Annotated in this window: 66 protein-coding genes, 1 other RNA gene and 1 other annotated feature (1 of these 68 running past the window's edge); of the genes, 63 read left to right on the top strand and 4 right to left on the bottom strand. The window is 36.2% G+C overall.

From position 1 onward, the window contains the following. Window positions 1-46, bottom strand: partial view of an HAD family hydrolase gene (locus F5ESL0246_RS06225; protein WP_122018739.1) — the 5' end (the start) only. 599 nt of this gene lie to the left of the window's left edge; only the first 46 of its 645 coding nucleotides appear in the window; it begins with the start codon at window positions 44-46; its stop codon lies beyond the left edge, outside the window. 69 nt (window positions 47-115) lie between these two features. Here F5ESL0246_RS06225 and F5ESL0246_RS06220 point away from each other — a divergent pair, with 69 nt between their 5' ends. From F5ESL0246_RS06220 to F5ESL0246_RS06180, 9 genes are all read left to right on the top strand, one after another. After that, window positions 116-877 (top strand): sulfite exporter TauE/SafE family protein, encoded by a 762-nt coding sequence (locus tag F5ESL0246_RS06220; protein WP_122018737.1) that lies wholly within the window; start codon window positions 116-118, stop codon window positions 875-877. Window positions 878-918: 41 nt separating this feature from the next. Continuing rightward, window positions 919-1599 carry a histidine phosphatase family protein gene (locus F5ESL0246_RS06215; RefSeq protein WP_122018735.1) on the top strand — a complete coding sequence of 227 codons (681 nt, stop codon included), beginning with the start codon at window positions 919-921 and terminating at the stop codon, window positions 1597-1599. A 54-nt stretch (window positions 1600-1653) separates the two neighbouring features. Beyond that, window positions 1654-2544, top strand: coding sequence for a cation diffusion facilitator family transporter (locus F5ESL0246_RS06210; RefSeq protein ID WP_122018733.1), 891 nt, complete (start codon window positions 1654-1656; stop codon window positions 2542-2544). Between the two features lie 5 nt (window positions 2545-2549). Then, window positions 2550-2729, top strand: a complete 180-nt coding sequence (locus tag F5ESL0246_RS06205) for a DUF308 domain-containing protein (RefSeq protein WP_122018731.1) — start codon at window positions 2550-2552, stop codon at window positions 2727-2729. 2 nt (window positions 2730-2731) lie between these two features. Beyond that, window positions 2732-3406, top strand: coding sequence for a 2,3-diphosphoglycerate-dependent phosphoglycerate mutase (locus tag F5ESL0246_RS06200; RefSeq protein ID WP_122018728.1), 675 nt, complete (start codon window positions 2732-2734; stop codon window positions 3404-3406). 105 nt (window positions 3407-3511) lie between these two features. Continuing rightward, complete coding sequence (locus F5ESL0246_RS06195; RefSeq protein ID WP_122018726.1) at window positions 3512-4447, top strand: AAA family ATPase; 936 nt, start codon at window positions 3512-3514, stop codon at window positions 4445-4447. Between the two features lie 766 nt (window positions 4448-5213). Further along, window positions 5214-6266: a DUF916 and DUF3324 domain-containing protein gene (locus F5ESL0246_RS06190; RefSeq protein ID WP_233551603.1), complete on the top strand. Its 1053-nt coding sequence runs from the start codon at window positions 5214-5216 to the stop codon at window positions 6264-6266. Continuing rightward, the gene (locus tag F5ESL0246_RS06185) at window positions 6263-6418 is read left to right on the top strand and encodes a hypothetical protein (protein ID WP_122018724.1); all 156 of its coding nucleotides are present in this window, start codon (window positions 6263-6265) and stop codon (window positions 6416-6418) included. Before F5ESL0246_RS06190 ends, F5ESL0246_RS06185 begins: the two co-directional genes overlap by 4 nt. An 81-nt stretch (window positions 6419-6499) precedes the next feature. Further along, a complete protein-coding gene (locus F5ESL0246_RS06180) occupies window positions 6500-7471 on the top strand; it encodes a WxL domain-containing protein (protein ID WP_122018721.1) in 972 nt (323 codons plus the stop codon). Window positions 7472-7731: 260 nt separating this feature from the next. Here F5ESL0246_RS06180 and pepC read toward each other — a convergent pair whose 3' ends face one another. Together pepC and F5ESL0246_RS06170 are read right to left on the bottom strand one after the other, a co-directional pair. Further along, window positions 7732-9075: an aminopeptidase C gene (gene pepC / locus F5ESL0246_RS06175; protein WP_122018718.1), complete on the bottom strand. Its 1344-nt coding sequence runs from the start codon at window positions 9073-9075 to the stop codon at window positions 7732-7734. 79 nt (window positions 9076-9154) lie between these two features. Further along, on the bottom strand, window positions 9155-9457 hold the full coding sequence (locus F5ESL0246_RS06170) for a hypothetical protein (protein WP_122018716.1): 303 nt from the start codon (window positions 9455-9457) through the stop codon (window positions 9155-9157). Window positions 9458-9566: 109 nt separating this feature from the next. Here F5ESL0246_RS06170 and F5ESL0246_RS06165 point away from each other — a divergent pair, with 109 nt between their 5' ends. The 38 genes from F5ESL0246_RS06165 (at window position 9567) to tsaD (ending at window position 36896) form a co-directional block, all read left to right on the top strand. Continuing rightward, window positions 9567-10118, top strand: coding sequence for a dUTP diphosphatase (locus tag F5ESL0246_RS06165; protein WP_122018714.1), 552 nt, complete (start codon window positions 9567-9569; stop codon window positions 10116-10118). Beyond that, window positions 10118-11494 (top strand): DNA repair protein RadA, encoded by a 1377-nt coding sequence (gene radA, locus F5ESL0246_RS06160; protein ID WP_122018712.1) that lies wholly within the window; start codon window positions 10118-10120, stop codon window positions 11492-11494. Before F5ESL0246_RS06165 ends, radA begins: the two co-directional genes overlap by 1 nt. Before the next feature lie 75 nt (window positions 11495-11569). Further along, window positions 11570-13069: a glutamate--tRNA ligase gene (gltX, locus tag F5ESL0246_RS06155; protein WP_122018710.1), complete on the top strand. Its 1500-nt coding sequence runs from the start codon at window positions 11570-11572 to the stop codon at window positions 13067-13069. A gap of 127 nt (window positions 13070-13196) precedes the next feature. Beyond that, the gene (cysS, locus tag F5ESL0246_RS06150; RefSeq protein WP_122018708.1) at window positions 13197-14621 is read left to right on the top strand and encodes a cysteine--tRNA ligase; all 1425 of its coding nucleotides are present in this window, start codon (window positions 13197-13199) and stop codon (window positions 14619-14621) included. 7 nt (window positions 14622-14628) lie between these two features. Further along, the gene (locus F5ESL0246_RS06145) at window positions 14629-15054 is read left to right on the top strand and encodes a Mini-ribonuclease 3 (protein ID WP_369916858.1); all 426 of its coding nucleotides are present in this window, start codon (window positions 14629-14631) and stop codon (window positions 15052-15054) included. Beyond that, window positions 15041-15796 carry a 23S rRNA (guanosine(2251)-2'-O)-methyltransferase RlmB gene (gene rlmB / locus F5ESL0246_RS06140; RefSeq protein WP_122018759.1) on the top strand — a complete coding sequence of 252 codons (756 nt, stop codon included), beginning with the start codon at window positions 15041-15043 and terminating at the stop codon, window positions 15794-15796. The genes F5ESL0246_RS06145 and rlmB overlap by 14 nt, the downstream gene beginning before the upstream one ends. Before the next feature lie 233 nt (window positions 15797-16029). Then, window positions 16030-16611, top strand: a complete 582-nt coding sequence (locus F5ESL0246_RS06135; RefSeq protein ID WP_122018703.1) for a sigma factor — start codon at window positions 16030-16032, stop codon at window positions 16609-16611. Between the two features lie 71 nt (window positions 16612-16682). Next, window positions 16683-16901, top strand: a complete 219-nt coding sequence (locus F5ESL0246_RS06130) for a hypothetical protein (protein ID WP_122018700.1) — start codon at window positions 16683-16685, stop codon at window positions 16899-16901. 177 nt (window positions 16902-17078) lie between these two features. Next, window positions 17079-17228, top strand: coding sequence for a 50S ribosomal protein L33 (rpmG, locus tag F5ESL0246_RS06125; RefSeq protein ID WP_122018698.1), 150 nt, complete (start codon window positions 17079-17081; stop codon window positions 17226-17228). A gap of 7 nt (window positions 17229-17235) precedes the next feature. After that, on the top strand, window positions 17236-17406 hold the full coding sequence (gene secE, locus F5ESL0246_RS06120; protein WP_122018696.1) for a preprotein translocase subunit SecE: 171 nt from the start codon (window positions 17236-17238) through the stop codon (window positions 17404-17406). 95 nt (window positions 17407-17501) lie between these two features. Beyond that, a complete protein-coding gene (nusG, locus tag F5ESL0246_RS06115) occupies window positions 17502-18050 on the top strand; it encodes a transcription termination/antitermination protein NusG (RefSeq protein WP_122018694.1) in 549 nt (182 codons plus the stop codon). 123 nt (window positions 18051-18173) lie between these two features. Further along, window positions 18174-18599, top strand: coding sequence for a 50S ribosomal protein L11 (rplK, locus tag F5ESL0246_RS06110; protein WP_122018692.1), 426 nt, complete (start codon window positions 18174-18176; stop codon window positions 18597-18599). 71 nt (window positions 18600-18670) lie between these two features. Further along, complete coding sequence (gene rplA, locus F5ESL0246_RS06105) at window positions 18671-19363, top strand: 50S ribosomal protein L1 (protein ID WP_122018690.1); 693 nt, start codon at window positions 18671-18673, stop codon at window positions 19361-19363. A gap of 134 nt (window positions 19364-19497) precedes the next feature. Next, window positions 19498-20364 (top strand): phosphate ABC transporter substrate-binding protein, encoded by an 867-nt coding sequence (locus F5ESL0246_RS06100; RefSeq protein WP_122018688.1) that lies wholly within the window; start codon window positions 19498-19500, stop codon window positions 20362-20364. Window position 20365: 1 nt separating this feature from the next. After that, window positions 20366-21358: a phosphate ABC transporter permease subunit PstC gene (gene pstC / locus F5ESL0246_RS06095; RefSeq protein WP_122018686.1), complete on the top strand. Its 993-nt coding sequence runs from the start codon at window positions 20366-20368 to the stop codon at window positions 21356-21358. Window positions 21359-21364: 6 nt separating this feature from the next. After that, on the top strand, window positions 21365-22258 hold the full coding sequence (gene pstA / locus F5ESL0246_RS06090; protein ID WP_122018683.1) for a phosphate ABC transporter permease PstA: 894 nt from the start codon (window positions 21365-21367) through the stop codon (window positions 22256-22258). Window positions 22259-22267: 9 nt separating this feature from the next. Beyond that, entirely contained in the window at window positions 22268-23068 is an 801-nt protein-coding gene (gene pstB, locus F5ESL0246_RS06085) for a phosphate ABC transporter ATP-binding protein PstB (RefSeq protein WP_122018681.1), read from the top strand. Window positions 23069-23080: 12 nt separating this feature from the next. After that, complete coding sequence (gene pstB / locus F5ESL0246_RS06080) at window positions 23081-23836, top strand: phosphate ABC transporter ATP-binding protein PstB (RefSeq protein WP_122018678.1); 756 nt, start codon at window positions 23081-23083, stop codon at window positions 23834-23836. A 16-nt stretch (window positions 23837-23852) separates the two neighbouring features. Continuing rightward, window positions 23853-24521 carry a phosphate signaling complex protein PhoU gene (phoU, locus tag F5ESL0246_RS06075; RefSeq protein WP_122018676.1) on the top strand — a complete coding sequence of 223 codons (669 nt, stop codon included), beginning with the start codon at window positions 23853-23855 and terminating at the stop codon, window positions 24519-24521. A 29-nt stretch (window positions 24522-24550) separates the two neighbouring features. After that, window positions 24551-24675: a sequence feature (ribosomal protein L10 leader region), on the top strand. A 34-nt stretch (window positions 24676-24709) separates the two neighbouring features. Further along, entirely contained in the window at window positions 24710-25219 is a 510-nt protein-coding gene (gene rplJ / locus F5ESL0246_RS06070; RefSeq protein ID WP_122018674.1) for a 50S ribosomal protein L10, read from the top strand. Window positions 25220-25265: 46 nt separating this feature from the next. After that, window positions 25266-25628: a 50S ribosomal protein L7/L12 gene (rplL, locus tag F5ESL0246_RS06065; protein ID WP_122018672.1), complete on the top strand. Its 363-nt coding sequence runs from the start codon at window positions 25266-25268 to the stop codon at window positions 25626-25628. Between the two features lie 159 nt (window positions 25629-25787). Then, window positions 25788-26408 carry a class I SAM-dependent methyltransferase gene (locus F5ESL0246_RS06060; RefSeq protein WP_122018670.1) on the top strand — a complete coding sequence of 207 codons (621 nt, stop codon included), beginning with the start codon at window positions 25788-25790 and terminating at the stop codon, window positions 26406-26408. Further along, window positions 26408-26923 carry a tRNA adenosine(34) deaminase TadA gene (gene tadA / locus F5ESL0246_RS06055; RefSeq protein ID WP_233551602.1) on the top strand — a complete coding sequence of 172 codons (516 nt, stop codon included), beginning with the start codon at window positions 26408-26410 and terminating at the stop codon, window positions 26921-26923. Before F5ESL0246_RS06060 ends, tadA begins: the two co-directional genes overlap by 1 nt. A gap of 28 nt (window positions 26924-26951) precedes the next feature. Further along, an RNA gene (ffs, locus tag F5ESL0246_RS06050) (signal recognition particle sRNA small type) lies at window positions 26952-27045 on the top strand. Between the two features lie 55 nt (window positions 27046-27100). Beyond that, the gene (gene dnaX, locus F5ESL0246_RS06045; RefSeq protein ID WP_122018668.1) at window positions 27101-28885 is read left to right on the top strand and encodes a DNA polymerase III subunit gamma/tau; all 1785 of its coding nucleotides are present in this window, start codon (window positions 27101-27103) and stop codon (window positions 28883-28885) included. Between the two features lie 11 nt (window positions 28886-28896). After that, entirely contained in the window at window positions 28897-29226 is a 330-nt protein-coding gene (locus F5ESL0246_RS06040; protein ID WP_122018666.1) for a YbaB/EbfC family nucleoid-associated protein, read from the top strand. Then, complete coding sequence (gene recR / locus F5ESL0246_RS06035) at window positions 29227-29829, top strand: recombination mediator RecR (RefSeq protein WP_122018664.1); 603 nt, start codon at window positions 29227-29229, stop codon at window positions 29827-29829. After that, window positions 29826-30056 carry a YaaL family protein gene (locus F5ESL0246_RS06030; protein ID WP_369916857.1) on the top strand — a complete coding sequence of 77 codons (231 nt, stop codon included), beginning with the start codon at window positions 29826-29828 and terminating at the stop codon, window positions 30054-30056. The genes recR and F5ESL0246_RS06030 overlap by 4 nt, the downstream gene beginning before the upstream one ends. Window positions 30057-30158: 102 nt before the next feature. Then, window positions 30159-30806, top strand: coding sequence for a dTMP kinase (gene tmk / locus F5ESL0246_RS06025; protein ID WP_122018659.1), 648 nt, complete (start codon window positions 30159-30161; stop codon window positions 30804-30806). Between the two features lie 5 nt (window positions 30807-30811). After that, window positions 30812-31135 (top strand): cyclic-di-AMP receptor, encoded by a 324-nt coding sequence (locus tag F5ESL0246_RS06020; RefSeq protein WP_122018657.1) that lies wholly within the window; start codon window positions 30812-30814, stop codon window positions 31133-31135. After that, window positions 31135-31986, top strand: a complete 852-nt coding sequence (locus tag F5ESL0246_RS06015) for a DNA polymerase III subunit delta (RefSeq protein ID WP_122018655.1) — start codon at window positions 31135-31137, stop codon at window positions 31984-31986. Before F5ESL0246_RS06020 ends, F5ESL0246_RS06015 begins: the two co-directional genes overlap by 1 nt. Before the next feature lie 20 nt (window positions 31987-32006). Then, window positions 32007-32342, top strand: coding sequence for a DNA replication initiation control protein YabA (yabA, locus tag F5ESL0246_RS06010; protein ID WP_122018755.1), 336 nt, complete (start codon window positions 32007-32009; stop codon window positions 32340-32342). Between the two features lie 12 nt (window positions 32343-32354). Continuing rightward, window positions 32355-33209: a 16S rRNA (cytidine(1402)-2'-O)-methyltransferase gene (rsmI, locus tag F5ESL0246_RS06005; protein WP_122018653.1), complete on the top strand. Its 855-nt coding sequence runs from the start codon at window positions 32355-32357 to the stop codon at window positions 33207-33209. A 9-nt stretch (window positions 33210-33218) separates the two neighbouring features. Next, the gene (locus F5ESL0246_RS06000) at window positions 33219-33956 is read left to right on the top strand and encodes an acyl-[acyl-carrier-protein] thioesterase (RefSeq protein ID WP_122018651.1); all 738 of its coding nucleotides are present in this window, start codon (window positions 33219-33221) and stop codon (window positions 33954-33956) included. Between the two features lie 54 nt (window positions 33957-34010). After that, on the top strand, window positions 34011-34529 hold the full coding sequence (locus F5ESL0246_RS05995; RefSeq protein ID WP_122018648.1) for a folate family ECF transporter S component: 519 nt from the start codon (window positions 34011-34013) through the stop codon (window positions 34527-34529). A 29-nt stretch (window positions 34530-34558) separates the two neighbouring features. After that, the gene (gene tsaB / locus F5ESL0246_RS05990) at window positions 34559-35299 is read left to right on the top strand and encodes a tRNA (adenosine(37)-N6)-threonylcarbamoyltransferase complex dimerization subunit type 1 TsaB (RefSeq protein ID WP_122018647.1); all 741 of its coding nucleotides are present in this window, start codon (window positions 34559-34561) and stop codon (window positions 35297-35299) included. Window positions 35300-35488: 189 nt separating this feature from the next. After that, a complete protein-coding gene (locus F5ESL0246_RS05980; RefSeq protein ID WP_122018642.1) occupies window positions 35489-35854 on the top strand; it encodes an N-acetyltransferase in 366 nt (121 codons plus the stop codon). After that, on the top strand, window positions 35847-36896 hold the full coding sequence (gene tsaD, locus F5ESL0246_RS05975; RefSeq protein WP_122018640.1) for a tRNA (adenosine(37)-N6)-threonylcarbamoyltransferase complex transferase subunit TsaD: 1050 nt from the start codon (window positions 35847-35849) through the stop codon (window positions 36894-36896). The genes F5ESL0246_RS05980 and tsaD overlap by 8 nt, the downstream gene beginning before the upstream one ends. 48 nt (window positions 36897-36944) lie before the next feature. Here tsaD and F5ESL0246_RS05970 read toward each other — a convergent pair whose 3' ends face one another. After that, window positions 36945-38855, bottom strand: a complete 1911-nt coding sequence (locus F5ESL0246_RS05970; protein ID WP_122018638.1) for an ABC-F family ATP-binding cassette domain-containing protein — start codon at window positions 38853-38855, stop codon at window positions 36945-36947. A 281-nt stretch (window positions 38856-39136) separates the two neighbouring features. Between F5ESL0246_RS05970 and F5ESL0246_RS05965 the strand changes: the two genes are divergently transcribed. The 16 genes from F5ESL0246_RS05965 (at window position 39137) to F5ESL0246_RS08265 (ending at window position 56814) form a co-directional block, all read left to right on the top strand. Further along, window positions 39137-39781: a redox-sensing transcriptional repressor Rex gene (locus F5ESL0246_RS05965; protein WP_122018636.1), complete on the top strand. Its 645-nt coding sequence runs from the start codon at window positions 39137-39139 to the stop codon at window positions 39779-39781. Window positions 39782-39955: 174 nt separating this feature from the next. Then, complete coding sequence (gene groES, locus F5ESL0246_RS05960; protein ID WP_122018634.1) at window positions 39956-40240, top strand: co-chaperone GroES; 285 nt, start codon at window positions 39956-39958, stop codon at window positions 40238-40240. Window positions 40241-40256: 16 nt separating this feature from the next. Continuing rightward, window positions 40257-41888 carry a chaperonin GroEL gene (gene groL / locus F5ESL0246_RS05955; protein ID WP_122018632.1) on the top strand — a complete coding sequence of 544 codons (1632 nt, stop codon included), beginning with the start codon at window positions 40257-40259 and terminating at the stop codon, window positions 41886-41888. Window positions 41889-42044: 156 nt separating this feature from the next. Then, a complete protein-coding gene (locus F5ESL0246_RS05950) occupies window positions 42045-42707 on the top strand; it encodes a DUF969 domain-containing protein (RefSeq protein ID WP_122018630.1) in 663 nt (220 codons plus the stop codon). After that, the gene (locus F5ESL0246_RS05945; RefSeq protein WP_122018627.1) at window positions 42708-43631 is read left to right on the top strand and encodes a DUF979 domain-containing protein; all 924 of its coding nucleotides are present in this window, start codon (window positions 42708-42710) and stop codon (window positions 43629-43631) included. 21 nt (window positions 43632-43652) lie between these two features. Further along, entirely contained in the window at window positions 43653-44300 is a 648-nt protein-coding gene (gene pcp, locus F5ESL0246_RS05940; RefSeq protein WP_122018625.1) for a pyroglutamyl-peptidase I, read from the top strand. Between the two features lie 155 nt (window positions 44301-44455). Next, window positions 44456-47038, top strand: coding sequence for a DNA mismatch repair protein MutS (gene mutS / locus F5ESL0246_RS05935; protein WP_122018753.1), 2583 nt, complete (start codon window positions 44456-44458; stop codon window positions 47036-47038). Between the two features lie 2 nt (window positions 47039-47040). Beyond that, window positions 47041-48924 (top strand): DNA mismatch repair endonuclease MutL, encoded by a 1884-nt coding sequence (gene mutL, locus F5ESL0246_RS05930; RefSeq protein WP_122018623.1) that lies wholly within the window; start codon window positions 47041-47043, stop codon window positions 48922-48924. A gap of 3 nt (window positions 48925-48927) precedes the next feature. Then, the gene (ruvA, locus tag F5ESL0246_RS05925) at window positions 48928-49512 is read left to right on the top strand and encodes a Holliday junction branch migration protein RuvA (RefSeq protein ID WP_122018621.1); all 585 of its coding nucleotides are present in this window, start codon (window positions 48928-48930) and stop codon (window positions 49510-49512) included. Window positions 49513-49556: 44 nt separating this feature from the next. After that, window positions 49557-50570: a Holliday junction branch migration DNA helicase RuvB gene (gene ruvB / locus F5ESL0246_RS05920; RefSeq protein ID WP_122018619.1), complete on the top strand. Its 1014-nt coding sequence runs from the start codon at window positions 49557-49559 to the stop codon at window positions 50568-50570. A gap of 65 nt (window positions 50571-50635) precedes the next feature. Continuing rightward, window positions 50636-51058 (top strand): preprotein translocase subunit YajC, encoded by a 423-nt coding sequence (yajC, locus tag F5ESL0246_RS05915; RefSeq protein WP_122018617.1) that lies wholly within the window; start codon window positions 50636-50638, stop codon window positions 51056-51058. Between the two features lie 132 nt (window positions 51059-51190). Then, the gene (zwf, locus tag F5ESL0246_RS05910) at window positions 51191-52639 is read left to right on the top strand and encodes a glucose-6-phosphate dehydrogenase (RefSeq protein ID WP_122018615.1); all 1449 of its coding nucleotides are present in this window, start codon (window positions 51191-51193) and stop codon (window positions 52637-52639) included. Next, window positions 52632-53762 carry a DNA polymerase IV gene (dinB, locus tag F5ESL0246_RS05905; protein WP_122018751.1) on the top strand — a complete coding sequence of 377 codons (1131 nt, stop codon included), beginning with the start codon at window positions 52632-52634 and terminating at the stop codon, window positions 53760-53762. Before zwf ends, dinB begins: the two co-directional genes overlap by 8 nt. 55 nt (window positions 53763-53817) lie before the next feature. Next, window positions 53818-54774 (top strand): bifunctional oligoribonuclease/PAP phosphatase NrnA, encoded by a 957-nt coding sequence (locus F5ESL0246_RS05900; RefSeq protein ID WP_122018613.1) that lies wholly within the window; start codon window positions 53818-53820, stop codon window positions 54772-54774. Further along, window positions 54767-56125, top strand: coding sequence for a DEAD/DEAH box helicase (locus F5ESL0246_RS05895; RefSeq protein ID WP_122018610.1), 1359 nt, complete (start codon window positions 54767-54769; stop codon window positions 56123-56125). Before F5ESL0246_RS05900 ends, F5ESL0246_RS05895 begins: the two co-directional genes overlap by 8 nt. Before the next feature lie 440 nt (window positions 56126-56565). After that, a complete protein-coding gene (locus F5ESL0246_RS08265) occupies window positions 56566-56814 on the top strand; it encodes a hypothetical protein (protein WP_158593159.1) in 249 nt (82 codons plus the stop codon). Window positions 56815-57071: the final 257 nt, after the last annotated feature.

Genomic DNA, 57071 nt, shown 5'->3' with positions numbered 1-57071 from the left:
GTATGCTACCCTCTGGGATAAAGATTAATGTTTCAAATTTTGTCACTTTAAATTTACCTTCTTAAATGGTTTACTAACTGCATTATAATCGATATGATGATAAAAGGGGGAAATGATGCCAACATTTTTGACAATAATATTTATTCTTCTAGGAGGAATTATAAGTGGGCTTTTATCATCAGTGGCTTCAATGGCTTCACTAGCATCTTACCCAGTTTTATTAGCGGTTGGGATTCCTCCCGTTTATGCTAATATTACTAATGATGCCGCGTTGATTTGGACTAGTATTGGTTCAACAATTTCTTCTACTAAGGAACTAAAAGGGCATTGGCGTCAGGTGGCTTTTTATGCTATTTTCACTGTTTCTGGTTCACTTTTAGGAACATATTTATTATTGGCGTTTCCAGCGAAAATTTTCGAAAAACTAGTTCCATTTTTTATTGCTGGGTCTGGGGTGATGGTGATTGCTTCTGGAAAGCATCATAATTTAGAGCCTCATAAACGTCCTTTATGGCAGGAACTACTATATATTTTTGCACTTTTAGTAATGGGAGTATATACTGGCTATTTTGGCGCTGCTGGTGGGGTCATTATTTTGGTTTTACTGACATATATTACTAATGAAAAATTCATCGTAATAAATGCAATAAAAAATGTTGTTTGTGGTTTAGGTAATCTTGTAGCCTTAATTGTGTTTGCGGTTACCACACATGTTTATTGGCTACAAGCTATTCCATTAGCAATTGGGATGTTTATTGGTGGATTTCTTGGAATGGGAATATTACGTAAGGTTCCAGCTAATGCTGTTCGGCTGTTTATTGCAGTTCTTGCCTTTATCCAAGCTGGGTATTTCTTTTATCGAGCATATATGTTATAGTTTATTCCACATTATTTAAAGTAAGGAAAGGAGAATGAGAGGTGGCAACAGAAGTTTATTTAGTGCGACATGGCGAAACAATGTTCAATCAGTTGAACAAGGTTCAGGGATGGTGCGATTCTCCTTTGACAATCAATGGGATTAATGACTTAAAGCGCACGGCACAAGCGTTAAGACAGGTTCATTTTGATAATATGTATTCTTCCGACCTTAAACGTGCAATTGATACTGTTCATTTAATGAAAGATGTTAATCAGGTTTCCGAGATAGGAAAGATAAAAAAATTACCTGAATTTCGCGAAGTGTTTTTCGGGTCCTTTGAAGGTGATGACATTGCTGACACTTGGGAGCAAGTATCACTAGCTGCAGGGATGTTACCCGAAAAAAACATTACTAATATAATTAATCAAGTGGGCATCGATGAATTTCGGCAGGCAACGAAAAAAGCTGATCCAAGGCATTTAGCCGAAAATAAACAGGAACTTGACCAGCGAATGGTACGGGCAATTTCTGTCTTACGTGATTTAACTACAAAAGAACAGAGAATATTGATTGTTTCTCATGGTGATTTTATTAAAACCTTAGCAATTAAGTACTGGAATCAAAGTGATGGTAAACATGACATTATTTTTCCTAATAATGGTAGTGTTAGCCGAGGTATCTTGCATAATAATGGTCAGTTTGAAATTGTTGATTATAATGTTGATGCTGAAAATATTTAAAGTCCTACTTTTAGTAGGACTTTTTGTTACACTAACTGCAAAGGAGAAAAGCAAATGAAGGATCCTACTACAAAGCGGTATGCTTATGTTACAGCGCTGAATGTGATAATCACGATTAGTGAATTTGTCGGAGGATTTATTTCTGGCTCATTGTCATTATTATCTGATGCGGTTCACAATCTAAGTGATGTTGGTGCAATTGTTATTTCGTTTGTTGCCCATTTAATCAGCAATCGACGTAGCAATCAGGAAAAGACTTTTGGTTACCAACGTGCAGAGACTTTGGCAGCCTTTACTAATGGCATCATTTTAATTTTAATCAGTATAGTGCTTTTTATTGAGGCAATTGAACGATTTTGGCAACCGACCAAAATTAGTGGTGGTATTATGCTGGTTGTTGCCATTATTGGACTAGTTGCGAATGTGGTTTCGATGGTTGTTATGCATCAAAATAATAAAGATAACCTTAACGTAAGGTCTACTTTTATCCATATGCTAAGTGATGCTCTTTCGAGTGTTGCTGTTGTCATTGGAGCTATTTGTATTTATTTTTGGCATGTTGCTTGGCTTGATCCAGTAATGACAATCTTAGTATCATTGTTCGTTTTACGTGAAGCAATTGTATTAACTAATGAAGCAGCTAATATTTTAATGGAGTCAAATCCTGATATTGATTTAGACAAAGTAAACCAGATCGTATTATCTTTTACAGAAATTAAAAATATTCACCACGTCCATGTTTGGCGCTATAGTGATCAATATATTATGCTGGATGCTCATGTTAACGTTGATGCAAAATTAACGGCAGGCGAATTCGAACAGTTAACACAAGAAATTAGTCAAAAATTGGCAACTTTAGGGATTAATCACATTAATTTTCAGGTAGAATGTGAACGTGGTAAAAACTATCAAATGATTGTATCAGATCGTGAACATGAGGAGTAAAGAAAGTGAATTTTAAAGTTAATGTATATACGGCAATTATTGTATTAATCGTTGGCTTATATGATCTAGCCTATGCTTTTAATCGACGCCAAAATCACAGTCGTGGTAATAAAGCCTTTATGATTCTTGGTTTAATCTTTACGGTTGCAGGTGTTGCACTTTTGTTTATGCATTGGATGAATTAAAAATGGTCAAGTTAGTGCTCTTGCGGCATGGTGAAAGTACCGCTAATTATGCTAATATTTATACGGGTTGGAATGATGTTAAATTAACGTCTCGTGGCAGGACACAAGCTGTATTGGCTGGTCAATTAATTAGCAAGATCCCTAATTTTGCTCCCACCCATGTGCATACTTCTATTCTTGTGCGAGCGATTGAAACGGCAAACATTGTTGCAGAAGTTGCCAACTTTTTATATTTGCCAATTACTAAAACTTGGCGGCTAAATGAACGTCACTATGGAAAACTTCGGGGATTAAATAAAGATTTATCACGAGAAATTTTTGGACAAAAGCAAATATTAGAATGGCGCAGGGGCTTTTACTCTGTTCCACCCGCTGGTGATCGAATTACCGATCGACGTTATGTTAATTGTGATCGCCAAAGATTACCGCGAGCTGAAAGTCTCTACCAAACGCAACAAAGAGTATTACCCTACTATCATAACGAAGTAGCACGACGTCTACTTAAAGGCGAGGATCAACTAATTGTGGCACATGGTTCAACTTTACGTGCTTTAATCAAGAAACTTGAACAAATTGATGATAGCGCTATTACTGAACTGGAAGTTTATAATGCCGAGCCCATCGTATACACTTTTGATAAATACTTACATATAAGGAACAAACAGGTATTATCTTGATTTTTTGTCTGGCTTTTTTAGTTATAAGAGTGGAATTGGCCAGATATATGTTAAAATTTAAGACGATACTAAATATATTTACATTCTTAGTTTGGAGTAGAAGGCATGCGTAAAATATTTTTGTTGCGAGGCGCCCCCGGCTCCGGTAAATCTTCTTTCATTTCGCGTCATCACTTACAACCGTACGCGATTAGCCGTGATCAAATTAGATTATTGTTGGCAAATTTAACCTATTACTATGAAGAAGATACCGATTGTTTACATCAAGTTATTCCGCGCTATGCAAATGAGCAAACGGAGAAAGTGGTGGATTACCTCGTAGAAGAAAAGATGAAACGTGGCGAAACGGTGATTGTCGACAGTACCCATATTCTTGCCGAAAATGTCGAGCATTATCAACCGTGGGTTGAAAGATACCGTTATGAATTATTTGTGGTTGACTTGATGTATCATAGGAATTTGCGAAGTCTGCTTGAACGCAATGAAATTCGGCGACAGTATGACTGGGTCAAGCCTAATGTGGTTAGGGAAATGTATTTATCTTATCAGAGTAATACTCAACTTCCAGAATGGGCTCATGTTATTAGTCCTAATCAGATGGGTAAAGCATTATCACAAAGGGAAAGTAATTTAGATTATTATACTCACGTAATGGCGGTTCCCGATAAAATGAGGGAAGAAGATTTTCCCCATGTCCATATTTCTAATTTTTATTTTTCCTTTAATGATCGTTTTACGGCAAAGTATGGTACTTATCGTAATGTTGTCACGATTGGCAAAACAAAAGAGGAAATTATTAATGAATTTCGGTTGCCATACTTTGTTTTTAAGTTCCATCATAAACACTTTTTAATTTCGGCATACCCGATTAGAAATGAAATGCTTGATCCGATTAAAAAAGTTAAGGGTATGTGGACTTATTCTACGGGATTGGTTAATTTGGCTGATTTTGTGGAACCATTTCCCCCAAGTCAAGCGCAACATGTACATCAATTTAATTTAAGTAAGTTACAACCAGATAGGTTGCTTCATATTTGGTAAAAAAACGTCGCTAATTAGCGACATTTTTAATTTGAAGAATTAAAAGTATAGTAAAGTTATCATTTCAAAAAGATAAAATTGTCATCTTCTTTTTGATTACTAATTTTAGAATGAAGTTTTAAATATGAAATTAAAAAAAGGCAGTTATTGCCTTTTTTTGTTGCTTTTAAGCATAACAAAATCTTAATCTGTTATTAATAACTACCGTTATCTAAGAATTAATGTTTACTTTTTCTTCGCTTATTTGCCTTATTTTATTAATTATTGTTTACTTATTTAGTAATTGCTAACCCCATGCTAGTAGCTAATTAGCTTTAATTAAATCCAGCTTTTTCTAAGGTTTATTATTTTCTCAAATAACGGTAATTCTATATTACTTTTTTTTTTTTTTTTATATAATCTGTACGATCCCGCAAATTGAGATATCATAAACTTGAGCGCATTTAGTAATAGCTTTCGTTTCCTATTTACGACTATTTTTGAATTATATATTGGTATATTTTTATAGTTTAAATTTTACTCAGACTAAAGCTATAATTATCAACGTTTTACTAATTGCGTCTGTCAAAGGTCAAGAAAATTTTGTTGCTAGTTTAGTGACTTTTGCGGTAGTAATACTTTTTTGCTTGTTCATTTTACTACTACGAAATTAGTACTTATAGTTAGTAAAACTACAACCTGACTTTTGATGTTTTCCCGCTGAATTAATGTTAATTTGGCGGGTTTAACTGTCAATATTTTAAAAAATTGCTAGGAGGAATCATTTTTGCAAACTAAGAAGCGTTGGTGGCTGGGATTAGTTTTGGTCTTGGCAATCTGGTTAACTCCGCAAACCATGGTGGTGGCTGCTCAATCAGATGATAGCACCGACTTTGAAGTTAGGCCGCTTTTCCCCGAAGAGCAGGTCGATACGACCCGTAACTACTTTGATTTAGCTTATCGGAAGAATTCCACTCATGTGATTAAGATGGCTGTACAGAACTTTTCTAAGAAAACGATCACGGTGCGGGTTAATTTGCGTAATGCCTATACCCAAGATGGGGGCGGCATTGATTTTACGCCTCAGACTAAAACACTTGATCCTAGTTTAAAGCATCCTCTAACTACCTTAATCACGCTTCATAAGGGCGACCAGAAGCTTAAGCTAGGGCCGAGGCAATCCCGCGTTATCAGTGCCACCGTTAAGCTGCCTAAAGAGCGCTTTGATGGCATGATCTATGGCGACTGGCACTTTGTCGAACACCCCAAGAGGCCCAAGACTAAGGGCGGCATGATTACCTCTAATTACGCCTATTCCGTAGGAATTGTCTTACGCGGACAGAACTATCAGGTCTTTCCCAAGGTGAAATACGCCACTACCAAACCGATACTCTTTAACCGTCACCCCGCTTTAGGCGTTACCTTGCGTAATATTGCCCCCATGGCTATTTCTAAAGCAAGTGTTGCGGTAGCCATCGGTCGCAGTGGCGGCGAGGTGCGCACCTTTAACGCCAACAACTTTATGATTGCCCCTAATTCGCGCATTGTGTTGCCCATTTCCTGGAGCTATGATGCACTACAATCCGGTATATATCATATCAAAGTCACCCTAAAAGGATTGAATACGCAGAATCGCTTCCCGGTAAGTTGGACCTTTAACGAAACCATGAAGGTGAATAATTCCCAGGCTAAGACAATCAATGACCGTGCTGTTAAAAAGCCGATTAATTATTGGCTGTATGCCACGATTATTTGCGGGGTTTTACTGGTGTTAAGTCTCGGCGGTTTGGTTTGGACTTTCATGTTGCGGCCGCGCACTAAAGGAGGTGATAGTATTTGAAAGTATTGATCGCAAAATTTTCCTACCGTCGCGTGCAGTGGTTTTGGCTGGGGTTATCGATACTCTTAGCAATTGCCTTTGCGACGTGTCTGTACTTTACAATCAAAACATATAACGATTTTAATACTTGGAAGACGATCAATCTTTATTAACTAGTAAACAATCGTTGGAATAATCATTGCAAGATGATTAGTTGTGTATGAAAAATATATATTTGAAGGAGGAACTTCAAGATGAAATTAACTAAAATAGCCAGTATGGTAATGACAAGTGCCACAGTCTTATCGACTGTAGCTGCCGCTACCCCGGCCATTATTCAAGCTCGAACCCAAGAAGGCTTGAATGGCGCATCTAGAAACGAGGGTAAAGTCTTACCAGATACCAATCATAGTACAGTGGGGATTACCTTTGGAAAAGACAGCCCAAATCCTAACCCAGATAATCCAAATAAACCAGATAATCCAAATAAACCAGATAATCCAAATAAACCAGATAATCCAAATAAACCAGATGATGGCAAGGGCTATTTACGCTTGCAACATGTGCCAGAAGTACTCGACTTTGGTAGTCATACTGCGTTTAATTCTGCCAACCCTGTCTTTACAGCAGCTGGTACAAACGTAAATGGTATCGTAAATGGTACCAACAATGATGTATATCCTGGATATGCCGGGGGAGCTAACCAGACCCCGAAGCTTTCTACCACTGAGCCTGAGTTAATTAATGTTATTGGTAAGACTTGGGTGACAGTGGTTGATAAGCAACAGAACCGTTCAGGCGTAGAACCTGGTGACAAGAATAATGACCATGCAGGAGATTGGCAGTTAAGTGTTAAAGCCGATGGTCCGCTGACAACTGGTAGTAGCAAAACAATTAGTGGCGCCACGCTAGGTTTTAACAATACTGTAGTTGGCCAAACACGAGATGCTATGCGATTAACAGGAAATATAGATGATGGAAATTATAATTCTCCCGCTAATCTGGTCGATCTCAATAGTGTGAATAAAAGTTTTACGGTTAATTTAGATACCAATGGTACCGCAGTTCAGCTTGGGAACGCACCATCAACTGCTACTGGTGTTGGAGCAGCCGTTTTTGCTTGGGATCCAAGTGATATCAAGTTGACTTTACCAACCACTGCCAGTGTTGATGCAGGAACTTATACGACTTCATTAACTTGGACTTTATCAACAGGAATTCAATAAACTTAAGATTTTGTCAAGATACTTACTAACTAACAATTAAGTGATATTTTTTCACTTATACCTGCAAGTTTTGCCTAATTTTCTTAAATTAAAGTTTAAGGAAATTCTGGTAGAAGTTTGTTGTTAGGCAACAATAATAATGATTTTATAAAAGGTGCTCAAGCATAAAGCTTGAGCATCTTTTTTGTTTAATTAGGATTATAAAAAGGCGGTAGACAACTTTGAAGTCTACTGCCCGTTACTTATTGTTGCTAAAATAATTATTTCGCTAAGGCGCCCATTGGATCCCATGGCAAAAGTTGAATAGGATCTTTAGCCCCCTCATCAAACTCGGTCTTTAAAGTATCAGAGAGAAACTTTTTGTTAATCACCGCTTGGTATACAAAAGCATCAAACCAAGCATCACTCATTACAAAGTAACCTTTGAAGCCCGGCTTTTCACCCCAAGAGTTTTCAATTTTCCATTTAGTTGGTTTTCCTTCAACTAAATCAACCCCAGTAATCACCATGGCGTGATCCATCATGCTTTCGCCAGAATCAAGTTTGTCGCCCTTTGACATTGACATATCAATATCAAATAATTCATCGCGCTGGTAAATCTTGGTATCAAGCAAGCCTAGTTGTCTTTCGGAATCTTTGCCCACATTTGAGCCAAACCAAACGACTTCACCACCCTTTAATTGTTGGATGATTAAAGCTTTCATTTCGGCAATTTCTAAGTTCATGTGCCGTACTTGGCGCCCACCGACAACATTGCCAAGGTATTCAACAGAAAAGACTTTATGATATGGCTTATCAGTTGTTGGTGAATTAATAATTGATACATGGTCTTCAAGATTCATGCCAACATACTTATCGAAGAATTCTTTTGGTGTAAGATCTGCTTCGCGGTGATAGTTGCCATCATCATCTTTGTATTCAAAGTCAAATTTCTTTGGTGGCATTCCCAATGAAATAACAAGAACTCTGAAAACATCATTCAAAAATTCATGCTTGCGAGCGGCAACTTCGTTTTCAGTTTTACCATTATTAATCATTGCGCGCAAAGCTAACCCATCTTTACGTAAAAGAGTATTCAAAGTGTCATTCAAGGCACTTGAACTAGTGGCATTAGCTGTTTCGGGATAAACTGCTTTAGGTACAATACCGTATTTTTCGATTAGGCCGCATAGCATATCCCATTGCCCACCATCTTGTTGTGGAGTTGCAAACAAGAAGCTAACTTTCCGATCTCCTAAAGGTTTATCGGCAGTAGCAATGACATTTTCAAAGAACCAGTTAGACTTTTCGAATTTGTCCCAGAAGTTAGTGTAATTTTGGGATAATTCAAAGTCTTTAACTTTGTATTCTTTTTGTAAAGGGTGACGCATGGTATTTAAAGCTGAAAACATCCAGCAGCGACCTGATTGTTTTTGGTCAGCGGGTTTACCTGTATCAATTTCGATAGAAAAAGTTGGCTCGAGGTCAATCTTTGATTGCAAATTTTGACTAGCCTTGTAAATGCCATTTTGTTGGGCAGCCCGGCTAGCAATGTTAATGCCAGGGTGCTTGTCTAGATCAGCAGCAAAATTAGCAATTGCTTCATTTGTGATTTCTTTTGTCATAAAATGTTTCCTCCTTAAAGTTAATTACTTCTATTTTAGCCTAATGTACGTGAGTAGTCTAATATATAAAGTTTGATAATTATTTGCTATAAGGCTTGTGATACCAAATTTTATCAAATTCTGAATGTTGGCTAAAATAGGCGATGACTTGCGGGTCAAGTGGCCACACTGGTATTTGGGACTTTTGAGCAATTTCCATTACTACTTTCATCTGATCGTGTAAAATTTGCTTACTATTTACATCGGGGTTAATAAATAAGTGATTCATTACCCAGACTGGTCCAGTTTGTCGGTTAATTTTGTCCATTGACCACCGGCAGATTAGGCGATTATTATCGTCGTTAACTTGGAAGGCTTGATGGGGATTATCAATATCGAACATGGCATTTTCCTTTTAAAATAACTTATTTTTACGTATTTAATCATATAGAAGATTTCTGAATCTTCGTAATCTATTGTAAAATAAATATTAATGTTTTAAAGGAGATAAAATGAAGAAAAATCGTGGTTTTGAAGTCGTATCTAAATATCAAGATCAAAAAATCATGTTACCAAGACGGCAAACACTTGCAAGTGCAGGCTATGATTTAGAGGCGGCTAAAGATATGGTAGTTCCGAGTATTTGGCGTCTTAATTTTGTACGCATTTTTCGTTTATTGCGTAATGGTCATCAACTTTATGAATCTGATTATGAGCTTGCTGATGAAATTTTACGACCAATATTAATACCAACTGGAATCAAGGCGTATATGCCTGAAGATGAAGTTCTGATTTTGGCAAATCGCTCATCTAATACTTTTAAACGTAGCTTAAGTTTACCCAATGGAATTGGAGTCATAGACGCAGATTACTATAATAATGAGAAAAATGAGGGTGAAATTTTCGTTCAAATGCTTAATTATGGTATCAGACCAATTAAAATTCACAAGGGAGATCGCATTGTCCAAGGTATTTTTATTAAATACAACAAAGTTGATAATGATTTGCCAGTCGATCGTCAAAGATGTAACGGCTTTGGTTCAACAAATGAGAAGGAGGACTAATGGGAAAGATTAAAACTAAGTATAAATGTCGTTCATGTGGCTATATTTCTGCTAGTTATTTAGGGCGTTGTCCTAATTGTGGGGCATGGAATCAGTTTGAAAAAGAAACTGAAACATTGCAGACACGATCAAGTAAAGGTAGTCCCAGTAGACTCATTAAGCAAGCTGGTGGCAGTGAACCGATTAAAATGGATCAGGTAAAAGCAGAAAAAGAAGAACGTATTCAAACTAGCATGGGTGAATTAAATCGTGTCCTTGGAGGCGGGATTGTACCTGGATCACTTGTTTTGATCGGTGGAGATCCAGGGATTGGTAAATCAACATTAATGTTGCAAATCATGAGCGAACTATCGCATCAGCATAAAGTGCTTTATGTTTCAGGAGAAGAGTCTGCAAATCAGATTAAGTTGCGTGCCGATCGTTTAGGGCTAAAATCTGGCGAAATGTTACTATATCCTGAAACCGATATGGAGGATATTAGACGTCAAATTGATACCGTTCATCCTGACTTCGTAGTTATAGATTCAATTCAGACAATGAATGAGCCAAGTCTTGATTCAATGACGGGTTCAGCTTCACAAGTGCGAGAAGTAACAAGTGAATTAATGAAGATTGCTAAAGTTGATGCAATTACGGTTTTTGTGATTGGTCATGTCACTAAAGAAGGCGCAATTGCTGGACCAAAAATTTTGGAGCACATGGTTGACACCGTTCTTTATTTTGAGGGTGATGAACACCATGCCTACCGCATTTTACATTCAGTAAAAAATCGTTTTGGCGCCGCAAATGAAATTGGAATGTTTGAAATGGTAAATAGGGGTCTCAAAGAGGTAACCAATCCGTCAGCAATATTTTTGGATGAGCGTTTACCTGAATCAACGGGCTCAGCAATTGTAGTTTCATTAGAAGGAACAAGACCAATTCTGGCAGAGATTCAGGCACTAGTTACGCCAACGGCATTTGGTTATGCTAAGAGAACGACTTCAGGGGTTGATTTTAATCGAGCGGCTCTTTTATTAGCAGTCTTAGAGAAGCGAGGCAACTTAATGTTGCAAAATCAAGATGTTTACTTAACTGCAACGGGTGGCATTCGTTTGAATGAACCTGCCATTGATTTAGCGGTTGTAATGGCGATTGCTTCTAGTTATAAAAATCAGGAGATACTGCCGACCGATTGTTTTGTGGGTGAAGTTGGTTTAACGGGCGAGGTGCGCCGTGTTAATCAAATTGATGCCCGGATTAAGGAAGCCGCTAAGACTGGTTTTAAGCGTATCTTTATTCCAAAACATAATATGAGGAATAGCTTGAAGCAATTAGGAATTGAAGTAATTCCTGTTGCAAGTATTCCACAAGCATTAAAATTGGTTTTGGGATAAGGAAAGATTGAACTTTTAGCTTATTACGGGTAAACTAAAATTGTTTGAATTTACTATATTGAAAGAGGCATAATTTTGGCAAAACAAAAAATTCGAGTAAGATATGCCCCCAGTCCAACGGGGCATTTACACATCGGTAATGCACGTACCGCGCTTTTTAATTACTTATTTGCTCGGCACAATAAGGGCACTTTTGTTTTAAGAATTGAAGATACTGACACTAAGCGTAATGTCGAAGGTGGCTCTAAGTCACAAATGGAGAATCTTCATTGGCTCGGAATAGATTGGGATGAAGGTCCTGATAAAGGGGGAGACTTTGGCCCCTATCGTCAATCCGAACGTAAAGAAATTTACAATAAGTATATTCAGCAGCTACTTGATGAAGGTAAAGCTTACTATTCTTATAAAACTCAAGAAGAACTTGAAGAGCAACGAGAAGAGCAACGTGCTATGGGAATTGCGCCGCACTACACCTATGAGTATGAAGGCATGACTGCTGATGAAATTGCGCAGAGTCAGGCCAAAGCCCGAGCTCAAGGCTTAACTCCAGTTGTTCGTATTCATATTCCAGAAATGGAAACTTATGAGTGGGAAGATTTGGTTAAAGGGCATTTGAGCTTTGAATCGGATACCATTGGTGGTGATTTTGTTATTCAAAAACGTGATGGCATGCCAACTTATAACTTTGCGGTTGTGGTTGATGATCACCTAATGGAAATTACTCATGTTCTTCGTGGTGATGACCATGTTTCTAATACACCTAAGCAGTTAGCAGTGTATGAAGCATTAGGCTGGGAACCACCTAAATTTGGTCACATGACGTTAATCATTAACGCTGAAACTGGGAAAAAGCTATCTAAGCGTGATGAATCAGTTTTACAGTTTATTGAACAGTACCGTGATTTAGGGTATCTTCCTGATGCAATGTTTAATTTTATTACGCTACTTGGGTGGTCGCCAGTTGGTGAAAGCGAAATTTATAATCAACGAGAACTGATCAAGCAGTTTGATCCTGAGCGTTTATCTAAATCTCCGGCTGCTTTTGACCAGAAAAAGCTGGAATGGATTAATAATCAGTACATTAAACAGGCAAATCGTGATACCTTACTTGATTTAGCTTTAAACAACTTACAAGAGGCTGGATTAGTTGAAGAAACCCCATCACCAGAAAAGCTAGAGTGGGTTCGACAATTAGTAAATATTTATTCTGTACAAATGTCTTACACTAAACAAATTGTTGATTTAGCTAAAATATTCTTTGCTGCACCAAAAAATTTGGATGACGAAGAAATTGCTGAAATTCGTAAGGATGAGGCACGACCAGTAATTGAAGAATTTAAGAAGCAGCTTGAATTGATTCCTCGCTTTACTGCTACACAAATAATGAAGGCAGTTCAAGCAACACGTAACGAAACAGGAATTAAGGGTAGGCGACTCTTTATGCCAATTAGAATAGCGACAACTAGATCAATGGTTGGTCCTGGAATTGGAGAAGCTATGGAGCTTTTGGGTAAAGAACGAGTATTGCAACACTTAGACTTAACTTTAAAACAAATGAGTGAAAACGGCTTATAATTGCTTATCGAAATAGCGTATAACGTTCTTAAAGCGTGATACGCTATTTTGTTTTGAAAATTGGTGTTGAATGTATTCTTTCTGTTAAAATAAAAAGAAAAGTTTAAAGAAAGGCAAGTTAGCCGCTGTGAAAATTTATAATACTTTAACTAAGACTAAAGAAGAATTTCGACCGATTACGCCTGGACAAATTACGATGTATGTTTGTGGCCCGACTGTATATAATTATATTCATATTGGTAACGCACGCAGTGTGATCGCTTTTGATACAATTAGGCGCTATTTTGAATATAAGGGTTACCAAGTTAACTATGTCTCTAATTTTACTGATGTCGATGACAAGATGATTGATGAGGCACGAGCGGAAGAGATTACAGTTCCTGAACTAGCTGAACGCTATATTCAAGCTTATTGTGAAGATATTCAAGCATTAAACGTTGAAAAAGCGACCATGAATCCACTAGCAACAAATGAAATCCCAGCAATTATTGACTTTATTAAGAAATTAATTAAACGAGGTTATGCTTATGAATCTAGTGGAGATGTTTATTATCGAACACGCAAATTTAAGCATTACGGAGAACTGAGCAATCAAAATATTGCTGAACTTGAAGCTGGTGCTTCTGAACATGTGAATCAAGAAGAACAACAACGTAAGGAAGATCCAATTGATTTTGCTTTATGGAAAAAGCAAAAACTACCAGATGAAATTGCGTGGGAATCTCCTTGGGGCAAAGGACGTCCAGGGTGGCATATTGAGTGCTCAGTAATGTCAACTAAGTATTTAGGTGAAACAATTGATATTCATGGTGGAGGACAGGACTTAGAGTTTCCACACCATGAAAATGAGATTGCTCAGAGCGAAGCAGCCACGGGTAAGAAGTTTGTACACTATTGGATGCATAACGGTTTTGTCACAGTTGGGGCTGATCAAGAAAAAATGTCTAAATCTTTGCATAATTTTGTGACTGTGCATGATTTGTTAAAGACGACTAATCCGCAAGTTTTACGCTTTTTTATGGCTAGTGTACATTATCGCCGGCCAATTAATTATTCTGATAACAATTTAGCTCAGGCGAAAAATATTTTAAACCGGTTTAAAAACACACTAATTAACATTGCTTATCGTCTTAATGACCAGACTAACAGTATGGCTTCATCAATATTAGTGGCTAAAATAGCTCAGACTGAGGATCAATTTACTGAGGCAATGGACGATGATCTAAATGTCCAAAATGCCCTTGCAGCTATTTATGATTTACTACCAGAAATCAACGCTAATGTTGCATCTGCTTTTGCTGATAAGGATGCACTTAATAGGGCTCAACAATTGTTGATTACATGGTTAGGAATTTTCGGAATTGACGCTCAAAAATTGACTACTTCGGTTAGAAGAAAATCGGATGACGAAATCAGTAATTTAATTCAAGAGCGAGAAAAGGCACGAGCAAGTAAAGATTGGGCAAAAAGTGATGCTATCCGTGCACAATTAAAGAAAATGGGTGTTATGTTAGAAGATACCCCTCAAGGGACAAGGTGGATACGTGATTAAAAGAAAAATGACAGAAAGAAAAATCAATCCTGATACGTTAAATGGACAAACTTTAGCTTATTTAGGGGATGCAGTATACGAAATTGCTATTCGTGAACATTTAATTAAATGTCAGATTGTTAAACCGCAGGTTTTACAGCGTCAAGCTACGTACTATGTTTCGGCTAAGGCACAGGCAGCTTTGATTACAAAATTGCAAGCTGATAACCTTTTAACTGCTGATGAAGTAACAATCTTTCATCGTGGTCGTAACGCTAAGACACACACTAAAGCGAAGAATACAAGCTTGTCAACTTATCAATTGTCAACAGGTTTTGAAGCAGTATGGGGCTATTTGGAATTGTTAGGAGAAAAAGACCGTATTTTTGAACTAACCTCATGGTGCATAAAAGCAGTAGAAAATGGTGGGATAGATGAATATGAGTTCAATTAATAGTGATTTTATTTTCGGTAAGCATGCTGGACTAGATTTTTTAAAAACACAGGATGCTGAACGGATTAATAAAGTTTTTCTTCAACAAGGCGTACAAGAAAATTTTGCCAACGAAGTTTTTGAATTAGCAAGAAATAAAGGTGTGATTGTTCAGACCGTACCTAAAAATAAGCTGGATCGATTGGTAGCGGGCGAAAATCATCAGGGTCTAGTTTTAACGATTGCAAGTTTCGAATATGCAGATTTAGCTCGGTTGTTAGACCAGTTAGATCAAGCAAAAGAAGATCCTTTTTTGTTAATGTTGGATTCAATTGAAGATCCGCACAATTTGGGTTCAATTCTGCGAACAGCTGATGCAACTGGAGTAGACGGAATAATAATTCCTAAACGTCATGCAACGGGGCTGACATCGGTTGTTGCTAAAACTTCTACCGGTGCAATTGACCATGTCCCAGTTGCCCGTGTTAATAATCTGGTTCAAACTAGTAAAATTTTAAAAAATAAAGGTTATTGGTTATTTGGAACAGATATGAATGGTATTGATTATCGTCGCTGGAACAGTAAAGGTAAGGCCGTGTTGGTAATTGGTAACGAAGGCAAAGGTATTTCACGGTTACTTAAAGAACAAATGGACCAAATGTTAACTTTGCCAATGGTTGGACACGTTCAATCGCTCAATGCAAGCGTGGCAACGGGTATAATGCTTTATCAGATGCTCAATAGTCGTAATCCGTTAAACTAAAGAATAAAAATACCCTGAAACTAAGTAATTAATAGTTTAATTATTTAGTTTCAGGGTATTTTTTTGTTGATTAAGATTATTTTGGCAATTATATTAACGTTGAAAATAATGTGTTTTAATGTTTTGTTGCACCAAAAATAAATTGTAGTATATAAACGTTTGTTCGATATTTTAGTAAGAAAAAGTTGCGTATTCTTCACCTCAAATACTAAGAAAGTTTGAGGATAAGAAGAATGGTTAGAAAAAAATCATTTGATGTAAACGTAGATGAAACGAAGTTAATTTCACAGATTAAGGAAGGAAAAGACGATGCACTTGTAAAACTTTATCAACTATATTATCCGTTAGTATATAGTGTGAAGCAAAAATATTACGTTCGATATTATGATGACCAAGATTGGAATCAGGACGCATTAATTATTTGTCATGCCTCGGCTATGAATTTTGATCAAAGTAAAGGAAGATTTGGCAGTTATTATAAAACTAGGCTCACTAATCATGCTAAAACATTGGTCAGATATGATTCTGCTTACAGAAGAAAGGCAATGAATCAATCAGTTTCATTAGACGCGGCAAAAGAAAAGGGATTAGAACCGATAGCAAAATCAGTTATAAGTCCAAGTGAAATTCCATTAAGTGAATTATTAGCTAGTTTAATTGCCAGCTTATCTGATTTAGAAATTAGTGCTCTACTAATTGAGTTAGGGATTATTGATATAGAAGATGCCCTGCAAAAGCTTAAAGTGGAACGGGTTACAATTTTGCGTGCACGCTCACGCGTGTCACGAAAAATGCGCCATGTACTTTTAGATTAGTTATTTTAGTAGTCGGCACTAAAAAGGGGTATAATAAATAATTGTAGAATAATATTTAGGAGGTAATTAAGATGGCAGAAGAAGTTATAAAGACAGCATTGCTAGATCGTCACATGAAAGAAGTATTTGACTGGAGTGACTCTGATATTCCTGTTAGAGATGCACTTTGGGACTATTTTATGGAAAAAAATGGGAGAGATACTATCAAGACAGAAGAAGATATGCTTCCGTTTCTTGATGATGCTGACGTCAAAATCGAATCCTTCGTAAATGAAAATCTTAAGAAGTAAGTCCGACTAATAAGATATTCTACGCTCAGTGGTCACGCTATATGTTGATCACCAATGGCCGCCCGCGATAGAGTGGCTATTTTTATTGAGACCATTTTACTAATTAAAGTGGCAAACTGTAATTAATTGCTTATAGAGATTTTTTTTGCTAAAATACAATAGTTTGGAAGTGAGATTATGGCAGTGAAAAAATCATCCTTAGCCTGTAGCATTTGTGGCTCACGTAACTACTCGATCACCGCAAGTAAGAATCGCACTCAGCGGCTTGAGTTGAATAAATTTTGCAAGTATTGTGGTAAGATGACTTTACATAAAGAAACGAGGTAAGAGGATAATGATTAAATTTTTTAAGAGCGTTGTTGAAGAAATGCGATTAGTAACTTGGCCAAGTGCTAAGCAGAACCGTCATGACACGGGAATTGTTATCGGCTCCTCGATTTTGTTTGCATTATATTTGGGACTACTTGACTGGGCATTTAGCAGTCTAACTCAAATTGTTATGTGATAGCAAAATAAATTTATTTGTGTTAAAATATGTAATCATTTATAACCTCTGACCTAGAGGTTTTTTGTTTGCCTTAAAAAGGAGAATCTGTAGTAATGGTTGAAACAATAAAAAAGCAATGGTATGTACTTCATACATATTCAGGATATGAAGATAAAGTCAAGTCGGACTTGCTATCACGTGCACAAAGTATGGGAATGCAGGATTATATTTTCCGCGTGATGGTTCCTGAACAAGAAAAAATTGAAAAAGTCAACGATAAGAAAAAAGAGATTGAAGAAAAAATATTCCCTGGTTATGTGCTAGTTGAAATGGTAATGACAGACGAAAGCTGGTTTGTAGTTAGAAATACACCTAATGTTACCGGATTTGTTGGCTCCCATGGTGGTGGATCCAAGCCTTCACCTCTTCTTGATGAGGAGGTTAATCGGTTATTGCGTCAACAAGGTGAGCCGGTTAAGCGTCCACAAATTGATTATGAAATTGGCGAAACAGTCACAATCATTGATGGTGCATTTAACGGTGTTGAAGGTAAGATCACAGAAATTCAACCTGATAAATACAAATTATTTGTTTCAGTCGAAATGTTTGGTCGAGCAACAACAACCGAGCTTGACTATGATCAAGTAAAGAAAATTAATTAAATTTTCAAATATTGCAAATTTGTTCAAACGATGGTACGCTATTAACGTAGTTTTATTATTGTGGGAGGAAGAGCAAGTTGCTTTTCCATTTTAACCACACACGGAATCAAGGAGGTTTTGACCGTGGCAAAGAAAGTTATTAACGTTGTCAAATTACAAATACCAGCTGGTGCTGCAACACCTGCACCTCCAGTTGGTCCAGCTTTAGGTCAAGCCGGGATTAACATTGTTGGCTTTACCAAGGACTTCAATGCTAGAACAGCTGACCAAAAAGGCATGATTATTCCTGTAGTCATCACTGTTTACGAAGATCGTTCATTTGAATTCGTAACTAAGACTCCACCAGCTCCAGTGCTATTGAAGCAAGCTGCTAAGATTGACAAAGCATCTGGCGAACCTAACACCAAGAAAGTTGGTAAGGTTACCAAGGCTCAAGTTAAGGAAATTGCTGAAACAAAGATGCAAGACCTTAATGCTGCTGATGTCGAAGCTGCTATGCGGATGATCGAGGGTACTGCTAGAAGTATGGGCATCGAAGTCGAAGACTAATCCTGTTATTTATAACATTTTAGGTGGGAGAGCTTAACGCTTGTTTGACCACATATTAAGGAGGAAATCACATGCCAAAGCATGGTAAAAAATATTTAGAAGCTGCTAAAAAAGTAGATTCAAAGAAAATGTATTCGGTTGCCGAAGCAATTAAGCTAGTTAAGGAAACCTCGTATGCAGGCTTCGATGCTTCAGTTGAAGTTTCATACAACTTAAGTGTTGACCCTAAGCAAGCAGACCAACAAATTCGTGGTTCAATTGTTTTGCCAAATGGTACAGGTAAGACTCAAAAAGTTATAGTTTTTGCAGAAGGTGCTCAAGCTGAAGCAGCTAAAGCTGCCGGTGCTGATGAAGTTGGTTCAGACGACTTAGTTGAAAAAGTTCAAAATGGTTACTTAGACTTTGATGTTGTTGTTGCTACACCAACAATGATGGCTAAAGTAGGACGTTTGGGTCGAGTATTGGGACCTAAAGGCTTAATGCCAAACCCTAAGACTGGAACTGTTACAATGGATATTGAAAAAGCCGTTAAAAATGTAAAGGCTGGTCAAGTTGAATACCGTGTAGACCGTCAAGCTGCAATTCATGCTGCTATTGGTAAAGTTTCATTTACTGATGAGCAATTAGTTGAAAACTTTGATGCTTTACGTGATGTTATTTTACGTGCGCGTCCTTCGGCTGCTAAAGGTCAATATATTAAGAGTGTAGCTGTAGCTGCAACCTTTGGACCTGGAATTAAGCTTGATCCATTAAACCTAGACTAAAATCAAATAAGACAAAAAGCAACTTTGCTGTAAACGCAAGTTGCTTTTTTTAAACCATTTTTCAAGGGAATATGATTGGTCAATTATCAATGTTTTGATAAACTAATAATGAATTTAATTGAGGGAAATGTATAATGCGAAAAAGTAATTTAAGCAAAGTGCTGGTTGTATTTTTGATTATATTGATTTTTTTAGTTGGTTGTAGCAAAAATAATAAAAAAATTACGATTGTCGGCTCAAGTGCCTTGCAACCCTTAGTTGAACAGGCTGGAAATGATTATCATTTATCCCATCTTGATAGTAATATTGTTGTTCAAGGTGGAGGTTCTGGTACTGGTCTTAGTCAAGTTCAAGCAGGGGCAGTGGAAGTAGGAACTTCTGATGTTTTTGCAGATACTCAAAAGGGAATTGATGGTAAGAAGTTGGTAGACTTTCCTGTTGCGGTGGTTGGTATTGTTCCAATCGTTAATAAAGGCGTTGGAATAAAAAGTTTGTCACGCAAACAACTTGCCGCTATTTTTACAGGAAAGATTAAAAATTGGCGTCAAGTTGGGGGAAAAGACCTGCCAATAATTGTTATTAATCGTTCTCGTGGTAGTGGAACAAGGACAACCTTTGAGGATCTTATCTTAAAAGGTCAAGAAGCCGTAAATTCACAGGAACAGGATTCTAACGGTAGTGTAAAGAAAATAGTTAATTCAACTCCTGGGACGATTTCGTACATTTCTTTTCCATATGCAAATGATTCTAACATTCAAAAGATTAATCTTGATCATGTAAAACCGATTAATGAGAATATTCGTACTAACAAGTGGCCATTATGGTCTTATGAGCACATGTATACTAAAGGAAAGCCTAATAAGGCAACTGCTGCTTTTATTAAGTATATTTTGAGTAAAAAAGTTCAGCAAGATTTAGTGCCAAAAATTGGTTATCTCAGTGTACACGAGATGGAAGTTACGCGTGATAGTCAAAATAGAGTTATGAAAATAGGTAATTAGCATGGCAAAAAAAGAACAAGATTTGCAAAAGGTTGTTGAAAAGGCAATTGCACAGCAGAAAGTACCACATGTCAAATTTAAGGGGATAGATCCTAAAAATATAGATATAGCACGTTTAACAAAACCATCTAAGGAAACAAAGCAAGAACGATGGGGCAAAGGTTTAACATTTTTGGCAATTGCTCTAATTGGTATTTTAATTGTGGCAATCATTGGTTTTGTAGGGATTCATGGACTTGCTACTTTTTTTGATAATAAAGTGAATATTTTTCACTTTTTATTTTCTTCTGACTGGAATCCAAGTGCTGGAAATAATCATGTTGGTGCAGCTGCAATGATTGTTACTTCATTTGCAGTAACACTACTGGCTGCATTAATTGCGACTCCATTTTCAATTGCTGTTGCTTTATTTATGACAGAATATGAGTCTAGTAAAAGGGCGGGATTGTTACAATCAGTTATTGAACTCTTAGTAGGAATTCCTTCTGTTGTCTATGGCTTTTTAGGCTTAACAGTTGTCGTTCCGGCTATACGAACGATTTTTGGTGGGACCGGATTCGGAATTTTAACAGCAACCTTAGTATTATTTGTGATGGTTTTGCCAACAATTACTTCTTTGACAGTCGATGCTTTTAAGGCTGTTCCTAAGGAATTGCGAAAATCTTCAGCTGCACTTGGTGCTACTAAGTGGCAAACAATTTTCCATGTCGTTTTACGAGCCGCAAGAGCAAGAATAATGACCGCAATTATTTTTGGAATGGCACGTGCTTTTGGCGAAGCTCTGGCTGTACAAATGGCTATCGGCAATGCGGTGCTAATGCCTTCTAATTTGGTTAGTCCAGCTGCAACTCTGACTAGTCAATTAACTAGTCAAATGGGTAATACGGTCATGGGAACCTTACCAAATAATGCTTTATGGTCTTTGGCATTACTCCTATTATTAATGTCACTGTTTTTCAATTTCTTGGTTCACTTAATTGGAAAGAAGAGTTAGTAGCATATGAATTCAAAAAGAAATAATCGAATTGCTACAGGCGTAATTTATTGTTTAGTCGGGATAGTAATTCTCCTATTAATCGGTATTATTGGCAATATCCTACTATCAGGTGTGACACACTTATCATGGCATTTCTTAACTTCAGCTTCGTCTTCTTTTGAAGCAGGTGGAGGGATTAGAGATCAATTATTCAATTCACTGTATCTCTTAATATTGACCTTGCTTATTTCATTGCCAATTGCCCTTGGAGCCGCAATTTATTTAGCTGAATATGCTCCAGACAACTGGTTAACACAGATAATTAGAACAACAATTGAAATTTTAAGTTCATTACCCTCAATTGTAGTAGGTTTATTTGGATATTTAGTTTTTGTGGTCCAGTTTGGATTAGGTTTTTCAATTATTTCCGGTGCTTTAGCACTAACCTTTTTTAACTTACCGATATTAACTAGTAATATTGAAGAAGCGATTAAAGGGGTTCCCCAAACTCAGCGTGAAGCTGGTTGGGCTCTTGGCTTATCTAATTGGAAAACTATTCGTGGAATAGTTATTCCAGCTGCATTACCAGGAATTATTACAGGCGTTATTCTTAGTGCTGGTCGGGTATTTGGAGAAGCTGCAGCCTTAATTTATACTGCTGGTCAAAGTGGTTCAACGGTTGACTACACTAATTGGAATATGTTTAGTCCAACGAGCTTTTTAAATGTAATGAGACCTGCTGAGACCCTGGCTGTACATATTTGGAAAGTAAATACTGAAGGAATTATTCCTGATGTCAATATTGTGTCAGCTGCAACCTCGGCTTTATTAGTAATTGTAGTTATTATTTTCAATTTTGGGGCGCGAGCTTTAGGCAATTGGTTATATAAGCGGTTAACAGCTGCTAAGTTAAAATGAGGAAGTTTTATGGACAATTGGCAAGATCAACCAAGATATATCAAATCATTTGCTGAAGGTGATTGTGCAATTTCTACACAAAACTTAAGTGTTTTTTATGGCGGTACAATTCAGAAATTATTTGATGTTAGTTTGGGGTTTAAGAAAAATACAATTACGGCTCTAATTGGTGCTTCTGGTTCAGGTAAATCAACATTTTTGCGTTCGTTAAATCGAATGAATGATCAGGTAGCACGTGTGGATGGGAAAATTATGTTTCATAATTTGGATGTTAACCAAAAAAAGATTAACGTTTACGAATTACGTAAAACAATTGGAATGGTATTTCAAAAGCCTAATCCGTTCCCTAAGTCAATCAAAGAAAATATTATTTATGCGTTAAAAGCAAATGGTCAACAAGATAAAGTTAAGTTAAATCAAATTGTAGAAGAAAGTTTAAGGGCAGCTGCTTTATGGGATGAAGTTAAAGATAAACTTGATCAAAGTGCGCTCGCTCTTTCAGGTGGCCAACAGCAAAGACTTTGTATTGCCCGAGCAATTGCATTAAAACCTGAAATATTGTTATTGGATGAGCCGGCTAGCGCACTTGATCCGGTTTCAACTGCTAAACTTGAAGATACGCTGAAGCAGTTACGCAAAAAATATACGATGGTAATGGTAACACATAATATGCAGCAAGCGTCTAGAATTAGTGAATACACCGCTTTTTTCCATCTGGGACATGCGTTAGAATATGACACAACTACTAACATTTTCACTAATCCGCAGGGAGAAGTTACAGAAAAATATATTCAAGGTAGTTTTGGCTAAAGGGGTGCAAGTATGACTAATGTGATGGAAGCGCAAAACGTTAAACTGAATTATGGCAATTTTGAGGCTTTGCATGGTATTACCCTGGCTTTTCCTGCTCAGAAGTTGACCGCATTGATTGGACCATCGGGCTGTGGCAAATCAACATTTTTACGTTGTTTGAACCGGATGAATGATGATATCGATGATATTAAGATTAGCGGCAAAATCTTGTTAGAAGGTAAGGATATTTATCACTCGCATCTTGACCTAGTTGCATTACGAAAAAAAGTTGGAATGGTTTTTCAGCAGCCAACACCATTTCCTTTTTCCGTTTTTGATAATGTAGCATATGGGCTGCGTGTAGCGGGAGTGAAAGATAAGCAGTTAATTGAAGAGCGAGTTGAAGAGAGCTTAAAGCAAGCTGCAATCTGGACGGAAACTAAGGATAGTTTACAAAGAAATGCTCTAGCATTTTCTGGCGGACAGCAACAACGCATTTGTATTGCACGCGCACTGGCTGTTAGACCAGAAGTGGTTTTATTGGATGAGCCCACTTCAGCACTTGATCCTATATCTAGTGCTGAAATTGAAGAAACATTAATGGGATTAAAACAAAAGTACACTTTTATTATGGTGACGCATAACTTGCAGCAGGCAAGTCGAATTTCAGATCAAGTTGCTTTTTTAATGAATGGTGAATTAATAGAATCTGGTTCGACACAGGAGATGTTTTTAGCACCGCACAAAGAAATTACTAGTAATTATCTTAACGGTCGATTTGGTTAAACTGGAGTAAACAATTATGCATGAAATATTTTTAGATGAATTAAAAAAATTAAACGCCAGATTTATGGAAATGGGCGTCCTTGTCAATGATTTAATTGACAAGGGAACAAGATCATTTGTTGCCCATGATAAAAAAATGGCACAAGAAATGATTGAAGAAGATAAAGAAGTTGCCAAGGAAGCAGTTAAAATCGAAAAAAAGGCCCTAGATTTAATTGCGCTACAACAGCCCGTTGCGACGGATTTTAGAGTAGTAATTAGCATTTTGAAGGCGACCACTGATTTGGAAAGAATTGGTGAAAACGCCAATAGTATTGCTGTTGAAACTGTTCGGGTAAAGGGAAACCCACGAATTGAAGAAGTAGAAAAAGTCATTTCAGGTATGACTCATCAAGTGCGAACTATGTTAATTCAAGTTTTAACTGCATATGTTCAAGAAGATGAAAAGACTGCACGTGAAATGGTTGAGGGTCATGAAGAAATTTATGATGATTATAAAAAAGCTAGAAAAATGATTATTGATGGTGTTGAACAAGACCAGAACGTAGCGGTTGCATCTGCTAGTTACTTTGTTATTATCAGATTACTTGAAAGAATTAGTGACCATATTGTGAACATAGCAAACTGGGTAATTTATAAAGTGTCTGGTGAATTATACGAATTGCTTGAGGTAAATTCGAAATAACTTGCATTAGATAGTCGTTCCTGCTATACTTAACAAAGTAAATTCTACCTAAGACTCGGGTGGTTCAATACCTTAATTTCCCGCCGAGGCCAGAAGATAATGAAGATGAGAAAGCTCCATGTCTTGCTTGGCATGGAGCTTTTTGGCCTTATGGAATTTATTAATAAATTTGATGGAGGTGAATTTGATTGAGTAAAGCTGCTATTGCTGAAAAAGAAAAGTTTGTTGAAGCGTTTGCTGAAGAACTTAAGGCTGCAAAGGCGATCTTGGTAATTAATTATCTTGGCTTAACTGTTGAAGAAGTTACTAACATGCGTCAAGAACTTCGTGATAACGATGTTAAGATGAAAGTCATTAAAAACACTTACTTAAGACGTGCGGCTGCTAAGGCTGGCATTGAAGGTCTTGATGATACTTTTGTTGGCCCAACTGCTGTTATTTATACTGATAATGCAGATGACATTACTGAACCAGCTCGTATTGTTTCTAAGTACGAAAAGGATTTTGACGTTATCGACATTAAGGGTGGTGTGCTTGAAGGTAAATTGACTTCTAAAGAAGAAATCAAGGAACTTGCTGCTATCCCTGGTCGTGAAGGTTTATTGTCAATGCTTGTTTCTGTATTACAAGCACCTGTTCGTAACGTTGCTTACGCCGTTAAGGCTGTTGCTGATTCAAAAGATGAATCTGCAGAATAATTAAATTGATTTTTAACTAATACTAAATTTCGGAGGATACATAAGTATGGCTTTAGATACTGAAAAGATTATTGAAGACTTGAAAAATGCTTCAATTCTTGAATTAAATGACCTTGTAAAGGCTATTGAAGATGAATTTGGCGTTTCAGCAGCTGCTCCAGTTGCTGCAGCTGCTGCTGGTGGTGAAGCTGAAGCTAAGTCAAGCTACGATGTAGAATTGACTGCCGCTGGCCAAGAAAAGGTTAAGGTTATTAAGGTTGTCCGTGACATTACTGGACTTGGCCTTAAGGACTCAAAGGATCTTGTTGATGGCGCTCCTAAGAACGTTAAGGAAGGCGTTTCAGAGGACGAAGCTAACGACATTAAGGCTAAACTTGAAGAAGTTGGCGCTTCTGTAACTTTAAAATAGTTACAGTCCAACTGGACAAGTTAATAAAAAAACGCGTGTTTGCAATTTGCAAGTGCGCGTTTTTTGTTGACAATTAATATTTAAGCAAATAAAGTTTGCAAATATTGCTGTGTCCGCTAAAATTATTTAGATATAGACTATTTTAGAATCGAGTAAATTATGACTGATCAAAAAAATCAAATGTATTATGCGGCAAATCCAATGGCTGACCATGATGAACGCTTGATTGATTATCATGTAGACGGAATTGACTTGAAATTTACCACGGATGCAGGAGTTTTTTCAAAAAAACGAGTAGACTATGGGTCTGGCGTTTTAATTAAGGAAATGGTAGAAATAGCATTTCCTATCGCTAACATTTTAGATGTTGGAACTGGTTATGGACCATTGGGATTATTTGCAGCAAAGTTATGGCCAGAACAAATTGTTGAAATGGTCGATATTAATGAGCGTGGATTGAAATTGGCACAAAAAAATGCTGCTTTAAATGGAATTAGTAATGTGAAGATTTATTCTTCTGATGTTTATAATCAAGTTGAACCAACAAAGAAGTTTGGTCTTATACTGACTAATCCACCAATTCGCGCTGGTAAGAATGTTGTATCTGATATTTTAACGGGAGCTAAAGAGCATTTGGTTGAAAATGGTATTATTTTAGTGGTAATCCAAAAAAAACAAGGTGAACCAAGTGCTCGTCACTTGCTTCAAACTACATTTGGTAATTGCACGATTTTGAAGCGCGATAAAGGTTACTATGTGTTACAGGCGGTGAATCACTAATGGAATTTACGAAAGCTGATAAGGAAAAATACATGCAGTTGGCGTTTGTGCAAGCAAAAAAAGCACAGGAATTGGGTGAGGTACCGATTGGTGCAATCGTAATTAGTCCAGACGGTCAAGTTATTGGAAAGGGTTATAATCGGCGTGAAGTAGAGCAAGATGCAACGCAGCATGCCGAAATGATTGCTATTAGAAATGCTTGTACTGTAATAAATACATGGCGTCTAATTGATTGTAGCTTATTTGTAACGCTTGAGCCTTGTCCGATGTGTGCAGGCGCAATTATTAATTCACGTCTAAAAAATGTTTTTTACGGTGCATTAGATCCCAAGGCTGGGGCCGCAGGTAGTGTAGTTAACTTATTTGATATTGCTAAATTTAATCACCATCCTAATGTAATCCGTGGATTGTATCGAAAAGAAGCAAGTCAGATGATGAAAGACTTTTTTAAAGAAATTAGAATTAGGCAAAAGCATGCTAAAGATAATGAAAAAAGCAAAATTTTAGCAAAATAGTGGAAAATTTAACAAAAATACGGTATCATACTTTGTGGGCAATGTTCGACCTCTGAAGCGTGTCAGGACCGGAAGGTAGCAGCACTAAGGTTGCTTGAACATGTGCCTTTTATTAGACATTTACAAACTCTTAACTCTTTCAAAGAGTTAAGAGTTTTTTACTAGGAAAGAATATCAATGGCTTATCAGGCATTATACCGCAAATGGCGACCCCGCACTTTTGATAGTGTCGTTGGTCAAGAAGATATTACGAATACTTTAAAACATGCAATAAAGCGCAGCACAATTTCACATGCATTTTTGTTTGCTGGTCCACGCGGTACTGGAAAGACTTCGTGCGCCAAAATTTTTGCCAAGGCATTAAATTGTACTAATCTTAAGGACGGTGAGCCATGTAATAGTTGTGTTAACTGTCTTGCAGCCGATAAAGGAGCAATGGCCGATATTATAGAAATAGATGCTGCTTCTAATAATGGTGTTGATGAGATTCGTGAGATTAGAGATAAGGTTAAGTATGCACCTACGCAAGGAAAATATAAGGTGTATATTATTGATGAGGTTCATATGTTGTCAATGGGTGCATTTAATGCGCTATTAAAGACATTGGAAGAGCCACCAGAACATGTCGTTTTTATTTTGGCAACAACAGAATTGCAAAAAGTTCCTGCAACGATTATTTCCAGAACACAGCGCTACAATTTTAAGCGAATTTCACAAAAAGACCTTGAAAAGAGAATGAAGTACATTCTTGATCAAGAAAAAATTAAATATGATGACAGGGCTTTGACTGTTATTGCTCAAGTTGCTGACGGTGGAATGAGGGATGCTTTAAGCATTTTAGATCAACTACTTAGTTATGAAAAAGAAACGGTTGAATATGAGGCTGCCCTTGAAATTACTGGATTCGCGGCTAAGGAGGATGTTGAAAAACTCTTTTTATCAATCTTACAAAAGAATGTTGACAAGGCATTGGAACTGGCACAATCTGAACTGCAAAAAGGAGCAAGTTCTAAAAATATTTTGAATGAATTAATTGATCTTGCTACGAATGCTTTGATGGTTGTTAAAACTAATGGAAATAGTCAAGGAAATTTTTTAACAGCAGACTTTACGAAAAAAATTAAAGATATTCCATTAGAAAATTATTTTAAATTAATATCCTCTGCTAATACAGCATTGAACAATTTGCGTTATACTAATCAGCAGCAGATTCCGCTTGAAGTTTTTCTGGTTGAAAGTACCAATATTTCTGCGACCATAGTTTCTCCACCTAGAACAGAAATGGTAAGTAACAAGAATAATAATTTACAATCTGAAGTTTCGGCCTTAAAAAAACAGGTTGTATCGTTAACAGAACAAGTAGCGAGAATTAGTCAACATCACAATAATAGTAGTCAGATTTTTCATATTGATGATGGTGATAATCGTATTTCAAAAAAGGTAAGTGCGCCTGTTAAAGAACAAAAACCGTCGAAAAAGCTGATTAAAAATAAGCAGCATAACCAGAAAAATCGTGAACAGGTCTATCAAGTCTTAGAAAATGCAACTAAACATGACTTGCAAGCAATTAAAGATATTTGGCCTGATTTGCAATCCGTTCTACAAGTCTCGCAACGAGCTCTGTTAGATGTTTTGGAGCCAGTTGCAGCCAGTTCAAGTCAAGTTGTGATGAAATGCAAGTATACCCTCTGGTTTGAAAAAGCAAGTTCTGATGATGATTTGCTGACTATTCTGACTGAACAGATTGCTAAATTTGCTAAACATGAATATCAAATTGTTCTTGTTCCGGATGAAGATTGGTTTACGGTTCGGAAGGACTTTTTACAAGCACATGGAACTGAACTGCTAAAGCGCAAGAAGCAGGTAAATAATGAGAATCAACAAGAAGAAGTAAAAGTTGAAAAAGAAATTGTGGAAAAGGCCAAAGAAATATTTGGCGATGCAGTTAAGGTAAAAGATTAAAGGAGATAATTATGAGTAAAAGACCTAATTTTGGTTCAATGGGTGGCATGAATATGCAACAAATGATGAAACAGGCGAAGAAGTTACAAGAACAAATGGCCCAGGAACAACAAAATATCACTGCTCAAGAATTTTTAGGTAAATCTGCTGATGATTTAGTTGTTGCTACTTTTAGTGGTGATCGCAAATTGAAGAAAATTTCTATTAATAAAGATGCTATTGATCCTGATGATCCAGACATGTTGCAAGATCTTATTATTGATGCGGTTAACAAAGGGTTAACAGAAATTGATCATGCAACACAAGCAAGCATAGGAAAATATACGAAGGGTATGATTTAATTGCAATATCCAGCGCCGATTGCACATTTAATTGATGCATATTTGAAATTACCAGGTATTGGAGAAAAAACGGCAACAAGGCTAGCGTTTTATACTCTAGATATGCCTGATAATGATATCCATAGTTTTAGTGTAGCTTTAAATGAAGTTAAGGAAAAGTTACATCGTTGCTCGATTTGCGGTAATATAACTGAAAAAGATCCCTGCGCAATTTGTAGTAATCCTGAACGTGATCAGTCAACAATCATGGTTGTTGAACAACCTAAAGATGTCATGGCTTTTGAAGATATGGGCGAATATAATGGTCTGTATCATGTTTTGCATGGCGTCTTGTCGCCAATGGATGGAATCGGACCCGAAGAAGTTAATATTAAATCACTTATAGTTCGTTTACAAAAGCAGGATAGCATTAACGAAGTTATTTTGGCATTAAACTCAACCCCTGAAGGTGAATCAACCGCGATGTATATTAGTAAGCTAATTAGACCAGCAGGAATTAAGGTGACACGTTTGGCTGCTGGATTAGCAGTTGGTAGTGATATTGAATATGCAAATTCAATTACGCTGAAACGGGCAGTACAAGGGAGAACATCAATCGAATGAAACAAAATAAAGTAAAGAAAATGGGGGATGATAGACTAGTTGCATCTATCGAAAAATTGCAAGAAGAGATTGTGATTCAAAAAAATCTAGACCCCACTACCTTAGATATGTCGGAAAATAATATTGTTGCTAATAAAATTTTGCTAGCTAAGTACGCATTTTTATATAATGAAGCCCGACATCGACACACAAGATTTAGTGGTTTCACCAATGCAATATCGGAGTAAAAGTTCTCTTATAAGAGGACTTTTTATTTTTCCTAAAATTAAAAGTTCTTTAGGGTGTTCATATAGAACAAACTCTTGTAAAATAGAGACATGGAGAGTTTTATGAAAAGTTTTTTTATTAGTTTTGAGGGACCTGATGGGTCCGGTAAGAGTACGGTTTTGGAACAAGTTGTGGCCCAAATTGCTCCTCGCTTGCAAACACAATATCTAGTAACGCGTGAACCAGGTGGTTCAGAAATTGCCGAAAAAATTAGACGATTCATTTTGGATCCAGCTAATGAAAAGATGAGTGCTCAGACAGAGGCACTGCTTTATGCAGCTGCACGAAGTCAACATATGGCTGAGACAATTTTTCCAGCGTTAAAAGCTGGTAAGGTTATTTTTTCTGATCGTTTCGTTGATAGTTCTTTAGCTTACCAAGGAATTGGACGTGACTTAGGAATAAGCGCAGTCAAACAAATTAATGACTTTGCAACGAATGGAACAGAGCCGAATTTAACGCTGTTTTTGGATATTCCACCTCAAGTGGGATTAGCACGAATTGCTAAAGAACGTGCTGGTGAAGAAGATCGCTTAGAACAAGAAAAACTAGCTTTTCACCAAAAAGTTTACCATGGTTATCAACAAGTTGTTCGGGAGAATCCCGATCGTATTAAGGTAGTTGATGCACAACAGTCAATCAACGAAGTTGTTGCTATCTGTCTAAAAATAATCGTAAACGCATTACCAAAAAAATTGCTAAAGGACTGATTCAAATGAAATTAATAATCGCAATTGTACAAAAAGAAGATGCCACTAGATTACAACGTGCTTTTGTTAAAGCAAATGTTCCTGCCACTAAGTTATCAACAACGGGTAGCTTTTTAAGCGAGGGCAATACAACTTTTATGATTGGAATTGATGATCAGCACGTTAAGCAGGTTTTACGTATCGTTAAAGAAGAGTCGAAGGCACGCGAAGAGTATATGAACCCTAATATGATGATGACCGGGTTTGATGTTAGTCGGCAGCCTGTTCAAATTACGGTAGGAGGGGCTACATGCTTTGTCATACCGGTAGAAGAGTTTAAGAAATTCTGATGGAAGTTGATATTACAAATAAGGATGAACAGCGGGCTATATTTTTAAAAAAAGCAACTGAACAAAAGAAATTAGCTCATAGTTATTTGTTTTTTGATATAAATGAACAACAGGCGCTAAATACTTCATATTGGTTGGCATGTCTTTATAATTGTACTGGGAAAAATAAACCAGACGGAACTTGTCGAACTTGTCGACAAATTATTTCAGGTAATCACCCAGATGTTCTGTTGGTTACTCCAGAAAATAAGCAAAGTCTTGGAATTGACCAAATTAGATATTTAAAGGATGAGTTAGCAAAGAGTCCGGTTCAAAGTGACACTCGCTTCTTTTTTATTAATGAAGCAGAAAAGCTTACGTTATCTGCGTCTAATGCATTGCTTAACTTACTAGAAGAACCAATTGCTCCGGTCGTTACAATTTTAATTACTAATAACTCGTCACAAATTTTGCCAACTATTCGTTCAAGAACCCAAATTGTTAATTTTTCAAGTGATGAACATGATTTAGGTTTAAACGAACGATTACTGGAAAATGGCTTTAGTCATGACGAAATTTCTGAATTAGGTAATACCCAAGCATTAGATCAAGCATGTAAATATTTTTATCAAGAACTGTTGGAACATAATTCTTTAGCAATGATAAGCGCGCATCAGTTAGCCGATATGGCTAAAACTAATGTGCAACAAAATTATTTGCTATTTTTATTAAAGGAAATGGCTCAGAATGATTTAATTAATAATAAACAGCAGGTGGGAGCAAGATTTTTAAAGTATTTACTTGAGGTTGATAAAATGCGCTACAGTAATGTTGGTTTTCGGAACTTACTGGATTATCTTGCTCTGCAATGAAAAAGGTAGGTGTTTAGATGGTGGATTCATACTCAAAATTACAAGAACTGCATGATTCAATGGTTAATATGACTAAAACAATTGAAAGCCTTGAAAACAGTATCTTGGATACTCTTAAAGAAAATACAGAATTAAAAGTAGAAAATCAACTTCTTCGAGAAAAAATGGATAAATTAAATAATGCTAATACGGGTTCAATTAAAACCCAGAGCGGGTTGGAATCTTTAAGACAGATATATACATCTGGTTATCATATATGTAACATGTATTATGGTTCACATCGAGATCCTAGCTCGGATTGCATGTTTTGTTTAGACATTCTTGATAATTTTGGCGAGAAAAAGAAAACACACTAAAGGACTGATAAAATGCAGCAACAAAAAAGTTATGATCAAGAACGGGGCAAGCTTTATTTGGTTCCAACGCCGATTGGTAATTTGGAAGATATCACAATTCGGGCCAAAAAAATTTTACAAATGGCTGATTACATTGCGGCTGAAGATACGAGGACAAGTGGGATTTTACTTGAAAAAATCGGTATTCATAATCATATGTTGTCTTTTCACAAATATAATTCAAAGGCTCGGGCTCCAGAATTGATTAAACTGATGCAGGAAGGGGCAGTAATTGCTGAAATTAGTGATGCAGGGATGCCCGTTATTTCAGATCCTGGTTATGTTTTAGTTCAAAAATGCATTGAAAATAATATTCCAGTTGTTCCGCTTCCTGGCGCTTCGGCCTTTACAACTGCTTTGATTGCTTCTGGTTTTGATGCACAGCCGTTTACCTATTATGGCTTTTTGCCACGTAAAATTAGTGAACAGTTGCCCTACTTTAAGCAGATGGCGGCCGCTCATGCGACATCAATATTTTATGAAGCTCCTCACCGCTTATGTAAAACACTTGTTAATATGGCAGTCGAAATTTCTTCAGACCGAAAAATTGTTGCAGCAAGAGAATTAACCAAAATACACGAAGAATTTGTTCGTGGTACATTGGCTGAATTGACAGAATATTTTACCGAGAATAGTCCGAGAGGAGAATTTGTCGTTTTAGTCTCTCCTAACGATGAGGTTTCAGTGCAACTGTCATGGCCGCAATTAATTGCGCAGGTTAATGACTTAGTATCTCAAGGAATGAGTAAAAAATCGGCGATTAAGGAAGTTGCCCAAGAGAACGAAATTTCTAAAAATGAATTATATGAACAATATCATCAGAAATAAGGTCGTAAAATGAAGTATAGTGAAAAACATCAAGTTAATTTTTATGAATGTGATGAAAATGAAAATTTGAAATTGCAGGCAATGATCGACTTAATGATGAGTACGTCAGAACATCAATTAAATGGTGATGCTGCCGATACAATTGCATTAAATGAGCGAGGTCTTGGTTGGGTGGTGACACAATATCATGCCGAAATTATTGATTTGCCTCACCCTAATGAACAGATAACGATTATTACTAATCCAGTTGGCTATAACCGTTTCTTAGAATATCGAGATTTTGCGATAAATAATGCTTCTGGGAAAGAAATCGTTAAGATGAAAAGTGAATGGGTTTTATTTGATTTACATAAACGTAGATTGGTATCTACTGATAGTGACCTAATGGATAAAATTGGCGTTCCTCTTTTGAAAAAAATGCCGCGTTTTCCAAGAATTCGTGTGCAACAAAAGTATCAGGAGCATCGTAATTACCGTGTTCGTTATGATGATTTAGATACAAATCATCATATGACTAATAGTCATTATTTTAATTGGTTTATTGATTCGCTTGATCGGGATTTTTTAAAACAGAATATGATTCAAACAATCGATATTAAATTCAACCAAGAAGTACGCTACGGACAAAACCCACAAGTGTTGGCAAGTTTAATTAATGATGAGAATAATCTCAAGTCATATCATGCAATCGCTGATGAGGAACGCAAAGATAAAGCCGTTTGTGAACTAATTTGGCGCAAATTATAATATAATTAGGCACGGTTATAGGCCGAGTTTAATTAAAGAAAGAAAGTGCTGCAAATGACGACGAAGGAAGTATTCAAAGTTGAGTTGCGTGACTTAATTTTATTAGGATTTATTGTGGCAATCAAAGTAATCCTTGGGCGCTTTACAATAGGTACAAATATAGCACATATAGGTTTGGGATTCATTGGCAGTGTTTTATTAGGATACTTGTTTGGTCCAATATGGGGAGCTGCTGGTGGTGGAATTGCAGATATTATTTCTTCAGCATTATTTGGCAACCAAGGTGGCTTTTTTATTGGCTTCACATTGAGTGCGATGATAGGTCCTTTTATCTATGGGCTGTTCTTTTATAAAAGTCAGGTAAGTATTTGGCGAATTATTGTGGCAACTTTATTAGTTACTATTATTGTAAATATAGCAATGAATACCCTTTGGCTTCATTTTTTATATGGTATTGATTTTAAGACTGCACTTATTCAGCGAATTCCGCTTGAAATCATTTCACCTTGGATTCAAATGGTTGTCACGTATTTTGTATTGCGGGCAATTTCGCGTGTTAAAATAAAAAGGTAATTGTTAAGTAAAGGTGAAAATAATTAAAGATGAAAATTTTAAGTGTGTCAACGGCCACTAGTCAGCTTAGTGTGGCTCTTAATGAAAATCAAATGGTTGTTGCTGAAAAAGATGAGCAAGATGAGCGCAATCATAGTGAGCATCTTGATCCCTTGATTAATGAAATTTTAGTAAGTAATCATCTTAAACTCAAAGATATTGATCGTTTTGCAGTTGCTATTGGTCCAGGATCATATACTGGTTTACGCATCGGTGTGACTACTATGAAAATGTTTGCGAGCATTTTGCATAAAGAAGTTGTAGGAGTTTCTACTCTAAAAGCTTTGGCAGCAAGTTGTACTGATAGTGATACACTAATTGTTACAGGTATTGACGCACGCAATGATAATTATTTTGCTGGTGCTTATTTAAATCAAAATGGTCATATGGTGAATATTTTGGCAGATGGACATTATTACATTACGGCTTTATTGAATCAAGTTAACCAATATTTAAAAGCTCAAAAAATACCGAAGGTGATTTTTCTCGGTTCGGGGTTTGAAAAGCAAGAAGAATTAATTAACAAATTGACTGTACCTTTTAGTTATGGAACAAATATTCAAAATCAAATTCATGCAGGGTTGATTGGCAAATTGGCTATGGATGAAGAGCCAGTTTCGCCTGATCAACTTTTACCACGCTACTTGCGACGAACGCAAGCCGAAGTAGATTGGCAAAAGAAAACCGGAAAAGCTTTTGGCTCGGATAATAGTTATGTGGAAGAAGTTTGATTCTTTAATCAATTTTTCGCGGCTAATACCGCCAAAAACAAAACTTTATTTTGATGATAGTATTTTTATGTTAAATAATCATCGATTACAAGCTAGGCGGGCAAGGCTAGACGATATTTTTGCAATACTAGAACTTGAAATTAAGGTTTATGGTTATTTACCATGGAGTAAAGAGTATTTTCAAAATGAATTACAGAAAAAACTGCGCTATATATAGTTGTCTATGACGTGACAAATCTAATTGCGGTAGTTGGAATTCATTTAAATGGGGAAAAAGGTCACATTACCTATTTAGCAGTTTCTCCTGTTTGGCAAAAGCAGGGCTTAGGTACATATTTATTACGATTAATTATTAATTTAGCGCAAAAATGGCATTGTGTACGATTGAGTTTGGAAGTTAGAAAAGATAATAAGATAGCTCAAGAATTGTATTGCCGATTCGGTTTTGTTACTAATTTTGTTCGACCAGATTATTATCAGGACGTACACCAGGATGGTTTGAATATGATATTAGATCTACCAATAAAGCAAAAGAAAGGGAAAAATTTTGGATAGTAAAAATGATATCCGTATTTTGGCTTATGAAAGTTCATGTGATGAGACATCAACCGCTGTTGTCAAAAATGGTCGAGAAGTTGAAAGTATGATTATAGCAACGCAAATCAAAAGCCACCAGCGGTTTGGTGGGGTTGTCCCTGAGGTTGCTAGTCGGCATCACATTGAGGTAATTAGTCAGATAACTGCTAAAGCCTTAACTCAAGCAAATGTGACTTGGCAAGATATTGATGCAATTGCCGTTACTTATGGTCCTGGACTTGTTGGTGCGCTATTAATAGGGGTCAGTGCCGCTAAGGCTGCTTCAATGGCAACGGGGATTCCCTTGATTGGCGTCGATCATATAATGGGACATATAATGGCTGCACAATTAACTTCTGAAATTGACTATCCTGCTCTTGCTTTGCAGGTTTCTGGTGGTCATACAGAAATTGTTTTACTTCAAGATCCAACTCATTTTGAAATTGTTGGAGATACACGCGATGATGCTGCTGGTGAAGCTTATGATAAAATTGGGCGTGTTCTAGGAGTGAATTATCCAGCTGGAAAGACAATTGATAAATGGGCACATGAAGGACAAGATACATTTAACTTTCCACGGGCTATGATGGAAGATGACAACTACGACTTTTCTTTTTCTGGTCTGAAAAGTGCATTTATCAATACCTGTCATCATGCTGATCAAATTCATCAAGAATTAAATAAGTATGACTTAGCGGCTAGTTTTCAGGCAGCTGTGGTGGATGTTTTAGCTACTAAAACAATTAGAGCAATTAAAGAATATCAACCTAAGACCTTTATTATGGGTGGCGGAGTAGCCGCTAACCAAGGCTTGCGTGAGCGAATGGAACAAGAAATTGAAAATTTATCTATAGGTTTGAAACCAAAAGTTATTTTGCCAGAATTAAAATTATGTGGTGATAATGCTGCAATGATTGGTGCTGCAGCTTATAATTTGTATAATGAAGGTAAATTTGCTGACTTAACTCTGAATGCGAATCCCTCACTTGAATTACCTTATGCTGATAAAATTTTGTATTAAAAAAGTTGACCTCTTTATTAAAGAAGTCAACTTTTTTTAATATTAACGTTAAAAGTTGTCAAGCTCGATCATGATATTTTCCCATTTCTCATTCGTTTTAGTTAGTTCAGTTTGAATTGCTGATAAGTCTTCTTGTAAAGGTCCAAGTTTGCTAAAGTCAGTTGCAATTAGCGGATCAGCCATTTCGCTCTGAATTGTTTTCTGTTGTCTTTCTAAATTATCAATTTCAACTTCAATTTCTTCAACCTGTCGCTGTAGCTTACGCTTTTGTGAGTCTTTTACTTTTTGCTCCTGGTAAGATAATTTAGTGGCTTTTTGTGCGTCTTCATTGTCTAGCTTAGGCACAATTTTGGTTGTGGTAAGTTGCTTATTTTTTTTATCTAAATAATAAGTGTAATCTCCTTCATAGACTGTTGCTTGTTGAGGATTAACTTCAACAATCTTATTGGCTAATTGATTAATAAAGTAGCGGTCGTGAGAGACAAATAGTAAGGTACCATCGAACTTTTGTAAAGCCTGTTCAAGTACTTCTTTGGCTTCTAAATCTAGATGGTTAGTTGGCTCATCCATCAATAAAAAATTATTATGTTCTAGAGACAAAACGGTTAGGGTTAATCTTGCTTTTTGCCCACCAGAGAGTTGCCCGACAGTTTTATCAATATCTTTTGCTGTAAACAGAAAACTAGCTAATACTGACCTAACATCCCGTTCTGGCATCATTTTGTGACGATCCCAAATAGTATCAAGCACAGTTTTACTAGAATCAAGTAATTGTAATTCTTGATCATAATAACCGATATCAAGCGATGCACCATATTTAATAGTACCCATTTTAGGTTGTAATTTTTTCATAATAGTTTTAAGTAAAGTAGATTTACCAATTCCGTTAGGTCCGATAACTGCAACTCGATCCCCTTTGTTAACTTGTAGATTAATATTATTTACCATAATTTTATCAGGATAACCAATTGTTAAATCGCGCAAAATCAAAACCTCTTTACCAGAGGGATGATCACTTTTGAAATTAATTTTGACTTTATTTTTATGTTTTGGTGGAGTAATGCGATCAATTTTTTCGAGTTGCTTACGCCTGCTCTGGGCTCTTTTAGTAGTTGTAGCCCTGACGATATTTTTTTGGATAAATTCTTCGTCTTTTTTGATTTTTTCTTGTTGTTTTTCGTATGCTTCTTCTTGCTGACGATCCCTTAATTGACGCTGCTTTACGTAATCAGAGTAATTACCTTTGAAGGTTGTTAATTTTCCAAATTGTAATTCAAAGATTTGATTGGTCAAATGATCCAGAAAGTACTGGTCATGTGAAACCACTAAAATTGCACCATTGTATCCTTTAAGAAATGCTTCTAGCCAATCTAGCGTGTTTAGGTCTAAATAGTTAGTTGGCTCATCGAGTAGTAATAGTGGTGGCTTATGTAAGAGTAATTTAACTAAAGCTAAACGGGTTTTTTCACCCCCAGAAAGACTGCCGATAATTTTTGCCCATGTTGCTTGTGGGAAATTGAACCCATTTAAAACAGTTTTGATCTCTGCTTGAAAGGTATAGCCACCTTGTTGTTCAAAATCAAATTGCAGCTGATCATAATTTTTTAGCAATTTTTTATCTTGCGGATGTTCAGCAATTTTTTGCTGTAATTTTTGAATTTGAGTTTCCATATTAATTAATGAAGTAAAAACACTAAGCATTTCATCCCAGATGGTTTTATCTTCGTTTAAACTATTTTCTTGTGCAATGTAGCCAACTTCAATCTCCTTATTAATGATAAATTCGCCATGAGTTGGTTCTTCTTTGCCCATCATTATTTTAAGAAGGGTGGTTTTTCCCACACCATTTGGGCCTACTAAACCAATTCGCGCATTTGCGTCAATTGAAAAATTAACATTGCTAAATAAAGTGTTGGCACCAAATTGTTTTTCTAAATTGTGTCCTTGTGCTATTATCATATTTTTCACCTAAAGTCTATTTTAGCATATGAAAAGCAGATACAGTGGACTGCAAAAATGACTTTTAAAATTTACAACTTTTTTATAAGTAATAAAACAAAAATAACAAAAATTTGTGTTAATTACTTATATTCGCATAGTAAAGTTGTCTTTGTTGTGTTAAAATTTGGTACATTGTGAAAAAAATATTTGCAACTTAAGCAAATTTATAGGTAAAATAATATTAATTGATGATTAATTCACAAAACAGGTGCAAGAAATAATAAAGTTGGAGGCTTTTTATGGAAAAGATCAAAATTCCCACAGCGACAGCTAAAAGACTGCCGCTTTATTATCGATATTTAATAATTTTAAATGAAGCGGGGAAAGAAAAAGTTTCATCAACTGAGTTATCCGAAGCGGTTCAAGTTGATAGTGCATCAATTAGACGCGATTTTTCGTATTTTGGTGCTCTAGGTAAACGTGGTTATGGTTATGATGTGAAAAGCTTACTATCTTTTTTTAAGAAAATTTTGAATCAAGATACGTTAACCAATGTAGCCTTGGTTGGAGTGGGTAATCTTGGTCATGCTTTACTTAACTACAATTTTAAACGTAGTAATAATATCCGAATTTCGTGCGCTTTTGATATTGATGAAAAAATCACAGGTAAGATATTAAGTGGAGTACCAGTGTATCGAATGGATGAATTACAGAAGCAATTAAGTGACCAACAAATAACGATCGCTATTTTAACGGTTCCTTCCACAACTGCACAAAAAACAGCCGATGAAATGGTTGAAGCAGGTATTAAGGGAATTATGAATTTTACTCCAATTCGTTTGTCTGCTCCAAGTGGAATCAGAATTCAAAATGTTGATTTAGCAACAGAGTTACAAACTTTAATTTATTTCCTTGATAGCGATAAGAATAAGCAAACAAATTAAAAGTTAGAGAGGCATTCTAATCTATAAGAAATTAGCACTTTTTTACGTAAAGTGCTAATTTTTTCTTGCAATTTATTTGTAAAGGAGTTATTATCATATTTGTAAGTTAGCACTTGGTTGATAAGAGTGCTAACGGCTAATAATGATTTTAATTAAAATTTAGGAGGGACAAACGTGTTACAACCAATAGGTGATCGCGTGATCGTAAAAGTTAAAGAAGAAGAAGAAAAAACTGTAGGCGGAATCGTCCTTGCTTCTAACGCTAAACAAAAACCAACTGAAGGCGAAGTTGTTGCCGTAGGCGAAGGTAGTTATGCCGAAAATGGTAACAAGATTCCAATGACTGTAACTAAAGGTAACATTGTTTTATACGACAAGTATTCTGGAACTGACGTTAAGTATGAAGGCGAAAAATACTTAGTCCTTCATGAAAAAGATATTTTAGCAATTGTTAAGTAATTAAGGGGTGGATAAAATGGCAAAAGATATTAAATTTTCAGAAAATGCAAGACGTTCCTTATTAAAGGGTGTTGATAAATTAGCTGATACAGTTAAGGCAACGATTGGTCCAAAAGGAAGAAACATTGTTTTAGAGCAATCATATGGTAACCCTGACATTACTAATGATGGAGTAACAATTGCAAAGGCAATTGAACTCAAAGATCACTATGAAAACATGGGTGCAAAATTGGTAGCAGAAGCTGCTCAAAAGACCAATGATATTGCTGGTGATGGTACTACAACTGCAGTTGTTTTGACTCAAGCCATTATTCGTGAAGGAATGAAGAACGTAACTGCTGGTGCAAATCCAGTTGGAGTTCGTCGAGGAATTGAAAAAGCTACTAAAGCAGTTGTTGACGAATTACATAAGATTAGTCATACTGTTTCTTCTAAAGAACAGATCGCTCAAGTTGCTGCCGTTTCATCTGCCTCAAAAGAAGTAGGTGATTTAATTGCTGACGCTATGGAAAAAGTTGGTAATGATGGTGTTATTACTATTGAAGATTCTCGTGGAATTGAAACCGAATTATCAGTAGTTGAAGGAATGCAATTCGACCGTGGATATTTGTCACAATACATGGTAACTGACAACGATAAGATGGAAGCTGATTTGGATAATCCTTACGTTTTAATTACCGATAAGAAGATTTCTAACATTCAAGATATTTTGCCGCTATTACAAGAAATCGTTCAACAAGGTAAGTCATTATTGATTATTGCTGATGATGTTTCCGGAGAAGCTTTACCAACGCTTGTTTTGAACAAGATTCGTGGTACTTTCAATGTTGTTGCTGTTAAGGCTCCTGGCTTCGGTGATCGTCGTAAAGAACAATTGCAAGACATCGCAGCTTTAACTGGCGGTACAGTGATTACAGAAGACCTTGGTCTTGAATTAAAGGACACTAAGCTTGAACAATTAGGTCAAGCTCGTCGCATTACTATAACCAAAGATTCAACTACTATTGTTGATGGTTCTGGTTCAGATGAGGCAATTAAGGATCGTGAAGATTCAATTAGAAAGCAAATTGCTGAAACAACTTCTGACTTTGACAAACAAAAATTACAAGAACGCCTTGCTAAATTAACTGGTGGTGTAGCTGTTATTCACGTTGGTGCTGCTACTGAAACCGAATTAAAGGAACGCAGATACCGAATTGAAGATGCCTTGAACTCAACACGTGCTGCTGTTGACGAAGGCTATGTTGCCGGTGGTGGTACTGCTTTAGTAGATGTTAAGGGTGCAGTTAAAGATTTGAAAGGTGATAATGCTGACGAACAAACTGGTATTAATATTGTTCTTCGTGCTTTGACTGCTCCAGTTCGTCAAATTGCTGAAAATGCTGGTGAAGATGGTTCTGTCATTTTGAACAAACTTGAAAGTCAAGAGATGGAAGTAGGCTATAATGCAGCTGACGGTAACTGGGAAAACATGGTTGAGGCCGGAATTATTGACCCAACCAAGGTAACTCGTACTGCTTTACAAAATGCAGCTTCAATTGCTGCTTTACTGTTGACTACTGAAGCAGTAGTAGCCGAAATTCCTGAAGATAAGCCAGCAGTTGATCCAAATGCCGCAGCTGGTGCTGGTGCTCCTGGTATGATGTAATTTAAATATGCTTATCTTTAAAAAGACTGTTCATTTGAAGTGAGCAGTTCTTTTTTTTTGAAGTAGCTAATGATAACCAGAACAAGACCTAATTTGACAAAAAATAATAATATTAGTATTTTAAATTAATATTATTTTTTAATGAAAGGGAATTTTATGGAATTTTTAAATTTAATTGGTGTTCTAGTAATTGTACTGGGATTTGCTATTGGACTAGATACAGTGGGTGTGGTCGTAATCGCTGCTCTAGTAACTGCCTTGGTTTCCGGAATTGATTTTGTTTCGTTCTTGCGGATTTTAGGAAAAGGGTTTATGGATAACCGTATGGTCTCACTCTTTTTCTTAACATTGCCAACAATTGGTATATTGGAAAGACATGGTCTTAAGAAAGCAGCTGTCAATTTAATTCAAAAAATGAAAAATTTAACCCCAGGTCGAATATTCGATATTTATTTGGCAATAAGAGAAATTGCATGCATCTTTGGTATCACATTGCAAGGACATGTTCAGTTTATTGCACCTTTGATTAATCCTATGGCACAAGCTGCTGGTAAGGTAAATCATGAATTAACAGAACTAGAGATTGATCAGATTAAGGCAAGAGCTGCAGCTAATGAAAATTTTGGTAACTTTTTTGCTCAAAACTTATTTGTGGCGTCTTCAAGTGTTCTCTTGATTTCTAGTACAATGAAATCGTTGGGGCATCCGATTACGCCATCGGGAGTTGTATTATATACGATTCCTGTTGCTGTAATTTGTTATCTCTTGTGCTTATTCTATAATCACATGTTTGATCAAAAAATAAAGAAGGAGAAATAAATGGTAACATTGATTAACAATCTTTTATTGGCTTTCTATATTTTAATTGGTCTGTTCTTTTTGGCAGCAGCAATAGAATCGTGGCGTGATCAAACAAATCAAGTGCGCTGGGGTACAGGCTTATTTTGGTTTTTGTTTGCTGTTCTCTTTTGCCTTGGTCAATGGTTACCAAGTGAAGTGAGTGGTGGATTAATTATCTTCATCGCTTTGCTTTCATTATTTAAGCAAGTTCGTGTTGGTCATATTAAAGAGCTTAACGAAAAAGTTGCGGCTGATACTGTAAAACGAATCGGCAATTGGATTTTTCTGCCAAGCATTTTGCTTGCGATCTTAGCCTTAGCAATTGCACAATATACAAACTTAGGAGGTCAAGTTGGCATTGGAATCGCTGCAATTGTGTCATTAATTGTGGCGATGATACTAACTAAGTCAGATGTTAAAACTGCTTATGAGGATTCTCAGCGAATGGTTCGTTCAGTAGGCTCTGCTGGGATTTTGCCACAATTATTAGCAACACTTGGGGTTGTCTTTACCGCTTCAGGAGTGGGCGAAACTACTGCTAAAGCGATCTCAGGTTTATTCCCAATTGGTAATCATTTGTTAGGAGTTTGTCTTTACTGCGTGGCAATGGCTATATTTACAGCAATAATGGGTAATGCATTTGCTGCATTCGCTGTGATTACGGCTGGAATTGGAATTCCTTTTGTTGTTGCTCAAGGTGGTTCGCCAGTAGTGGTTGCAGCTTTAGGGATGACTTCTGGCTATTGTGGAACTTTGGTAACTCCAATGGCGGCTAATTTTAACACTTTACCAGTTGCTTTAATGGAAATGAAAGATCAATTAGGAGTAATTAAGCAGCAATTGCCAATTGCAATTAGTATGTTAATCATTCAAATTATTTTGATGTATTTTCTAGCATTTTAGTGATTAATTGAGGAGAGAACAATGAAAATTTTAGTTACAGGTTTTGATCCATTTGGTACTGATAAAATCAATCCTGCTATTGAGGCTGTTAAACGTTTGGATGATAAAATTGCTGATGCGAAAATTGTAAAACTTGAGATACCGACAATCTTTAATGAATGTGCTAAAGTCGTGCATGACGCAATTGTTGAAGAAGATCCAGATTATGTTTTGAATATTGGTCAGGCAGGAGGACGATACGGCTTAACTCCTGAGCGGGTTGCGATTAATTTTGATGACGGTCGAATTGCTGATAATAAAGGCTATCAACCAATTGCTATGCCAATTCAGGCAAACGGTAAAAATGCCTACTTTACCCAATTACCTGTTAAAGCTATGGTACGTGAAATTCGGAGTGTTGGTATTCCAAGTTATGTTTCTACAACAGCTGGTACTTTTGTTTGCAATCATATTATGTATCAAGTTCAGTACATGATTGATAAGGAATTTCCACAGCTTAAAGCTGGCTTTATGCATATTCCCTATTTACCAGAGCAGGTTGTGGCTTTACCAGAAACTCCAAGTTTAAGTTTAAAAGATGATGTTCGCGGAATCACAGCAGCAATTAAGGCAATTGTTCAAATGGATGGTAAAGAGGATATTAGGACAATTGAAGGGCATATTGCCTGATTAAGCTAAGCATTGTACATGGAGGCTAAGCTTAAAATTATAAAAAGATCGTTTACTTACGGTCTTTTTTCTTTTGTATTCTCGATTAGCGTATAATAGGTAACAGTAATGAAACAGAAGAAGAGGTATAAATGGCTAACGCAAATACCACTCCGATGATGGAGCAATATTATGAAATCAAGAAGCAATATCCCGATGCTTTTCTATTTTATCGCGTCGGTGATTTTTATGAATTGTTTGAAGATGATGCTGTTAAGGGGGCTCAAATCTTAGAATTAACTCTGACTCATCGTTCCAATAAGTCAGCTCATCCAATTCCTATGGCTGGTGTGCCACATGTGGCAGTGAATTCGTATGTTGATACGCTTGTGGAAAAAGGTTACAAGGTAGCCCTTTGTGAGCAGCTAGAAGATCCCAAACAAGCTAAGGGAATGGTAAAACGGGGAATCATTCAGTTGGTGACTCCAGGAACATTGATGAACGACAAACCAAGTGATGCTAAGGATGCTAATTATTTAACGTCTCTTGTCAGTACCCAAAATTCTTTTGGGTTGGCCTACAGTGATTTATCTACAGGTGAAATTTTTGCTACACACTTAAAAAGTTTTGCTGCAGTTTCAAATGAGTTATTAACTTTAAGGACTAAGGAAATGGTATATGCTGGCCATTTAAATAGTCAAACTAGTGACTTTTTGCACAAGGCAAATATTACTGTCTCTGAGCCAGCACAAGTAAAAGAACAACATGCCGAAGTCTCATTTGCGGAGCAGAAACTAACAGATCCTGCTGAAAAAGCAGCAGTTGAGCAATTAGTGAAATACTTATTGCAAACCCAACGCCGTAGTTTATCGCATTTGCAGGTAGCTCAAAGCTATGAAGTGAGCCAATATTTGCAAATGTCACACACTGTACGCGATAATCTTGAATTAACTGTTTCTGCTAAAACTGGTAAAAAAATGGGTTCATTATTCTGGGTACTTGATAAAACCCATACAGCAATGGGTGGACGGTTACTCAAACAGTGGTTAGCAAGACCACTTCTTTCAGTTGAACAGCTTAATAAGCGTCAAGAAATGGTGCAGTCGCTATTAGATGAATATTTTATTCGAGAAAACGTGATTGACGCGTTAAAGGGAGTATATGACTTAGAACGCTTGAGTGGACGTATTGCCTTTGGTAATGTAAATGCGCGAGAACTTCTGCAATTAGCCCATTCACTTGAAGCAGTACCAACTATTCTTACTACTTTGGCTAAGTCTAATAGCAAATCTTTACAACAATTTGCCCAAAAAATTGATCCATTAAAGGGAGTAGCGAAATTAATTACCGCGACTTTAGTCGATCAGCCACCAGTACTAACAACAGAAGGTGGTTTGATTAAATCAGGTGTTGATCAACAGCTGGATCGCTATCGTGATGCAATGAATAACGGTAAAAAGTGGCTAACTGAAATGGAAAAAAGTGAGCGTAAGAAAACTGGAATTGAAAATCTTAAGGTCGGGTATAATAAGGTTTTTGGATATTATATACAAATCACTAACTCTAATAAAAATAAGGTACCGCTTGATCGCTATACACGTAAACAAACGCTGGCGAATGCCGAACGCTATATCACACCTGAACTAAAAGAGCATGAAAATTTGATTCTTGAGGCACAGACTAAGTCTACCGATTTGGAATACGACTTGTTTGTCAAATTACGTGAGGAAGTTAAGAAATATATTTCGGCATTACAGTCATTAGCAAGCCAAATTGCTGCTTTAGATGTTTTTTGTTCTTTTGCTCAGATTGCTGAAGAAAATAATTATTGTCGGCCACACTTTCATAGTAATTCTCAAGATATTGAAATTAAATTAGGACGTCATCCAGTTGTTGAAAAGGTAATGAGAACGGATGCTTACATTCCTAATGATGTTAAATTAGATAAAGGAACCGATATCTTTTTGATTACTGGTCCTAATATGTCTGGTAAAAGCACTTATATGAGACAGATGGCATTAATTGCAGTGATGGCACAAATAGGTTCTTTTGTTCCAGCTGAAAAAGCAGAATTGCCAATATTTGATCAAATTTTCACTCGCATTGGTGCTGCAGATGATTTGATTTCAGGACAAAGTACGTTTATGGTTGAAATGACTGAAGCCAACGATGCACTTCAGCATGCAACTAAACGTAGTCTTGTTTTATTTGATGAAATTGGACGAGGAACAGCAACCTATGATGGAATGGCCTTAGCGGGCGCAATTGTACAGTACTTACATGATGAAGTAGGAGCAAAAGTTTTATTTGCGACACATTTTCATGAGTTAACTGCTATGGCACAAACATTACCACATTTAAAAAATATCCATGTTGGTGCAACTCAAGAAAATGGTAAATTGATTTTTCTTCACCAAATTTTACCCGGACCTGCTGATCAAAGTTATGGAATCCACGTTGCTCAACTTGCAGGATTACCACATAAAGTTTTGCATAAAGCACAAGAATTGTTACAACATTTAGAAGAACAGGGTAGTGGCTTGGATTCTAGTGCAAAGCAGTTGGAATTATTTAAAATCACCCCAACTGATCCATCTTTAAATTATGATCCAGATATATCTAGCAGTGAAAAACAATTGCCTAATAAAAAACAAGAAATTTTACATGAAATTGCTAATCTTTATTTGAATGATAAAACACCGCTAGAAGTAATGCAACTTGTTAAAAATTGGCAGGAAGACTTGAAGGATGAAGACTAATTATGGCAGAAATTCATGAGTTATCTGAGAATTTAGCTAATCAAATTGCCGCTGGTGAAGTTATTGAGAGACCAGCAAGTGTTGTTAAAGAATTAGTTGAAAATTCGATTGATGCTGGTAGTGATCGTATCCAAATAGAATTTTTAGATGCTGGACTAAAGAAGATTGTAGTTCAAGATAATGGAACAGGAATTGCTGGTAACCAACTTGATTTGGCATTTACAAGGCATGCAACAAGTAAAATTGAAAATGAACATGATCTGTTTAATGTTGATACACTTGGTTTTCGTGGAGAAGCCTTAGCTTCGATTGCAGCAGTTAGCCATGTTGAAGTATTAACAAAAACCGAAAATATGGTGGGCAAACGGGCCGTATTTGATGCTGGTATTAAAAAAACTCAAGAAGATGCTGCAGCACCTTTAGGTACCCGAATTACTGTTAGCGATTTGTTTTATAACACACCGGCTCGGTTAAAATACTTACGTAGTCCTAGAACTGAAATCATGAAAATTGTTGATATTATTAATCGAATTGCTCTAGGTTACCCTCAAATAGCTCTAACATTAAAAAGCGAAAAACGTATTTTACTTAAAACTGCGGGTAACAAGGTTCTTAAACAAACTGTTGCAAGTGTTTATGGTCGAGAAATTGCTGAAAAGATGTTGTTAATCAAGGGGAGTGACCAAGATTTTACAATTTCTGGACTTATTTCTAAACCAGAATTAACCCGTTCAACGCGTAATTTCATTTCGATTTTACTTAATGGTCGGTATATTAATAATTATCAATTAGCTAAGGCGGTAATGAGTGGCTATGGTGCTAACTTGACAGATAGGCACTATCCAATTGCAGTAATTAAAATAGTGGTTGATCCATTTCTAGTAGATGTGAATGTTCATCCAACAAAGCGAGAAGTGCGGTTATCAAAAGAGACACAATTAAGTCGACTAATTACAAGTACTATTAGTAAAGTGCTTTTGCAAAAAGATGCTCAAGCAGATGGGCTTGGTAATTTATCTTCTGTTAAAACTGAAACTTTAATTGATCAATTAAAGTTTGATTTAAATAAAGATGTAGTTGAAACTAAGCGTAGGTCCCAAATTGAGGATGAGGTGCAAGAAAGTCAGCCACTAACAATTAAATCTCCACAAGTGATGCACTATGTTGATCTAAGTATTCCACGTGAAGATGATTATTATGTAATTTCTAAAAGCTGGTCCCAAAATGTGGCTATTCAAAAACGGTTACGACCCTTTTCTAAGCGAGTGATTACTGAAAAACTTACCTCAACTGGAGATGACGTTCTAACTAATAGTCTACCTAACTTAGAATTCGTAGGAAAAGCTGGCACCTATCTTATTGCCAGTAACAAGGGAGATTTATATTTGATTGACCAGGTGGCAGCAAGGCGATTGTTATGCTTTGAGAAAATTAAGAGTGCACTTGTAAAACAAAAGATTGCTCAACAAACTTTGCTGACACCATTAATTCTAAATTTTGGTAATTTAGAATTTATTCAAATAAGTTCTAAACTAACGGAAATAAAAAAAATAGGAATTTTTTTAGAAGATTTTGGTCAAAATACTTTTATTTTGCGTACAACTCCGACCTGGTTACAGGATGATTCGGAAAAGGAAATACGCACAATTCTTGATTACTACTTAAATGTTGATCAAAATAATTCAACTAAATTAATCGACCGAATTGCAGCAAATCAAGCTCAACAAGTTGTTGTAGGCAAAGAGCAGTTAAGTAATCTAGAATGTAAGGATATTTTGACTAAATTACGGAAAATAGAGGATCCGTACCACGATGCTAAAGGTAATGTTGTTCTTATTCGTTTACGAAAAAATGAATTACGCAAAATGTTTAAAAAGGATGAATAATTAATGTATGAGTATTTAATAGGCATCATTACTGTTACTAAGCCTAACTACCTTGTCATTGAAGTTAATGGTATTGGGTATAAAGTATATAGTCCGACACCTCTTGAATATCAAGAAGGTCAAAAAGCTAAAATCTTCATTGAACAAAGTGTGCGTGATACGGCTATAACGCTTTATGGCTTTCGAACAGAAGAAGACAAGGGTTTATTTTTGAAATTATTGAGTGTTAGTGGTATTGGTCCCAAATCAGCTTTAGCAATTATGGCGGCAGAGGATAGTAATTCTTTAGCAGAAGCAATTGAGCAAGGAGAAGTCAAATATTTGACACGCTTTCCAGGTGTGGGTAAAAAAACCGCTTCTCAAATCGTCCTTGATTTAAAAGGAAAATTAGGTGATTATGTACAGCAGGTCAATAAACCTATAGGTCAAAATGTTTCACCAGAGTTAAATGATGCACTGCTAGCATTACTAGCTTTAGGCTACACGAAAAAGGAAGTTGATCGAATTGCGCCAAAATTAGATGATTTAGCTGAGACAACTGCTGATCAATATATCAAAAAAGGCTTGGCGCTTCTATTAAAGCGTTGATTATTGCTATAATAAAAAAGTGTGTTAAAAGGGAAGTGAGACCGGTGGCAGATAAGGAAGATCAAATTGTTTCGGGTAAAATTCAAGGAACGCAGGAACAGCAGACAGAATTTTCGCTAAGACCGCAAAAGTTGAGTGAATATTTGGGACAACAGCGAGTTAAAAAGGAATTGGCGGTTTATATTGAAGCGGCTAAAAAGCGGGATGAATCGCTTGACCATGTTCTGCTTTATGGACCACCAGGTCTTGGGAAAACGACATTAGCTTTCGTTATTGCTAATGAGTTAGGGGTTCATCTTAAAAGTACAAGTGGTCCTGCAATTGAAAAGGCTGGTGACTTGGTTGCCTTGCTGACTGATCTTAATCCGGGCGATATCTTATTTATTGATGAAATTCATCGGTTAGCAAAGCCGATCGAGGAAGTTTTGTACTCAGCAATGGAAGACTATTATGTAGATATTGTGATTGGTGAAGGTCAAACTACCCATGCGGTTCATGTTCCCTTGCCACCGTTTACTTTAGTAGGTGCAACGACACTAGCAGGGCAATTATCTGCACCTTTACGTGATCGTTTTGGAATTGTTGAACATTTGCAGTACTATAGCGCTGATGAATTGCAAAAAATTGTTTTGCGTTCTAGTAATGTCTTTAATATTAAAATTGAACCAGAAGCAGCACATGAACTAGCTCGTCGTTCACGAGGAACACCGCGGATAGCTAATCGACTACTTAAACGAGTGCGAGATTTTGCTCAGGTCAAGGGAGAAAAAATAATTTCTTTCGCAACAACTAAAAACACATTGCAGCAACTTCAAGTAGATGATGAAGGTCTTGACCAGACAGATCGGAAGATTTTACGGGTAATTATTGAAAATTATCAAGGTGGTCCGGTAGGTATTCGGACATTGGCTGCTAATACAGGAGAAGATTTTGAGACAATACAGTCATTATACGAGCCATATCTGTTGCAACATGGCTTTTTAATAATGACGCCGCGCGGTCGAATGGTTACGGAAAAGGCATATTTGCAGTTGGGATTGCCAATCCCACATGAATAGTGCAAATCTGACTTATTTTCTGTATAATTAAGTGATTGTTAATTTGAAAATGATGGGGTGTAAACATGAATACTTTATTTTTAGCAGCTAATAATGGTGGTAGTAATAATATGATGATTATTATTACGTTTGTTTTAATTATTGCTTTAACTTATTTTATGATGATTAAGCCGCAAAAAAAGCAACAACAGAAAAAAGCCGAAATGATGAATCAGTTGAAAAAAGGGGATAATGTTATCCTGATTGATGGTTTGCATGGTAAGATTGATTCTGTTAATACCGAAGATAAGACTGTAATAGTTGATGCCGATGGAATTTATTTAACCTTTAGTCGAATGGCTGTTCAACAGATTATACCAATGAAAGATAATGGTACAACTACTAAGACACTTGAGAAACCGGCAGAAGATGCTACCGAAAATCAACCGGTTAAAACAGCAAAAGAAGAAAATTCTAGTGAAAATAATGATTCGACTTCGGAAAAATAATAATAAATAAAGTGCCTATCGGGCACTTTTTCTTTTAAGAGAATTTAATAACCAATTGCTAAAAACTAAAGTTTGCAAATAAATTATTATAGAATAAAGTTAATACAAAGTAAGTAATTGAGAGGAACTCTTATGAAAAACATTCCAGTTGTTATGATTATTTTTGGTGGTAGTGGTGATTTAGCACATAGGAAACTCTATCCAGCATTATTTAATTTATATGAGCAGAACTTGATCCATGACAATTTTGCGGTGATCGGAACGGCTCGGCGACCGTGGTCGCATAAATATTTACAAGAACAAGTTGTTGATGCTATTCATGAAACACATGACAGTGTAGATGAAAATGATTTAGCCGCTTTCGCTAGTCATTTTTATTATCAATCTCATGATGTAACTAATATTGAGCATTATGAAACTTTGAAAAATTTGGCTGAGGATCTTGATGCACGTTATAGTGCTCAGGGTAACCGGATATTTTACATGGCAATGGCACCACACTTTTTTGGAACAATCGCCGAACACATTAATGATCAAAATTTAACGAGTACTGGGTTTAATCGAATTGTGGTGGAAAAGCCTTTTGGTCATGATTTGGTTTCTGCTGAAGAACTTAACCGGCAAATCACCGCTTCATTTGATGAAGATGATATTTTTAGAATTGATCATTATCTTGGTAAAGAAATGATTCAGAATATTTTGCCAATGCGCTTAACCAATCCGTTAATTAAAAATGTCTGGAATAAAGACACGATTAAGAATATTCAAATAACTTTGTCAGAACGTCTTGGAGTTGAAGCACGAGGCGGTTATTATGATACTTCAGGAGCTCTTCGTGATATGGTTCAAAATCATATTTTTCAAATTATCACGCTTTTGGCTATGCCTGAACCTAAAGATTTAACTGCTCAAAGTATTCATGCGGCAAAACAAAAGCTTCTTGAAAGTTTGATTGTTCCTTCTAAAGAAGAGATTGATCAGCATTTTGTACGTGGCCAGTATCTTGGTAGTGATATGACTTTTGGCTATCGTGAAGAGCCTAATGTTGACACCAACTCAAAGACTGAAACTTTTGTTGCTGGCGAAGTAAAATTTGAACAAGGACCTTTAGCAGGAATGCCAATTTACTTTAGGACTGGTAAGGAAATGCGTGAAAAGAAAACACAAATTGATATTGTTTTAAAGCATATGTCCAATTTATACGGGCAGGCTCATTCTAATAATATTTCGATTGTTGTTGATCCTGATATGAAAATTTATATTACGATTAATGGTAAAAAAATTAGCCAGCCGGGAATTCGGCGTGAAAATTTAAGTTATCTATTTTCTCAAGAAGAGCAAGACAAAATACCAGATGGTTATGAGCGGTTGTTGCACGATGTCTTTGTTAATGATTCAACCAATTTTACTCATTGGAGTGAATTGAAAAATTATTGGAAATTTATTGATGCTATCGAGGCAGCTTGGCAAAAAGATAATGATAATGGGCAAACTCCGGTCCAATATATACCGTACAGAATGGGACCAAAAGAAGCAGACCAGATCTTTGAATCGGCTATCGAACATTGGATTTATGAATAATTATGACCTACTTCCGCGTAATGATACGAGTCGAAAAATTATTCATATTGATATGGATGCTTTTTACGCTGCAGTTGAGACCCGTGATAATCCGGATTTAAAAAACAAAGCCTTAATAATTGGACAGGATCCACGTCAAAATAATGGCCATGGGGTAGTGGCAACTGCTAATTATTGCGCACGTAAATTTGGTGTTCATTCTGCGATGTCTTCAATTAAGGCATTACGATTAATCCCTGCAGAAAAAATAGTCTTTTTACCGCCAAATTTTTCTAAATATCGCCAAGTTTCATCCGAAATTCATGAAATAATGCATGATATTACAGATACTGTTCAATCAATTGCCTTAGATGAGGCGTATTTAGATGTTACAACAAATAAATTAGGAATAACTTCTGGTGTAAAAATTGCGCTTCAGTTACAGACCCGAATTTATCAAGAAGTTGGGCTCAATTGTTCATTTGGGGTAAGTTATAATAAATTTTTAGCCAAAATGGGTTCAGAATATGCTAAACCTTTTGGTAGGACTGCTATTTTGCCAAATGAAGCCCTAGAATTTATTGCTCAACAAAAGATAAATAAATTTCATGGTATTGGTCCAAAAACACAACTTAAACTTGCAAAATTGGGTGTGTATACAGGAAGAGAATTACAACAAATGAGCGTTCGTAGCCTACTCAAGCATTTTAACCGGATGGGTTATATTATGGCTGAGCATGCTAATGGAATAGATTTATCTCGTGTTATTCCAGATGATGAGCATATGCGTAAGTCAATTGGAATTGAACGAACTTATGAGCCTTGTGTTTACGATGAACAATTGGCTTTAACCAATATCCGCAAGTACGTAAGTATGTTAGCTGATAAACTACAAGAGCATAACTTATTTGCCAAAACAATTGTTATCAAAATTCGTAATAATGCTTTTGAAACGATCACTAAAAGACGAAAATTAAGCCATGCAACTAACTCTTCGCTTGAAATTTATGAGGCTGCAAGATATTTGTTTGAAACAGTTTCTGCTCAATTTTTGAGCGATGGTATTAGGTTACTGGGAGTAACTGCAACCGATTTTGCAGAAGCCGAATTTACTAATATAGATCTGAAGCTCTTTTCTGATTGAAGCTCTTTTTTGTTAAACTAATAAAGAATTTTAAAAAATTTGAAGGAGAAAATTAATGAATACCTTTTCGCAAATATACGAAAAAATAGAACAATATTCAACAATCATTTTTCATCGCCATACAAGTCCAGATCCTGATGCATTGGGTTCTCAAGCGGGACTAGCTCGGTCATTACGTCTCCAATTTCCTGAGAAACGTATCCTGTGTGCTGGTGAAAATGACGAAGGTGATTTGGAATGGATTAATCAGATGGATCAAGTCAAGTCATCAGATTATCAAGGTGCATTGGTTATTACAACTGATACGGCTAATACAGCACGAATTGCAAATAAACTATATAGTCAAGGGGACTTTTTAATTAAAATTGATCATCATCCAGATGTTGAGCCATATGCTGATTTAAGCTATGTTGATGATGAGGCACCAGCGGCTTCGCAAATTGTTGCAGATTTTATTATTGAAAAGCATCTTCCATTAACTAAGGAAGTAGCATACCCATTATATGCTGGCATTGTGGGAGATACGGGACGCTTTATGTATCCTGAAACCTCTAAGCATACTTTTTTTGTAGCGGCTAAATTGGCGCAAACTGGAATCAATATTAATGAAATTGCCCGCAATATTAGTGACGTTACTTTTGCTCAGGCAAAGCTGCAGGCAGAAGTCTTGGAACATATGAAAGTCGATCCAAGTGGAGCAGCATATGCAATCTTAACACAAGAAAAGTTGTCAAAACTTGGGGTTGATTCTGAAGAAGCATCGTGCACTGTATCAACCCCAGGTCGAATTAAAGACATTCTTGCTTGGAATGTTTTTGTTGAAAAGTCAGACGGAACGTTTAGAGTGCATTATCGTTCAAAGGGGCCAATAATTAATGGCCTTGCCGCTAAACATAATGGTGGTGGCCATGCTCTTGCCAGTGGCGCCAATGCAAAAAATTTAGTAGAAGTTGAACAAATCTTTGCTGAATTGGTACAAGTAACTAAGGAATATCAAAAATCGCATGAATAATATTTTTAAAGATGAACAACTTAAACCAGCTATAAGAACTGGCTTAACCAAAATTGATTTTACTGAACCAACTAAAGTACAAGAAAAAGTAATTCCCATTCTTTTAGCTCATAAAAATGCTGTCGTTCAAGCTGTGACTGGTTCAGGAAAGACGCATTCTTTTCTAATACCTGTTTTAAATGATATTGCTTCTGAAACGCCCTATACTCAAGCTATTTTGACAGCACCGAGTCGAGAATTAGCGGAGCAATTGTATCAAGTAGCACGTCAGTTGCGGGATGCTGCTAATTTACAGATTTCAATTGCTAACTTGGTAGGTGGCAGTGACCGAGAACGGCAACTTAAAAAGTTGAATAACCAAAAGCCACAAGTTGTAATTGCTACCCCAGGTCGTTTGCACGATTTTGTTGAGAAAAAGATTTTATACTTAGATTATGTCAAAGATTTAATCATTGACGAAGCTGATATGACTCTGGATATGGGTTTTCTAAGTGATATTGACTTTATTATTCAAAGGCTTCCTAAAAATACGACACTAGCCGCCTTTTCTGCTACAATTCCAGTTAAATTATCTAATTTTTTGCGCAAGTACATGGCGAAACCAGAACAAATTGTAATAGACAATCCGTTAGTTATTTCGCCTACGGTTAAAAATGACTTAATTGATATTGGTAGTAAAAGTCGTAAGCGGCTTTTATATCAATTATTGACTATGGGACAACCATATTTGGCCTTAATATTTGCTAATACGAAACAGAACGTTGATGAATTAACACAGTATTTACAAGAAGAAGGATTAAAGGTTGCTAAAATTCACGGTGGAATAACTGAACGTGAACGTAAGCGAACTTTACGTGAAGTAGAAAATGGCCAGTATCAATACGTTGTTGCAACAGATTTAGCCGCTCGCGGATTAGATATTGATGGGGTTAGTCTGGTTGTTAACTATGAGATTCCACGAAATTTGGAATTTGTAGTTCATCGCATTGGCAGAACTGGGCGTAATAAAATGACAGGTCATGCTGTAACACTAATTCGTGAAGAAGAAATGACACGGATTACTTCGTTAGAACAAATGGGAATCCACTTTGATTTTGTTGAAATCAAAAACGGAGAATTGGTTTCGCGTAAACATTATCACCGTCGAGATACTGTCAAATTTTCTAGTCATACCCTTGATCCGAATATGAAAGGTTTTGTTAAAAAAACAAAAAAGAAACGTAAGCCAGGATATAAAAAGAAAATAAAGCGGGCAATTCAGCAGGATAAAGCGCAGAAAAATAAAATTGAGCAACGTCATAAAATGCGTAAAGAAAAAGCGCAACGAAAAAAGCGGCGTGATCGAAAATAAATACTTAAAACAAAACTGAAATCTTCAGTTTTGTTTTTTTCTTATAAATTTATAACCTTATATTTATATATTGTGAATTAAAATAATTGTTTTTTTTGGTATTTTTTATTGTTTGAAAGCGATATAACTGTTATATTTTATTTATCAGAATTTAATTAAGAGGTGAATTAAAATTGTTAACAATTAGGGCGGAAAAAATTCTAAAGCAGTGTTTATCAGAGCAAATCGTGCATAAATATACCGTATTAGAATTCTGTCAAGCTGCAAGTATTAACCGGGGAGTATTTTATCAGTACTATCGAAATATTAGTGATCTATTTTTATCGGTAATGATAATCGAGATAAGGAGAACTTTGCGTTCTACCAAAAACGAAAGTATTGGAAAGATGTTTTATAGAATGCTCATAAAAATTCGCGAGAATAAATTTTTCTACTTAAACATGCTAACAATTGCAAAAGATTTGCGAGAATTTTATCAGGTTTTAAATAAAGAATTAGCGCATGCAATTGAACTTTATATGCGACCAAGAGGAGCATTTTCAGTTAGAAAAATCGAATTAGTTTCAAATGGCATTTATGCAATTGTTTTGAACTGGGTCTTAAATGAATGTAAAAATGATATTCGTGATATTTATCAGTGTATATATCTGCTGCTAAAACAGGTTGAAGAGCCAACAAAACAGTTCTAAGTTCAATACTCATTTAAACTAAAATTGAATAAAATTATTTTTTTCAAAAAAGCTTGCAAAAGAAGAAAAAGGTTGCTAATATAAATAACTGTCGTCGGGCGAAAGTCAAAGAGACAGAAGCGAAGAGGACAAAAAACATTTGAAAGAAAAGCTTGACAAAGGAAAGCTGATTTAGTAAGATGATAAACGTTGCTGCTTGAAAGAGCAGAGAGCGGACAGAAAAAAGTTCTTGACAAAGAGAACAAGATCTGATAAAT

The sequence above is a fragment of the Lactobacillus sp. ESL0246 genome (assembly GCF_003692965.1).
Taxonomy (GTDB): domain Bacteria; phylum Bacillota; class Bacilli; order Lactobacillales; family Lactobacillaceae; genus Lactobacillus.
This window is presented reverse-complemented; position numbering and strand designations above follow the sequence as displayed.

Excerpts from the sequence above, each read along its gene's own strand:
- F5ESL0246_RS06220 (WP_122018737.1), top strand. The coding sequence starts at position 116 with ATGCCAACATTTTTGACAATAATATTTATTCTTCTAGGAGGAATTATA.
- F5ESL0246_RS06210 (WP_122018733.1), top strand. The coding sequence starts at position 1,654 with ATGAAGGATCCTACTACAAAGCGGTATGCTTATGTTACAGCGCTGAAT.
- F5ESL0246_RS06200 (WP_122018728.1), top strand. The coding sequence starts at position 2,732 with ATGGTCAAGTTAGTGCTCTTGCGGCATGGTGAAAGTACCGCTAATTAT.
- F5ESL0246_RS06195 (WP_122018726.1), top strand. The coding sequence starts at position 3,512 with ATGCGTAAAATATTTTTGTTGCGAGGCGCCCCCGGCTCCGGTAAATCT.
- F5ESL0246_RS06180 (WP_122018721.1), top strand. The coding sequence starts at position 6,500 with ATGAAATTAACTAAAATAGCCAGTATGGTAATGACAAGTGCCACAGTC.
- pepC (WP_122018718.1), bottom strand. The coding sequence starts at position 9,075 with ATGACAAAAGAAATCACAAATGAAGCAATTGCTAATTTTGCTGCTGAT.
- F5ESL0246_RS06170 (WP_122018716.1), bottom strand. The coding sequence starts at position 9,457 with ATGTTCGATATTGATAATCCCCATCAAGCCTTCCAAGTTAACGACGAT.
- F5ESL0246_RS06165 (WP_122018714.1), top strand. The coding sequence starts at position 9,567 with ATGAAGAAAAATCGTGGTTTTGAAGTCGTATCTAAATATCAAGATCAA.
- radA (WP_122018712.1), top strand. The coding sequence starts at position 10,118 with ATGGGAAAGATTAAAACTAAGTATAAATGTCGTTCATGTGGCTATATT.
- F5ESL0246_RS06145 (WP_369916858.1), top strand. The coding sequence starts at position 14,629 with ATGACAGAAAGAAAAATCAATCCTGATACGTTAAATGGACAAACTTTA.
- rlmB (WP_122018759.1), top strand. The coding sequence starts at position 15,041 with ATGAGTTCAATTAATAGTGATTTTATTTTCGGTAAGCATGCTGGACTA.
- F5ESL0246_RS06135 (WP_122018703.1), top strand. The coding sequence starts at position 16,030 with ATGGTTAGAAAAAAATCATTTGATGTAAACGTAGATGAAACGAAGTTA.
- F5ESL0246_RS06130 (WP_122018700.1), top strand. The coding sequence starts at position 16,683 with ATGGCAGAAGAAGTTATAAAGACAGCATTGCTAGATCGTCACATGAAA.
- rpmG (WP_122018698.1), top strand. The coding sequence starts at position 17,079 with ATGGCAGTGAAAAAATCATCCTTAGCCTGTAGCATTTGTGGCTCACGT.
- secE (WP_122018696.1), top strand. The coding sequence starts at position 17,236 with ATGATTAAATTTTTTAAGAGCGTTGTTGAAGAAATGCGATTAGTAACT.
- nusG (WP_122018694.1), top strand. The coding sequence starts at position 17,502 with ATGGTTGAAACAATAAAAAAGCAATGGTATGTACTTCATACATATTCA.
- rplA (WP_122018690.1), top strand. The coding sequence starts at position 18,671 with ATGCCAAAGCATGGTAAAAAATATTTAGAAGCTGCTAAAAAAGTAGAT.
- F5ESL0246_RS06100 (WP_122018688.1), top strand. The coding sequence starts at position 19,498 with ATGCGAAAAAGTAATTTAAGCAAAGTGCTGGTTGTATTTTTGATTATA.
- pstC (WP_122018686.1), top strand. The coding sequence starts at position 20,366 with ATGGCAAAAAAAGAACAAGATTTGCAAAAGGTTGTTGAAAAGGCAATT.
- pstA (WP_122018683.1), top strand. The coding sequence starts at position 21,365 with ATGAATTCAAAAAGAAATAATCGAATTGCTACAGGCGTAATTTATTGT.
- pstB (WP_122018681.1), top strand. The coding sequence starts at position 22,268 with ATGGACAATTGGCAAGATCAACCAAGATATATCAAATCATTTGCTGAA.
- pstB (WP_122018678.1), top strand. The coding sequence starts at position 23,081 with ATGACTAATGTGATGGAAGCGCAAAACGTTAAACTGAATTATGGCAAT.
- phoU (WP_122018676.1), top strand. The coding sequence starts at position 23,853 with ATGCATGAAATATTTTTAGATGAATTAAAAAAATTAAACGCCAGATTT.
- rplL (WP_122018672.1), top strand. The coding sequence starts at position 25,266 with ATGGCTTTAGATACTGAAAAGATTATTGAAGACTTGAAAAATGCTTCA.
- F5ESL0246_RS06060 (WP_122018670.1), top strand. The coding sequence starts at position 25,788 with ATGACTGATCAAAAAAATCAAATGTATTATGCGGCAAATCCAATGGCT.
- tadA (WP_233551602.1), top strand. The coding sequence starts at position 26,408 with ATGGAATTTACGAAAGCTGATAAGGAAAAATACATGCAGTTGGCGTTT.
- dnaX (WP_122018668.1), top strand. The coding sequence starts at position 27,101 with ATGGCTTATCAGGCATTATACCGCAAATGGCGACCCCGCACTTTTGAT.
- F5ESL0246_RS06040 (WP_122018666.1), top strand. The coding sequence starts at position 28,897 with ATGAGTAAAAGACCTAATTTTGGTTCAATGGGTGGCATGAATATGCAA.
- F5ESL0246_RS06030 (WP_369916857.1), top strand. The coding sequence starts at position 29,826 with ATGAAACAAAATAAAGTAAAGAAAATGGGGGATGATAGACTAGTTGCA.
- tmk (WP_122018659.1), top strand. The coding sequence starts at position 30,159 with ATGAAAAGTTTTTTTATTAGTTTTGAGGGACCTGATGGGTCCGGTAAG.
- F5ESL0246_RS06020 (WP_122018657.1), top strand. The coding sequence starts at position 30,812 with ATGAAATTAATAATCGCAATTGTACAAAAAGAAGATGCCACTAGATTA.
- F5ESL0246_RS06015 (WP_122018655.1), top strand. The coding sequence starts at position 31,135 with ATGGAAGTTGATATTACAAATAAGGATGAACAGCGGGCTATATTTTTA.
- rsmI (WP_122018653.1), top strand. The coding sequence starts at position 32,355 with ATGCAGCAACAAAAAAGTTATGATCAAGAACGGGGCAAGCTTTATTTG.
- F5ESL0246_RS06000 (WP_122018651.1), top strand. The coding sequence starts at position 33,219 with ATGAAGTATAGTGAAAAACATCAAGTTAATTTTTATGAATGTGATGAA.
- F5ESL0246_RS05995 (WP_122018648.1), top strand. The coding sequence starts at position 34,011 with ATGACGACGAAGGAAGTATTCAAAGTTGAGTTGCGTGACTTAATTTTA.
- tsaB (WP_122018647.1), top strand. The coding sequence starts at position 34,559 with ATGAAAATTTTAAGTGTGTCAACGGCCACTAGTCAGCTTAGTGTGGCT.
- F5ESL0246_RS05970 (WP_122018638.1), bottom strand. The coding sequence starts at position 38,855 with ATGATAATAGCACAAGGACACAATTTAGAAAAACAATTTGGTGCCAAC.
- F5ESL0246_RS05965 (WP_122018636.1), top strand. The coding sequence starts at position 39,137 with ATGGAAAAGATCAAAATTCCCACAGCGACAGCTAAAAGACTGCCGCTT.
- groL (WP_122018632.1), top strand. The coding sequence starts at position 40,257 with ATGGCAAAAGATATTAAATTTTCAGAAAATGCAAGACGTTCCTTATTA.
- F5ESL0246_RS05950 (WP_122018630.1), top strand. The coding sequence starts at position 42,045 with ATGGAATTTTTAAATTTAATTGGTGTTCTAGTAATTGTACTGGGATTT.
- F5ESL0246_RS05945 (WP_122018627.1), top strand. The coding sequence starts at position 42,708 with ATGGTAACATTGATTAACAATCTTTTATTGGCTTTCTATATTTTAATT.
- pcp (WP_122018625.1), top strand. The coding sequence starts at position 43,653 with ATGAAAATTTTAGTTACAGGTTTTGATCCATTTGGTACTGATAAAATC.
- mutS (WP_122018753.1), top strand. The coding sequence starts at position 44,456 with ATGATGGAGCAATATTATGAAATCAAGAAGCAATATCCCGATGCTTTT.
- mutL (WP_122018623.1), top strand. The coding sequence starts at position 47,041 with ATGGCAGAAATTCATGAGTTATCTGAGAATTTAGCTAATCAAATTGCC.
- ruvA (WP_122018621.1), top strand. The coding sequence starts at position 48,928 with ATGTATGAGTATTTAATAGGCATCATTACTGTTACTAAGCCTAACTAC.
- yajC (WP_122018617.1), top strand. The coding sequence starts at position 50,636 with ATGAATACTTTATTTTTAGCAGCTAATAATGGTGGTAGTAATAATATG.
- zwf (WP_122018615.1), top strand. The coding sequence starts at position 51,191 with ATGAAAAACATTCCAGTTGTTATGATTATTTTTGGTGGTAGTGGTGAT.
- dinB (WP_122018751.1), top strand. The coding sequence starts at position 52,632 with ATGAATAATTATGACCTACTTCCGCGTAATGATACGAGTCGAAAAATT.
- F5ESL0246_RS05900 (WP_122018613.1), top strand. The coding sequence starts at position 53,818 with ATGAATACCTTTTCGCAAATATACGAAAAAATAGAACAATATTCAACA.
- F5ESL0246_RS05895 (WP_122018610.1), top strand. The coding sequence starts at position 54,767 with ATGAATAATATTTTTAAAGATGAACAACTTAAACCAGCTATAAGAACT.
- F5ESL0246_RS08265 (WP_158593159.1), top strand. The coding sequence starts at position 56,566 with ATGCTAACAATTGCAAAAGATTTGCGAGAATTTTATCAGGTTTTAAAT.